The organism is Bacillus sp. JJ1773, from assembly GCF_036962035.1.
GTDB lineage: Bacteria > Bacillota > Bacilli > Bacillales > Cytobacillaceae > Cytobacillus.
On record NZ_JBALNX010000039.1, the window covers coordinates 57672 to 98142 of the forward strand.

A 40471-nucleotide genomic window follows, 5' to 3' on the forward strand; every position below is an offset into this window, starting at 1 on the left:
GGATGATAGTTTGTTATCCCATCCTATTGTTCTTCAAATAAATATTTTTGAGAGGAGAATTTCAAATGAAGGTTGTTTTAATAGGGGATTTACATTATCCAGCAATCGATGAAACAGTTCCAGGTTTATTTGAAGCACGAGCTAACTTTTATGAAGGGTTTATTGACAATTTTTTAGAGGTTGACGCAGATTTACATGTATCACTAGGGGACTTAACGAATTTTGGCCATTATTCTGAACTTCTAGGAATCTATACTCTTTTAAAAAGAAAAGAGAAGAACTTTATCCACGTTTTAGGGAATCACGATTTATATGCACAGCCAAGAGAAAATGTGCTGAAAATTACAGATCAAGCCCGCTATCATTCCTTCTCAACAGACGAAGCTGTATTTGCATTCTTAGACACTGCAAAGGAAATGGATTTTGAAGATTGGGGAGGCTGGATTGACGAAGAGCAATTGCAGTGGTTTGAAAATGTCGTAAAAGAATCTGGATCTAAACCACTTCTTGTCTTTGCCCATCACCCTGTATATGATACGACTAAACGCTCTGATTCAGACAAAGGTTCCATACATCCTAGTATTGATATGTGGAGGATATTAGATCAAAAGGACGGAATTGGTGTTTATTTTAACGGACATACACATGTTGATTCCATTGTCCGCCAGAAAAACTGGACCTTTGTCCAAACATCTGCATGCCTAGATCAACAAGCATTCCGTCATATAGAAATTACTTCTGAAGAGATTACTGTTCAAGCGATTGATGTAGAAAATGAGTCACTTATCGAAAGTGCTGCCGTTATTTATAATAATATTAACCACTTTACACATAATCCGATTGCAAGAGGTAAAGACGAGGACCGTGAATGCCGTATCCCGCTCATACCTGTTGGAAGCAAAAGCTAATTTACCTTTAAAAAACCGCTTATCCATACCAAAAAGGCGATCACCCTCTCATAGGTGAATCGCCCTTTTTATTTTCTTCTTTCTTCTCATGTAAAAAATAACTATACTTAATGATCCTAATGAACATACGAGGCATAAGAGAAAGTACGGGGGATAATAGACAAGCTTAACCTCATTTATTCCTTCCTGCAGCTTAATACCAGTAAACGCATAATTCGCCTTTAATAATTCCTGTTTTTCACCATTAACCTTAACACTCCAGCCTTTTTCAAAAGGAACAGGAAGCATGGCGAATCTATCATTCTCTTCATTATTAACCGTAAATGAAAGAGAATTTCCAGACCAGCTTACGATAGGAGCTGGCTTCTCTGCATACTTATCCTTTACCGCTTCGAGTACATTATAATTTTCTTCATAAATCTTGAATTCATTGAATTCATAGGAACCTTTAGGAACTCTAATTTCAATGCGCTCTTTTGCTTCTATCCTGACAGTTACCTTATTCACATTTGTCCTGTAAATAGAATCCACTACTTTCCTAGTGGTCATATATTCATTTACCTTAAGCGTGAATTCCTCTTTATTTATATTCCCTTTTACATTTCCCTTATCTTTTAGATAAAAAGAAACATAGAGATCCTTAACAGACGGATCCAATTGATCAAGAACTAGATCCACCCCGCCCTCTTTGCTAGTCACCTTTAACAAACCAGTCTCATATTCGGCATCAACTGCTACAATCTGTGCATGATTCATATTGTCCTTGCTTGCTGGAATCGAAGCAGGAAAATCATCGCTCTTTCCCTTTAAAATAATTCCTGTTAACATCGCCCGCTCTTTTTCAACTGGAGACTTCCCTAGCAAAGCCTCTTCAGAATAAACGTTGCTTGTTGTTCTTACAAATGGAAGCAAATTCTTATTTTTGTAGGCAACATATTTTCCCACAGAGGCAAACTCCGAAAATCCATATGGTATTGCTTCGTCTCCCCGTTTTGCAACATAATACTTCCCCATTAACATACTATACAAATTTGCCCGATCTCCTAGAGAGGCATATCTGCTGACACTCTCGCGGCCCATATCAATTTCCAAATCCTTTAAATAAAACAACAGCAAGTTTTTATTTAAAATGCTGGAGTACACACTAAATCCTTTAAAATCTTGAACAATCGGTGTATTATTTCTTGTTTCAATCATCCAGTCAACCCGAGCAAGCGGATCCTCCTCTACCTTCTGAATAAAACGGATTAATTCCTCCTGGTGCTTCCCATTATATAGATCACTTTGCATAAATTCCCGTGATACTCTATACTCTGTACCTGTCTTCGTCAGCTTCTCCTCTTGAAAAAAATTCGCAATCGACACACATGAGACGACAATGATGATGATTAATCCCTTCCACACATGATGACTTTTGGTAAATGCAAAAACATAGACAACGAACACGATGAAACCAGCCGATATCGCCATATTGGCCGACTTTAGAGAGGTAAACTCCATTGTAGGATCGTAAAAATAAAAAAGAGCATACAGCATCAACAGCATTGCGCTCGATAGAATCAGCTGCCACTTCTTTATTTTCCCTAACTGCTCCAGTGCAGATGCTGTAATTCCTCCTGCTGCTAACGATAAAAAGTATTCCCATCGATATTGCGGCGCCGAAAAACCATTGAAGACACTGCCTATAAAAGGACTATAATGCATAAAAATCAGCACAATGATTATTGATGCATAAAAACGAAAAAGACGATGACGATAAAATGAAAACAAAAAAAGACTAAGCACTACAAAGGCTGGTAAATAAACAATTCGGCCATTTAATAAAAGATTATCGACAAAATCAAACATGGGCACAGGATCTTCAAATGGCGGACGGTAATTGTTTAGATAACCATAAACGGCTGGTACAAATGAACCTGCACTAATACCGAACCCTGAAAGACCGCTTATAAGATAAAGCTTTATTTGAGTCAATTTACTTGTTTCCTTATCACTAAGCCGAATCAACCATCGAAAAAGGATATAAATTCCCGCTAATAAAAAATTAACATAGGAAAAATAAAAATTATCAAACAAACTAATGGAAACAGCGAGTATAAACCAGCCAGCTTTTCCTTCCCTAATGATTTTCTCTACACCAATAAGGAGCAGTGGCAGCCACATCATTGCATCTGCGAAAAACTCCCAGTAAGTAACATGACGAAAGTAAATAATGCTTGTTCCGTACACAGCTGCACCAGTAAAAGCCGGCACTTTAGAAAACTGCAAATACCGGAAATAGAGTGTCGTTAACATCATAATAATCATCGAGCGTATCACGCTTATGATAAGAATCAAGTCTGCCCAATAATATAGATCAGGCTCATCAATTACTTGAGCGCTCTCCAGAAAAAAAGTGACAAATGCTGTCACTATAAAAACAATCGACATTGAAAAATAGTAACCTAGCTGGGTATATGTACTGCCTCCCAATCCAAAATCAGGCGAATAAAAAAATTCCCCGCTTTTATATTGATCGTACAGCAGCTGTTTTAATGGAAGCATTTGAGATAGACCATCATTCATTCCTGTCATATAACGGCCATCAAGCCATTCCGTAATAAAGAATAAATGGCTCAACCATGCTACTGTAAAACTTAATAAAAAGAGAATTAATAGATCTTTCCTTTTTTTCAAACGTTGGATCAGACGGTCAAGTAAAGATCGATTTTTAGGAAGGGGCTGAGGTAATTCATGTTTAGAATGTATCATGATGTCTTCAATATTCTCCCTGTAAGAATAAAGGTCATTGGTGTCGTAATAAAGACGGCTGCAATTGGAGCAAGACTGCTGTTGATATGGAAAAGGTCAATAAAAATGAACAATAAAACGGCTGTTGCAATGGTATTAAAAGCTTGAGTGAATGGAAAACGAAGAAACCTTGACCACGTCGGCTTTACCTTATACGTATAGAACGTATTTAAAAAAAAGGAGCCTATTAAACTAAATAAAAACCCTATAATATGAGAGAGAAAATAATGAAACTCTAATATATGCAGACAAGCCATATATAGAACGTAATAGTGAAGAGTATTCACGCCCCCAACAACGACAAACCTCAAAAACTCTTTTTTATTGAATAGCATGCTTTTCTCTCTTCTCTGCGGCCGTTTCAATATTTGTTTTTCCTACTATATAATGCGGGCGTTTTTTTGTTTCATAATAGATGCGGCCGATATACTCCCCAATAATTCCTAGGCAGACAAGCTGAATTCCTCCTAAAAAGAGAACAGCTGAGATCGTTGTAAAATATCCGGGTACCGCGATGCCATTTTGCAATATTTGGACAAAAGTAATGATAATATAAAGCAGGGACAATATTAAAACAAATGCCCCTAAATAGAAGCATGCACGTAATGGTTTGTGGTTAAAGGAGACGACTCCATCTATTCCGTAGTTTAAAAGTTTAGCAAAGGACCACTTTGTCTCTCCTTTTTCTCTTGCCACATTTTCATAGGGAATGACTTTTTTCTCAAGACCAATCCACGAATATAAGCCTTTAGAAAAACGATTTCCTTCACTAAGCTTTAAAAGCGCATCTACTGCTTTACGGCTAAGAAGTCGAAAATCTCCCTCCCCGTCAGACAACTCCACATCAACAGCCTTATTAATAAATCTGTAAAATGCAGAGGAAATGAATGATCTAACAAGTGAATCACCCTTTCGATTCCGTTTGGCAATCACTTGATCATACCCTTCCTCGTATCCCTTTAAAAGCTTAGAAATCATCGAGGCAGGATGCTGTAAATCAGCATCCATCATAATAACTGCATCTCCTTGTGAATGGCGGAGGCCCGCTAAAAGGGCAGCCTCTTTTCCAAAATTACGTGAGAAAGATACGTATTTAACCGCTGGATGACAAAAGGCCAATTCTTGAATAGCCTCTACTGTTCCATCCTTGCTGCCATCATCTACAAACACTACTTCATATTCATAATGCTGAAACAGCATTTCAGACTCGATTGCCTTGAGAACGTATTGAACATTTTCTGCCTCATTATATGAAGGTATAATAAAAGAGATTGTTAGGCTCCCCATGATTTCACCCTTCCGAAAATTATTTAACTCCTGTATAAACAAAAGCTCGGATAATTTGACGCTGAGCAAAAAAGAAAACAATTAAGATCGGAATAACTAAAATCATATTTCCAGCCATAAGGACGTTCCAGGCAATTCCTCCATCAACCTCTCTTAATTTCGAAATTCCGAGTGGAAGTGTTCGGGCCACATCACTTGTTGTCATAACAAGTGGCCAAAAGTAATCATTCCAATGACTAATAAAACTAAATAAAGCAAAAGTAATCAACACTGGCTTTGCAATTGGGATCATGATTTTCAAAATGATTTTCCATTCCGGCGCTTCATCCAGTCTGGCCGCTTCCAAAAGCTCCTCTGGGACTTGCATAAACGATTGACGAAGCATGAAAATGCCAAACGCACTCGAAGCAAATGGTAAAATAAGCGACCAAAGCGTATCAAGTATACCCCATGAGCTCATCTGCAAATAAACTGGCAGGAATATGAGCTGGCCTGGAATCATTAAGGTTATCATAGTAAGGGCAAAGAAAAATGTGCTTCCCGCAAAACGATATCGGGCAAATGCATAGGCGGCAGGAATAATCGTTAAAAATTGCAAAATCAATATCCCGACTGACACCACTAAGCTATTTAAAAAGTATTTTAAAAATGGCCCTGAATTCCAAGCCTTTGTGAAGTTTTCCCAAATAAACTGTTCTGGGATCCACTTAGGCGGAAAGGTTAGCGTTTCTCCTATAGTTTTAAAGGATGTTGATATCATCCACACAAAAGGGAAAGCAAACACACATACAATGAGAATTAATCCAATTCCGTTTAAAAGCTTTCCTAAATAGGATGTCTTCATGTGAATCCTCCATTTTTAGCGATAATGAACGCGCTTTCCAAGCAGCTTAAAGTATAAAATTGTCAGTAAACCGACAATGATGAGCAATAGCACACCTGCCGCGGATGAATATCCAATTTTAAAATACCGAAAACCATATTCATAAATATAGTACACAAATGTATTCGTTGAATTGATTGGCCCGCCTTGAGTCATAATGGATATGGTCTCAAACACCTGAAAAGAGCCAATCAGGCTAATGATTGTTAAGAAAAATAAGGTTGGTGACAGCATGGGCAATGTGATTTTCCAAAAAGTACTCAACTTGCTCGATCCATCTAATTGAGCCGCTTCATACATATCCCGAGGAATACTTTGCAAGCCGGCAATGAAAATTAGTGTATTAAAGCCAATCCCTTTCCAAACAGCCACAATCACTAGCGAAAAAAGGGATGTACTCGGATCTGTCAGCCAAGAGACATTCGATAGGCCAAATAAATTTAAAACCCAATTTAGTAAGCCATAATCTGTATCCATCAGCCACATCCAAAGCATGGAAACCGAAACAAGTGAGATAATATGCGGGCTAAATATAGCCCCTTGAACGAAGCTATAAACAGTGCCATTGCGATTAAGCCAAAGAGCTAAAATGAGCGAGATGATGATTGTGAGTGAGACGGTTAATGCCGTGTATATAAATGTGTTTTGCATAACTTCAATAAATTCCCGCTCAGCAAAGAGTGTCGTGAAGTTTTGCAGCCCAACAAATTGTTTATCCGGGCTCACGAAGTTCCATTCATGCATACTTAAATAAATCATGTAGCCAATTGGATAGATAAAAAATAAACAAAATATCACAATGGCCGGAGAAATCATGGCATATGGCCGCAGTCTGTTCCAAGCCACGTTATCTCCCTCCCTTTATAAGAACAGGTTCAATGCGCTTAATTGTGACTGAACGGTTTCGTTCACCATGAGTATTAAAGAAATACAGTTTTTCATGTGGAATTTGAAGCTTGACATGCCTTAAACGGTCGACAGGATCAATAAAGCTTTTACAATTGATTATTCCAGCATTTGTTTTTACAGTATAAATTGTTTCAGATCCTAGTGTTTCTCTTGTTAAAATCTCACCAAGTAAAATAATTGAATGGGGATCTGCTTTTTCCGCTGCAGATAATTGAATATGCTCAGGTCTGAATCCAACATATTTCACATCACCATTTAGTGCAGGCAAATAGTCCATCATTTTTTCAAACTCCACAATATTCATCGCTGGAGTACCGATAAAATTAGCTGTAAAAGTATTATTCGGATCATGATAAACATTCATCGGACTATCCTTCTGCTGAATTTCCCCTTTGTTTAAAATAACGATTTCATCTCCCATTGACATGGCTTCGACCTGATCATGTGTCACATAAATAAAGGTTGTACCTAAACGTTTATGCAGCTGAATTAATTCTGTTCTCATCTGTCCGCGCAGCTTTGCATCGAGATTGGAAAGCGGCTCATCCAGAATAAAAACCTTTGGCTTTTTAACCATCGCTCGTGCGAGAGCGACACGCTGTCTTTGTCCGCCGGATAGCTGTTGGGGTTTTTTATTTAGATAGTCCGTCAAGCCAACAATTTCAGAGATTTCTTTAATCAGTTCATCACGCTCATGCTTAGGCACCTTCTTATTAATTAAACCGAATTCAATGTTCCCTCGTACCGTCATGGTTGGATATAGTGCATAATTTTGAAATACCATCGCAATGTTACGTTTGCCTGGTGGTGTATCATTAACAAGCTGATCGCCAATCCATATCTCGCCTGATGATTGTTTTTCAAGGCCTGCAATCATGCGAAGAGTCGTTGATTTTCCGCATCCGGAAGGACCGACCAAGACGGTAAAAGAACCATCACGTATCGTTAAGTTTAGATCACTTATTACTTCTTCATCTTTAAATGTTTTGGATACATTTCTCAGAATTATCTCAGCCATGCGCCACTTCTCCTTCTAAAAGAATCAAAATCTATTGACTAATGTATGAACGTGATCTTGTCGCTCAAGCTATCTTCTTTCGATTTATCTGACGAATGGCTGCATAATTGATGAAGAATCACTGTCAATTCTTCTATCGTTTGGACTTTAACATCCCATTCAGTCGAATCGGCATGAGAATATCCTGAAATCAGACAGGTTTTCCCACCAAGATTTTTCACGGGATACAAATCATTAAATGGGTTGTCCCCAACCGACAATATTTCATAAGGCTCATAACCCTCTGCAAGCATTTGTTCCATCTTCAGCTGCATTCCATTAGGCTTTTTGGCGTCAAAAATATATTCATCAAAATGGTGCTCAATCTCTAAATACTTTACAAATTCGGATCCGGAAGGCTCAGGTGTATTTGTCATAAAAACTTTATTCTCCACATTTAATTCAGAAATAGCATCAAATAAAGCTTTATGACGATAAATTTTGTTTGGCTCACAGAGCATTTCTTTGCGCACTAGATCAAAAACCATCATTTTTTTTGATATATCTACGTTATACTTCTGAGCGTATAGTCCAGCAATTCCCCATGGATCCCCTATATAGAAAAGATGCTTATTCTCCGCCATACCATCTTCATACTCTTCTCCGTCCCAGGAAAAACATGCGGTTGGGTTAAGGTTTTCATGAGCGTACACCTTTTGATTTTCGCGGTTATAATAGTAACCAATACGTATAGGATGGCTGCCTTCTAATATCGAATAGGCTTCTTTAATGACTTGTTCTAAATCACTTTTTTGTAATTGCTCTTTAAGCATATGCTGAATATAACGGCCTAAAAATGTGTAATCCTGATATAATGTTCCATCTAAATCAAAAATCACAGCTTTAACTTTTTTTATCCAGTCCATCATTCGCGTTCCCCCTTGAAAGTAGGGAAGAAAAGCAGATTCCTCAAACTTTTCTTCCAAAACAATCTATAAATCTGCCATTTTTATTTTTGAAGCAATTGGTTCGATTTTTCAGCTGCTGCATCAAGTGCATCTTTAGGTGATAGATCTTTTTCTAATAAAGTTCTTGTAATTTCATTCGTAAGAATCGTGGCTATTTCTGGGTAGGCTTCAGCCATTGGACGAGGATGTCCATATTGCAATTGATCAACTGCTACTTTAAATTGCGGTGTTTCCTTATATAAAGCTTGCATTTCTTCTGACTCTACTGCGGACAAACGGCTTGGCAGATACCCAGTATATTTACTTGCATAAATCGTTTGCTCTTTCGCTGTCATAAATTTAATGAATTCCCATGCAGCATCTTGCTTTTCTTTGTCCAATCCAGCTGTCATAACAAGATTAGCTCCGCCTGTAGGCACAGCATTTTTTTTATGTGACGGCATAAATGCTGTGTTTAATTCAAATCCCTTCTCTTTAGCAACAGATAGATTATACGAAAGGTCGGCTGTCGAAGAAAAAATCATTGCTGAACGGCTGTTTGCAAAGTCTTGCTTGGCTACTTCGGCTGCTGTTTCACCACCCGGAACCTTAATGATTCCTTCCCCGGCAAGCCTTTTCCAAAATTCCAGTGCTTCAACACCAGCTTCTTCATCAAATGTTACTTTTGACTCGTCATCTGCCACCATTTGACCTTCAGCAGATCCAACAAAAGCTTCATACATCCAAATGTTTACTGGCATTGTCATTCCGACTGTTTTGCCTTCCACTGTAAGAACTCTTAAATAGTTTTCAAATTCTGCCCAATCTTTTGGACCCGATGGATCAAGACCAGCCTCTTTTAGCATCGTTGTATTCATATAAAGAATTGGAGTACTACGCAAGTATGGGAGACCATAAAGCTTGTCATCTACATACGAATTCCCCATTAATCCAGGATTAAAATCATCCATATTAATATCATCACGTTCGATAAATGGCGTTAAATCTTGTGTCATTCCTGATTTCGCAAATACACCAATTGAAGAAATTTCGTTCAATGTTACTTCAGGAGCATTTTTGGCAGCTAATGCTGCTTGTGTTTTTGCATGAAGGTCGATATACGTTCCTTGGTATTCTGCTGTTACATGGATTTTGTCTTGGGATTCATTGAACATTTTTGCTAGATTTTCATTGTTTTCCCCAATTTTATCTCCCCAGGCATACCAATATGTAATTTCAATTTTTTCTCCGCTTTTTTCGTCCGTCTTACTATCGCTGTCCCCTGTCGTTCCCGCTACTTTATTCGATTGACAGGCTGTTAGGAAAATCATTAATAGAGTTAGCATGAAAACAAATATTTTTTTCAATTGTTATTCCTCCATTTATTTATTCATTTTATTTAAAAGCTATAGGCCGTTAATCCAAGCTTAATTTTTTATCCGTTAAGACCTTTTCATCACCTCCGAAAAAACAAATAGACCTCAAATAAAACGGGATGATCCGTTAGTATTTGAGGTCTCTCTCATTAGAACCAATGCCTTCTATTTACTTTTCAATTATTATTGTAAAGATTAATTGTTATAGAAGTTTTATAATTATGTAAATAAACTTTAAAGTTCGAATTAACAAATAATTTTATATAGGTAGCTAGCTCTACTATCGCTGCTTTAGAGATCCTCTTTCCAAATATCCGTGTTAGAGGTAGTTATCGCAATTGCCCCGCAGTCAAGCACCTCCATTGCATGTGCTTTTTCTGAAAGCAACCCGCCAGTAATCAGCGGTATTTTCACTTGCTTACTTAAGTCCCTAATCACATGCGGAAGTCTTGATGGCATGATCTCAATTATATCAGGAGCGTTTTGATCTAATGAATGCAATACATGATCATATACTTCCGTATCGATCATAAACACTCGCTGTATGGCCATAAGCTTTCTCTTTTTCGCTTTTGCAACCATATTAGGTTTGGTTGTTACAATGCCTAAAGGCTGTACATAATTTGCAATAAAATCAAGTCCTTCATCATTCATGCTCAAACCGCCTATTTTCTCAATATGAACAAAAACAGGTAAGCCTTCTTTTTTGAAAAGATCAACGTATCCTTTTATTGACATGATATTTCCAGTAAGCAAAAAAACAGCACTGATTCGATCCTTCTGTTTAATAACTTTTTCAATCCCTTTAGGGCTCTTCACTGCAGCGATTTTTTTATAATGATATAGCCGTATAAAAAATTCTTTCTCCTCATTGTTCCGGTGCAATTGAATCACTCCTCATCGGATTTCCTTTTCTTAAGTATAAAAAACGAGTGTTAATTCAATGTAAATTCATCCTAAAGATAGTAAACGAAGAGAATAATAAAGGGATAATCGCTGATAGTGGTAACGGACAGCACCCGTATTATTTGCCGATTTCTCCCTTGCATTTATATATTGTAATTAAGAGATCATAAAGAATAAAACCTTTACCCAGTTGTTAGGTAAAGGCCCTTTATGATTAGCATCTATATTTCTCATCGCATACGCACTTTATTTCCTGCTAAATTCAATATTAGTTACTAGATTCCTCTGCATCCTCATCACCGCTTGCCGGCTCATCTGAATTTAAATCACTATTTGCAGGATCTTCCTCTGGAGTTATTTCACTTTCTGCCGGTTCTTCAGGAGTCATTTCATCCGCTGGCTCTTCCTCAGGAATCATATCACTATTCGCTGGTTCTTCTTCAGGAGACATTTCAATATTTGCAGGTTCACCTTCAGGGTTCATCTCATGGCCATTGCTGCAAGCAGCAAAAAGCATGAGGGCAAGTAATGAAACCGATAGTTTCCAAAGCGTTTTAAATACCATTTCTATTCCTCCTTCATAAGTTTCGAATCGTCTTTTCAAATCATGACAGAGAGCATTTTCAACTCCTTCCCTTTAAAACTAAAACCATTATATACAGGCCTTTTTGAAATAATTGTCGATTCCGTCAATAGTAACCTGTCCTTAAACTGATTGTTAATCTATTTACATTTAGTAAATTACTTCATTTTCAGATAAAGAAAAACATATTTCTAACAAAAATGTAATATGTATCAAAATCGGTCAATCCAGATGCTTTCCTACATGATACAAACAAAAAAGTGCCAGTCGATAGTCAAAATGATTGACTACCGACTGGCACCCTCGTACCAAAAGATTATCTACCTAAAGGTGTACAGAATTATGAAAATTTGTTTTTATCAAGAGATTTGGAATATCCTTAGCTTTGATATCTCTTAATTAAATCAACAAACGCATCTGCAAAGGATTGTAAAAATTTAATTGTACCTTCATCTTTAACTTTTCCATTTTCATCTAATAAAGCTGCAACATTCCCAATATATGCTTCAGGTTGTTGAACTAGTGGCATATTTAGGAAAACAAGAGATTGGCGTAAATGGTGATTTGCGCCAAATGCACTTAAATTACCAGGAGATTGGCTGATAATTGCAGCCGGTTTACCATTCCATACGCTTGCTCCATATGGACGAGAACCTACGTCAAGGGCATTCTTTAAAACAGCTGGTACAGAACGGTTATATTCTGGCGTTATAAATAAAACGGCATCAATTTCCTTCATTTTATTACGGAATGAAGTATACTCCGCTGGAACGTTGTTTTCATCATCGAAATCCTGATTATATAAAGCTAAATTTCCAATCTCTATGATCTCAGCTTCATATCCTGCAGGCAATAAAGATGCAACATTTGCTGCAAGCTTTTTTGAAAAAGATTCTTTTCTAAGACTTCCTAGTAAGATACCGATTTTTGTCATTTTTCATGTTCCTCTCTTTTTGTTATTTCTATACTGGATAGACTGTTTTATGGTCTGCAGTAATAATTATTTGATTCTTGTTATACTCAATATTTGCATCTGAAGAATAGTACCAAGTCTTTTGGTTTTGCTCTACATCAAATAGGTTTAATTCCTCTTTAAATTTGAGAATCTCGCCTGCCTCTTCTTCGGAAATGGGAATATAAATACTCCACTTATCACCTGTAAGCTGTATTGTATAGTTATCTGTTTGATAAAATAGGCGGCTTCCGATCGAATGACGAATCAATAGCATATTACTCACCACCTAAATCAATCAATAAAAAGAAGGTTTCTTTAGTTGATTTTAAAACAAGTTCGGTTTGTTCGGTTATTCGTGCGCTATCTCTTTTCCCAACAATCACATCATTGTTTAAAAGAAGTTCTCCTTCAATAACAAACACAAACATTTTTCTATCTTGTTCTTGTTGATGGATAATCTCTTTTCCAGCCTCTAATTTGGATAAGTATAAGGTAACATCACTATGAATTTTCGCCGCTCCATTAATAGTTTTTGAAGAAACGATAGGTAACAGCTGATTTTTCATAGCATCAACATTGTATTCAATATCTTCATAGGATGGTGGTAATTGTTTTTGATTAGGCTTAAACCATAGCTGTAAAAAGCTAGATTCTTCTTCCAGAGAAGCATTCATTTCGGAATGAAGGACACCTGTTCCAGCAGTCATACGCTGAACATTTCCAAATTGTAGGATCCCCGTATTCCCTAGACTATCCTCATGTTTAAGCTGGCCCTTCAAAACAATGGATACAATCTCTGCTTCTCTGTGCGGATGAATGCCAAATCCCTTTCCAGCTTGTACCGTATCGTCATTAAAAACACGAAGTGGGCCAAATTGGATATTGGATTCATCATAGTATTCACCAAATGAAAAACTCAAGTTGCTCTCTAACCAATCATTTTTTACGGAATAACGGGATGTTGCCGGAAATGTTTGAATCATTTATCTCACCTCAAATATCTCATATTAAAGATAAAATATATACTACATTTGCCACAATTCGGAAATTTTATATAACATTAACTTGTAAGGTATGTCTGTTCTTCACGATATTTTTCTACTGATTCCTCAATATTAAACATCTTACTGATTACATTTAGCTCCTGGTCTGAATCAGAGGACTCCGCTAATTCTTTAATATAGGATAAAGGCTCTTTCAACATTTGGTTCGCAATACTATTCATGTGCTTTTCAAATACCTTTTTGTCGTGCTCGGATAGATTTGGGATTTTCCTATTCAAACTTGCTATTGTTTCTTTTTTGATCATTGAGACCTTATCAGTAAGTGCAGAGATAATAGGTACTACATCTAATAAATTCACCCAATTTATAAATTCATCCATTTCTCCTTCTATTAGAGACATGATTTTCTTTGCTGCCTTCTTCCGTTCCAATAGATTAGTACTCATGATGTCATGGAGATCATCAATATTGTAAAGAGTAACATTCTTTATCTCATCGATATCAGGATTAATACTTCGAGGAACTGATAAGTCTAAAAATAATTGAGGCCTACTTGTGTGAATCATATTTTGGGTAATGATAAAGCTCTCTGTAGACGCTGCACTAATTATGATATCTGTTCCAATCACTTTTTTAGGCAGCTCTTCTATTGGAATTGGTTCAGCTCCATATTGTTTTGCCAATACCTGAGCCCTCTCAAAAGTTCTATTCATTACTGATACCTTATTTTTCCCATTACTTTTAATATTTTTCAAGAGCAATTCCGCTATTTCACCAGCACCGATAATAAGAATAGAAAGGTCGTGAAATCCTGTAAAGAACTTTTTTGCTACTTCCACCGCTGCATAACCTACTGAAACAGCCCTATTGCCTATCTCTGTTTCTGTGTGAGCCCGTTTTCCTAGGGTGACTGCTTTTTTAAAAGTATGATTAAAGACAGTCCCAGTTGTCTTTTCCTGTTGAGCAAGCAAAAAACTCGAACGAACCTGTCCTAAGATTTGGGTTTCGCCTAAGACCTTCGAAGTTAAACCACATGTAACTTCATATAGATGTTTAATGGCAAGCTCGTGTATATAGAAAAACAAATAAGGTAAAATTTCTTTTTTTTCGATTTGAAACCATTCAGAAAGGAAATCTTCAAGTTGAGTCTTACCCATCTCAAGCTCATCAACCACTGCATAAATTTCAGTTCGATTACAAGTGGACAAAATAACATTTTCAATAATTCCATTTTTCCTTTGCAGTGCTTTCATTGCTTTACCGAGTTGAGAAGAATGAAAAGAAAATTTCTCCCTAATTTGCACGGGTGCTGTTTTATGGCTGAGACCGACAGCAACTATATACATGTGAACATACTCCTTTTAGGATTACATTAATCTGTTCAACAATTTCACATTGAACTTTTATTTTTAACATATCTCAAAATAAACTATCTCGAATTAAGGATAATTTATTACAAAATTGTTTATATGTCAAGATATTACTTCTTCGCCTATTATTTTGTACAATCATGTGAAGTTTTTTATTCTTGATTCTAACTAGGTTAAATCAGGCAATATCCTAACCGTAAGAACGTTGACTAGTGTGGCACCGCACCTAATGTTATTTCTATCTGAGCTTAGCGGACATCAGTTCCTTTATTTATGTCAAAATGAGTTAATTCCAAATGTTTGTAGACTTTGATTCCGCTATTTTGTAAAAATATAGCTATTTCCTATGTTTTTTCGCAAATAACTTACTCAGTGTCCGGTAAGCCACTAGATAATAGTCATTTAATAAAAATAGCGGATTTAATGTCCTCCTCAACTAGTAAAACTATAAGTCATCTAATGAAATAACTTCACCGCTTCCAGCATTTACTCCATGCTGACAATCAATTTTTCCGCATAATACATATTGTTTTTGCTCAAAGTCGTATACATAATAAGGTTTGAGCTCAAACAATTCCTTGATTTTTTCAAATGCTTCATCTTTCGTGATCGTTACTTTATCAGGTGTTTGAAATTGATCATAAATCTCCAACATTGGTTTGTTATCCATATAATTTACTGCTTGAAGGCTCCTGGCATCAATCATTATCATCAGTTTTCTTTGAAAGACACGATTATCCTGGTGGTTAGCCCTCAATATTGCATGAATATATCCTTTGTCACGATGTAGAGTTTTAAGCATCCATCTCCCAGTATCTTTCGGATATTCCTGTCTTAATAACTCTTCGACAGCCATCACACATTTCTCTTGTTCTACCTTTGTGATCGGGAATGAAAAAGGACTTGGCTCGCATGCAAATGCTTGTTCAGCCGTGACATCTTCAATCCAACTAATCTCTTTTCTTATAAATGGTTCATTGATTGGTTTATTCCAAGAAATAGTTTTATCTATTTTCAAAAACGACCTTACATCCGCTATTATTTCAAATGGAATCGTAGACGTTCCATCATTCGTAACATAAATCTCTTCAACTGCATAAACAGGTGATATTTTCTTTTGTTCAAATGAAGGAAATTCAATCAATTTCAACTGTTCCTTTGCTATATTCTCCACCTTTTCAAGTGAAAGGGCATAAGCTTCTTCTTTAACCATTTCTTTAGAAGGAAATTGGCCATGAACAGAGAACGAGGTAAGTTTCCCTTCCAAATTAAATTTAACATCAATAATTCCAGAAGGAGACACTGATGCACCTTCAAAGCATTCTTTAAATTGAAGTTCTCCTTCGTCCTCTTTATGTAATTGAAATTGCTTCCCATATGTTAATCCCGTTTCTCGCTCAATCCATTTTATTATTGTATTTGTATCCAGGTTGGCAAACTTAATCCCACCCTTTGCAAATGTCTTACCCATTACGAAAATAGCACTCTCAAACTTACGAGTATTCACATTTATCTCAATAACTGCTGTGCCTTCAGGGTTTGAATCATCATCCTCTTGTATAGTTACATCATTAGGAAACCATTCCATACAAAGTATATAAACCGTTTCATTGAAGATGTTGACGTTTCGTGAAAGGCTATGGCGTTGTAAGTAGTAATGATCTAAACCAAACTTTATCTTTGTGAAATCAATTAACTCTTGTATTCTTTTATCCACTTACATATCCCCTCTGTTCATTTAATTCCTGAATAATATTAGAAAGTAGTAATAGGAACGTCACTTCCCCGATTAGTCTTTCTGATTTATAACATCCTATTTCACTTGCTTAACAAGGTTATTTTTCTAAAATCAGATAATTAGAACAGTGCCTGTGGATTGCGCTTTTTTAATGAATATCACGCTTTATGAAGCTGCCACCCTGCACTTCTGATACATCGTATATCGCTACAAAGGATTTTGGGTCAATTTCATTTATGATTTCTTTCATTTTGCTTTCCTCCAAACGGTTAATGATACAAGTGATTTCCTTGAATTGCTCATTTGAATAACTGCCAAGTGTCAGCGTATACGTTGCTCCACGGCCCAATCTCTCACGTATGGTTTTAACCATTAATTCAGGTTCAGTAGTGATAATTTTAAAGGTTTTCGAGCCACTTAAACCTTCCTCAACAATGTGAATGACTTTAGATGCTATAAAGTAGGCAATCGCTGATAATATGGCTCCTTGCAGACCAAATATGGTTGATACGACAATAAAAACAAACATATTTAAAAATAGAATTAGATCACTTGTCCCAAAAGGTAACTTTCGAGAAAGCAATACGGCTAACATATCAATTCCATCTAATGCCCCGCCATTACGTAAGGCTAATCCCATTCCAAAACCGATGATAATCCCACCAACAACGGTTATTAATAATGTGTCCCCTTGAATTATGGTTGTTACATGATGCATAAGGCTGGTGCTAACTGCTAGTGAAGCTATACCGAGAACCGAAAAAGCAGCAAAACTTTTACCAATTTGTTTATATCCTAAATATACGAAGGGAATATTTAATAATGCAATTAGAAGTCCTAGGGGTAATCCAATCAATTGTGAGCCAACGATACTCAGTCCTGTCACACCACCGTCTGATACTTGGTTTGGGATTAATACCGCCTCTAGCCCATATGCAGTTATAAATCCCCCAATAACAACCAATAGTGCCCGTACAACCATCATCAGTTTATTGCGTTTTTGTTTTATCACTGTACTCATTCATTTTCCTACTTTCAACTTTTCAATTATTTATGTAATTATTTTTAACACAATTTTACTTTTTAGCACAAATAAAACAACTTGCCGAAACTAAAGACAAGACAACGTTGATTATCATTTTTTTATTATTCAAAACCCTCTGCTTGTTAAAAGATTGTCCAAGAAAATAATGTTCCTGTGAATACGATGTAATGAAAAATGAAAAGGTGGTGAAACCAATGGGGAGAAATGGGGGGAAATGGATAATACATCGGGTATTGAGAGATGAGAAGCTACTATCGGAACATTTGCCCGAAACCCAATTGCTAACGGAAGAATCGTTATGGGAGTTACTTGACCGCCATAGAGTAGTAATAGTGAAACCATGTATGGGACGTTTCGGATATGGTGTCATACAAGTGTCTAAATTAGGAGAGGACCATTTTCAAATTCACAATCAAGCTAAAAAGATAGCCTTCACCAGTAGAGATCAAACATATCGATACCTAATGGATCAAAAACCGAAAAGGAAGTATTACGTTGTTCAACAGAAAATCCCTTTGGCTCATATCGATGGAAATCCTTTTGACATAAGAGTTATGGTACAGAGAAGAAAAGGTTCAACGGAATGGAACGTAACAGGTAAGGTTTGTAAAGTTGCAGCTGAACATTTTATTGTTACAAATGTGGCCAGAGAGGTTTTAACCATAGAGGAGGCTAGCTTTCGTTCTTCATTATTCGTGGTCCCTCTCCAATTTATTTTATCCGAAATTGACAGAGTCTCTCTACTAACTTCCGTTACATTAGGTAACTATTATTCTGGCCAACTTACTTTCGGACTTGATGTAGGATGTGATCAGAAGGGACATATTTGGATTATTGAAGTGAATCTTGCCCCTTCTCTTGTCCCTTTCAGACTTTTAAAGGATAAATCAATGCTGAGAAAAATCAAAAGCTTCTATAAACGGTAGAAAAACATTGTTAATGCAATGGTATTAGTTAATTAAGGAAAAAGGACGAGTCCATAATGGATCATTACAAAACATGTAAGATCAACCTTTTAAAAACTTGAAACACGGTTAGCATAAGATTGCTCCACGCTGGGTAATCTTTTTTTCTCAAGGTGGGGTAGAGTCAGGAAAAAAACGCGGTTACAAAGTTAAGCCCAATTCCCCCATTTTTAACATCGCTAAGAAATTTGTCTACCATTAGTATAAGGTTGCCGATTCGAAAAAAACGCAACAAATTCATTTGAAGTTGTGCTAACATGGCAATACTAGATTTAGAGAATGGAGATGATATCCAATGAAAATAAATCAATTAATTGCCAACAATATTAACCGTTTAGATGCCGTCTTGCCGGAAGATCAGACGCTCGGAATTGCTGGTTTATCCGGATCTGGTAAAACTACATTTTGTCAAACCATTGGTGAAGAATCCAAGAAGCGTCTCGTTTCCTTATTGCCAAAGGCTGAATATCAGTACTTATTTCCAAATATTATGGAAACTAATTTCAGTGCCATCAAGATGGAAGAGATGCCTTTAGTACTTTTTCTCGGAAGATCATCCATTTCTTCCAATCCGCGTTCAACAATTGGCACGCATACTGGCGTATTTACAGAGATTCGTGGAAGACTTGCCGAAAAATACGATCTTTCCCCAGAAGTCTTTTCATTTAATAATGAATTAGGCTGGTGTCCTAAGTGTAAAGGCCGCGGTACTAATAATAATGTCGAATGTCCAAAGTGTGAGGGAAGGCGCTATAATCAAGAAACCCTGCAATATACGATTGAATTATTGGATCAGCCACATAATATTTCCGATATCAATAACTTGAGCGTTGAAACCATTCTTTCACTAGCAGATGCTCTAAATCTTAGTGAAGGGAAACAAAATATTCTTAAAAACATTATCAATATGAATATTGGTTACTTAACATTAAATCGCATTATGGGTACATTGTCAGGTGGAGAATTAACACGTCTTTACTTGGCAGAGTTTATGGCAGTAAGTGAAAATACCGTTATTATTATTGATGAAATCTCTGTTGGTCTTGATCACCAAACACTATTGAACATTTTAGAACAGATTAAACATTTAGGCTTTAAGAATCAAATTTGGCTCATTGATCATTCAGACACAGTGCTCGATACAACGAATGAGCAATTGTTCTTCGGACCTGGCAGCGGAAAATATGGTGGAAAAATTGTAGAAGTATCTCCTCGTCCCGAGCCAATCGTTCTGGAACGAAATCAAACAACGCCAACAGAATACTATCAATTTCATGATTTATATTGCCGGAATATCCAAATGGCAGAATTTCAGATTCCAAAAAATAGACTGGTAACCGTTACGGGTGAATCAGGATGCGGGAAATCTACACTTATCAATGAATGCATAGCTCAAGATTTTCTGAAGCGATACAAGAAAGATAAACTCGTTATGGTAGGTCAAGATCGAAACCAATCGATTACGAGCCGGTCAACTGTTGCAACTTTTCTTGATATTAAAAAGAAGCTCACAAAATATAGTGAAGATATTGATGATATTTTTCTGCGCTCGATTGAAGATATTATTGATGAACTGCCAAAAGAAGACATCGTACATAAACGCTTAAGCTTATTAATCAAACTTGGACTTGGTTACTTGACATTAGAAAGAAAAACACAGTCTTTATCAACTGGTGAATTTCAATGTGTCCATTTAGTTTCTGAGTTGTTTGCTAACTCAAGAAATCCACATACGCTTTTTATATTTGACGAACCTTCAAAAGGTTTATCACAAAATATTTTAAATCAATTCATTGATAGCATAAGAATCATTCTGCAAGATGAATCCGTCTCTATCATCATGATCGAACATAATTCATATATGCTAGCAAACTCCGATTTTATCGTTGACTTTGGTAAAAGACAGCTTGCACCTGTGGAGCATCTTGATGTTGTCAGTCACGATGATTATTATCGTCTTAAAAAAATCGATGCGACCGCTGCACCATCGCCTATTTCTTCTACACTCAAGCAGCAAAATGGAATTACCTATTTAAAAGAAAATCATATTGCCTACTTTAAAGAGGCAGAAAACGTCTATAAGGGCGGCATCTTAAAAAGCTTATCATCAATGGCCCGCTTAATTTATGGTGAATACGAATCTGACAAAATCGCACCTGTGATCGCAATTGATTTAGAAAGACACTTGTATAGTCAATATAGTTTTCTCTATGAAATGGGTGGATTGATCAACTATATTGTAGCAGCTCATCCGACTAATAAAGATACGAGGAGATTTGATTTCTTTTCTCCGGACAATCATTGCCCATCATGCTCAGGACGTCTTAAGATTGAAATATTTGATAAAGATCTTGTCATTCAAGACAAAAATCTTCCATTCTGGGATGGTCTATTCTATCCAGAAATAATGGAAGTATTAAAATTTTATCAATATCCAAAGTTAGAATTTCTATTTGAAGAAATTAAGAATGAACTTGGTCAAGATTTAACAAAAAGCTATCATGAGATGTCAGATGAAGAAAAGCATACATTTTGGTACGGGTATTTTGAAAAGTCATTTTATGATAAGAAAGGCAAGGCACGTAGAACATGGGTCGGTTTTAATACGATCCTTGGTATGTATATTGTTGTTTCAAAATCAATCATTAAGGAGCAAATGAAAGCTTCTAAAGAAATGATTACATGTCCAATTTGTGAGGGTACTGTTTTAAACCATCATAAACCGCTTAAATTTGGAGATATAGATATTCGTGAAATAATCAATCAGCCGATTGACCAAGTATTGAAAATAACTGGGAACTTACCTGAACTGGAAAAATTGAAGTCTATTGTAGGCGGAGATATGATTTTGACAGAAGACGTCTCTCTGCTGCCTAGGGAAACACAAGTCGCGCTGAAAATGCTTGAACTAGAACTAGCAAGCTTTACGGGTTATGAAATGGTATTACAAAATGTCTTACCATTCTGGGGCAGTATTAGCGGCAATATCGAATCCATCAGCCTTAATAATCGAATCACCATCAGTGATTTTGCCAATATCACTGAGACGAGAGAAACGATCATAGATAAGTATTTCACCAATGGAAAATACAAAAAACTAACTTATGTCTATGAAGCGTTTGGCTACAAAAAATTAATTACCCAAATTAATAAAATTAAAAAAAGCCATCCATGTCCATTCTGTAAAGGGAAGAAAGTGATATCAGAAGATAATCTCCATGATGGCGTGTTTAAATTAACCATTCCATGTGTAAGTTGTTATGCAAGTGGCATCAATGATGATGGCCTAAAGGAGCTTGTTGATGGCATACAAGTAAAAACATGGTTAACTGGAACAGTAAGTGATGTTGTAGATGAAGGCTTATTAACAGAAGCTGTTGCACATATTCCCATTTTCAATCGTATACGTGAGTTGAATAAACGAGATATGATGGCAGTGCATCAATGCCTTGAGCAACATAATTAAATTAGAACACGTTGTTGTTCTAGTCCGAGATAAATTCGCATTTTTACTGTGTCACGGAGGGATAAAAGCCTAGGAGAAAATGTAACAGTTTTCTCTCAGGCTTTTTTTGCTTTTTGGAAAGAATAAAATTGGAGGTGTTTATTAAATGAATACAGATTGGATGAAAGTATTTGTTGCTGCTTTCTTTGAAGCTGTAGGACTAAAACTTGTTTCTTAATAAATATATTGAAGGATTTATTGTTATATAAGTGTTTTGGTCATTATAAGGTCCGTTTGTTCTTCATCACCCATATAAAAGGAGTGAGCCCCAGTTTGAACAAACCCCATTTTCTTATAAAAAGCAATAGCATTTTCATTTTTTTCCCATACGCCTAGCCAGATTTTCTTTTTCTTACGATCCATTGCAATTTCCATAGCTTGATTTAGCAGATATTTACCAAGCCCATGTTTTTGGAATTTGTTCTTTATGTAGATCCTCTCGATTTCAAATGATTCTTTACCCATTTCTTCAGACTGTGCTTCATTGGTATTGACCTTTAAATATCCAGCCATTTCATTATGAAAATAAACAAAAAAGAATTCCGAAGACATATTGGATAATTCTTTTTCTAATTGTTTTAAGTTAAATGCTCTTTCCAAATAGGCATTCATATTTTCGGGTGAATTCTGATCTTTAAATGTATCGTTGAATGTTTCAATACTTATTTCTTGGAGTGTTTGTAAATCTTCATGGGTACACTTTTTTAACTTTATTGTCATTTAGATATGGCTCCTTTATATATTTAGTAATCTCTTTTGTTTCCCTTTTTTATTAATTCCCAGTCTTTTTCAATATTTTTTCTTACTCTCTGAAGGAGGTTGAAAATGGTTTCTGCTTCTCTTTCGGAGAATCCTGTTAATGCGACACTATTCGAATGATCATGTTCTTTTTTTATGAAAGGATAAACATTTTTTCCTTTTTCAGTTGGAAAGAGTTTTTTTATTTTTTTGTTATGTTCATCATCTTTCTTTTCAATAAAGCCATTCATTTCAAGTTTTTTAATAGCACGAGCTGCAGTTGTTCGATCAACTTTTATCATCTCAGCTACCTTTTCTTGAATGATTCCAGGGTTTTCACATATTCGCACAAGGTACAAATACTGCCCTTTTGTAAGGTCATATTCTTTAAATTCGATATTGCTTATTGAATCTAATGCTCTTGCTATCATTCCAATTTCACGAAGAATTTCCTTCATAATTAACTCCTTAGGCACATATTTTTGTTGCATATGCAATAAATTTAGCATATATTAAATTTAACTTAAATTTGTTGTATTTGCAACAAAACACAACGATAAAGAGGTCGAGTGGAGTGAAATATGTTTATTTTGTATTAGGAATTTTAATATTAACCTTTGGTATTTCTTTGACTATACAATCAGATCTTGGAACATCACCTTTTGATGCACTTTTGGTAGGACTGTCCATAAATGTGGGGCTTACCGTGGGAAGTTGGGAAATCATTATCGCTTTCATATTAATCTGTTGTAATTCACTTTTAAAAAGACAAAGGCCTGAAGTTCTGGGGTTATTAACAGCATTTATAACAGGTGTCGGTATTGATATGTGGCTTTTATTATTACACAATTTGATAACACCTGAACTATGGTTCAACAAAGTTGTTTGTTTTGGAATCGGCTTAGTTGTAATAGGATTTGGAACTGCCATTTATTTACACACAAATTTTGCACCAATACCAGTTGACCGATTAACAATAATCATACAAGAATTAACTAAAACAAATATATTTTTTTCGAGAACATTCATTTACCTCGTATTCTTGATCATGGCATTGATTTTTAATGGGCCGATTGGCGTTGGCACTTTATTAACCGTTTGTTTAGGCGGGCTAATACTTAATTACTTTATGCCAGTCACTAAAAAAATATTAGACCGCAAATTAACACATTCTCGTACTTCATCAAATTATGATAAAGAAAAAAGCCATTCAATATAGAATGGTTTTTGTTTTTCTTGCTACCTGCAAGTAGAGTTAAGAATACCGATTTAATAGCGTGAGGAACTCAGCCTGAAGCATTATTGTAATTTTTTTCGAAGTTTTCCGCTGCATACAGTGCTTTCAAGTCTTGTGCAATATCACCCGGTCTGTTTCCTTCTCCAATAATATATCCTTCAAAAGTTGTCCCTACAAAGTCAAAGATATGTTGAAACTGCTGAATCATTGGTAAACCTTTAATGTATGGCTGATCTCCACCCACTGCAATGACATATGCTCTTTTCTGAGACATTTGCTTTTTAAAATCGGGATACTTTGTGTCTCTTAAAGTCTGGGACCAACGATCAATAAAATTTTTCATTATTCCTGTCATGCTATACCAATAAATCGGTGTAGAAAAAATAAGAATATCGTGCGGAAGAATACGATCAATAATGACGTTGTAATCATCATTCACTTCGGGAAATCCCTCCTCTGCATGCCGCTTATCTACTATCGGTTCAATTAAATATTCCTTCAGATATATTTCTTCCACAACTAAGCCTTGAGTCGCTAACTTTGTTAACGATTCTGTATTACCGTTTGGACGGCTTCCACCGTAAATAACTGCAATGGTCATCAGTAATTCCTCCATTTTGTAGTTGATTTGTTAGTTAGTATTTACTATTTTATAATGAAACTCAAAAACAATAAAACGGATTATTTCGATTGAATCAATCGATAATTACGATTAAGAGGAGGAGAGCGAATTGGAAATCAAACAGCTGATTACTTTTAAGATAGCCGCAGAAAATTTGAACTTTACCCAAACGGCAAAAATATTGAATTTTGCACAATCAAGTGTAACCGCTCAAATCAAAGCCCTTGAAGATGAGATTGGCAAACCCTTATTTGAGCGTTTAGGAAAAAGATTGGTTTTAACAGATGCCGGATATCAATTTAAAACATATGCTGAAAAAATGATTCGATTAAGTGAAGAAGCCATTACGGCTGCAAACGGAGAAGAAGAACTATCTGGTATTCTAACAATAGGGGCTCAGGAGAGTCAGTGTACCTATCGATTACCTCCAATTCTTAAAGAGTTCAAGGCTGTATTTCCAAAAGTTAAACTCGTATTTAGACCTGCACATTCTGACGAAATGGCGAGAAAGCAGCTTATGGAGGGATTATTAGATGTTGCTTTTATTATGGATAAAAGCAAGCCTGAAGGATCGTTAAGAGTGGTGCAACTTATCAAAGAGGAGTTAAAACTAGTAATATCACCAAACCAACCTAAATCAGCGTTTTCAATAGATAATCTGAAGCATGAAACTCTATTACTTACAGAAGCTGGTTGTTCATATAGAAATATGTTTGAAGAATCCCTAAATTCTCTTGGAATCTACCCATTAGATAAAATAGAATTTGCCAGTATAGAGGCCATCAAACAATGTGTGATTGCAGGGTTGGGCGTGGCATTACTTCCTGAGATGGTTGTAAAAAAAGAACTTGAAGAGGGACGATTAAAGGAATTACCGTGGAATGCTTCCTCATCACCGCTTTATACTCAAATTGCTTGGCATAAAGATAAATGGATGACACCACCTTTAGATGAATTTATTAACCTAACTCGTAAGATGTTTCAGTCTGTATAACATGATTTATTTTTACTTCGTGTCATGAGAATAAAAACATGTTTTTCAAGAAGAAATTAGATATTATTGGTTAGAAAAAAAGAAATGTCTCTAAAAATGAGACATTCTCTCAGATTGATCTAGAGTACAACCTGCTTTTTAAAAAACAAAATTGTAATGTGACAATAAAGTAATTTAATTTTTGGTGTAGCGATACTGGACGGACATTTCAAGTGGAGAAAGCCCGCGAAAAGTCCAACCAGTGATGCTGGACGGACTTTTCAAGAGGGAAAAGCCTGTGAAAAGTGTACTTCTTTGCACTTAAAAGTAAAACAATAAAGTCGTTTAAAATCTGAGAGCTTTATTCAAGAACGCGCCTGACTGTTGAGGTATAATCCCCTACTGCATCTTTCCTTAATGTGAACAGATAAGGGTATAAAAAAAGCTGTTATTTGAGTTTAGCAAAAATAACAGCTTCAAATATTTATTTTGCCCCTGCTTTTAACAAAATTTTTTCAATTTCTTTAAAGCCTTTCTCACGTGCATGTTGTAAAGGAGTCACCTTATTATTATCTGGAATGTTCACATCCGCCCCATTTTCTATCAGCAATTGCACCGTTTGCTGCTGCTTTTCGTCTCCATCATTCAAAATAATTGCTTCTAATAAAGCTGTCCAACCAAGATTATTGACATGATTCACATCAATATCCGTATGGGTAAGAAGTTCTTTGATTACATCCACATATCCATGTTCTGAGGCAGGGATTAAAGCAGTTCCCCCATACCGGTTTGTAATCGCCGGATCGGCCCCTGCTTCAATCGTAAGTTTTAGAATATCTATATACCCTTCCGCTCCAGCATACAGGAAGGGATTGTTTTTCATATCATCCTGGATATTCACATCTGCACCCGCCTTAATCAATACTTTTGCGGTTTCTACATCATTGTTATAGGTTACAATCATAGTGGCAGTCCGTCCTTTTGAGTCTTGCGCGTTGATATTCGCACCTTCCTTAATGAGTCTGCTTATGGCGACTGCCTTTCCTTGTTCTGCTGCTTGAAGCAACTCTTTATTTAATCCTTCGCTCATGATTTCTTTCTCCTTTTCTTGTTTTTTCGGTTCTCCGCTATTGTTAGACATACAACCTTGCAGCAAGAGAATACATCCTATAAATGCGATCATCCACTTCCACATAAATATACGCCTCTATTCTAATATTGTTGCTCCGTTCTTTTTACCTGAGGAGTGAAATTATATTCTTTCTCTTGGAGAACATGTTCCGTTAAAATGCTATTTATTTATTTCCAAAGAACAAGAACTCGATTGCCAATTTCATGAATTCTTCGTGACTCATTCAAAGTAAATATTAAATATGATTTTTTTCACTAATGTTTTTTGTTTTCCATAGCTGTTCTAGCACAATTACGATGATCGTACCAACAATGAGACCATTGCTTAAAAAATATTGGAGAATCGTAGGCAGACTCTGAAATATTCCTTTAGGAAGATACATTATTCCAAAACTGATTAGCAATGTGATTCCTAATATAGTTAACCGGCGTTGATCTAATTCGTCTTTCAAAAGGGACTGAAACGAAATCCCGATCATTTGGACAAAGGATGCTAAACTTACGGCACAAGCAATAGGGGCGGGAAGCATGGCTAAGAAGTTGACGATCGCCGGAACACAGGCTATACCTGATAAGGCTAAACTTGCTACCAGGAAAGGCATCATTCGTTTTTGCCCGGTTAATCGGATAAAGCCTGCCGATACTGGCAATGGCACAATTCCAATCGTAGAAAAAAGAGATGAAAGAACATGTGTAATACCGCCTGCCCAACTGGCGCGGTTAATGGTTTGTTTTTCGGATTCCCCTGATTCCGGAACTGCTTGTTTTACAGCCGTAACGGCCGCTATTGTATTAGAGACTACAATAAACGTAAAGATAATGGAGGTTATAACCATTCCAGCATTTAACTGCGGAGTCCCCCATGCAAAAATTTCTGGTAATTTAATAAAGGAAGCCTGTGTGGAAATCGTATTAGGGGTTTTTCCCAATAAGAAATATAGTAACCACCCAATTAAAATTCCTAACAGCACGGAGTAACTTTTCATCCATCCTTTTCCTTTAATTGATAGCACAATCACTAAAACAAATACGCCAAATGAAATCGCTGCTATTCCATAATCCAGGTTGAACTGTTCTTGTATTCCGAGCATTCCCTCTAAAAATACACCACTTAGTTGAAGAGTCAGAATCAAAAGAAAAGAACCAGTAACTAAAGGAGTGAACAAAAACATCAGCCGATTAACCAGGCCAGTTATACCGAGAATAAATAGTAAAAATCCCGTAACTAGCAAGCCACCTTCTAAAAGCTGTAATGTTTCTGTCGTACTTTCCCCCTGCTGAATCGCCATACCCGCTAAAATGACAAATACACTGACCCATGAACCTGCAGGACCGTCAGCGATCGGATATCGATGTCCGAGCCATCCTTGTATAAAAGAGCTTATGCCCACCACAAAAAAAGTTCGTTGCATCAATTCGGAGATTTCCTCTATCGTTAAATGAAATACTCCTCCGATTACGATCGGTAATGCAATGGAAGTGGCCAGCAAGAAAAAAAACCATTGAAATATGCTTAAACCGCTGTAAAAACGTAGTTGCTTCATATTACCTCACCCTTATACATGATGTTTATTATTGAGACTTCCAAGTGATAATAGAAATGAGTTCTACATGGCTGATAAATAAGGGGCTCCAACAAGAAAAGCTTATATTTAAGTATCTCGATGTTCTATCCAACATTTGGAAAATCTTGAAAAATCATCGCTGTTAAAGCCGTTTCGAGAAATTTCTTTTTATCTAGAATCATGATATCTTAGAATGAAGTATATGAAAAATATAAAAAAAATTAATTTTACTTAAGTTTTTCATATAGGAGGGATGTTTTTCCACTGATGGATATTAGACAACTGCGATATTTCATAGCTATTGTAGAAGAAAGAAAAATTTCCGCTGCCGCTCAAAGACTTCATATCTCCCAGCCTCCGCTAAGTCAGCAGCTGAAAACAATGGAAGATGAATTGGGAACGAAATTAGTAGAGAGAAATGGGAGATTTTTAGAAGTGACGGAAGCAGGAAAATCATTATATAAGTATGCGCTACAAATGACTCAGTTAATGGAAGAAGCTAGAATGGAAGTAAAGGAAGTCGGAAACGGGGTAAGTGGAAGATTGACGATTGGTATCAATACTTTTTCGGTAGTCGAATTACCAGAGTTACTTCACCAATTCCACAAAAAATATCCTAAAGTTACTTATAAAATTCATCAAAATGAGTCAGTTCATCTTTGTCAACTGGTGAGAGACCGAATTGTAGAACTGGCGATTATACGTTTACCGCTCGACTTAGATGATTTTTCAGCAATCCATCTTCATACAGAACCTTTTTACTTCATTACTTCAAATAAAGACGAACCTTTTAATCATCAGGTTATACTTGCAGACATTCAAAATCGCCCTCTGATTTTACCGAGTACAGAAGGACTAGGAGTCCATTATATGATTTTAGAAGCATTTTCGAAAGCTCAACTGCATCCGAACATTATTGCAGAGTGCTCTGACATCTCCCTTTTATTAGATTTAGTCGCTTGTAATTTTGGACAAGCTATTGTTCCGGAAACCGTCATTAAACAATACAAAAACTACAATATCCAAGCTTTCAAAATTAAAGATACAGAGCTATCTGCATCTACGGGCTTAATATGGCTGAAAAATCATTATCTATCAAAAACCGCTCAAAACTTTACAAACCTATTAACTGATTACCTCCAGCAAAACACGGATTACAGTGTTAAGGATTAAAAATCCCAATCTCTCAGTGATATAAATGAGAAATTGGGATTTTATTATTCAACAATTATGTTTATAGCACTTTAAATATCAAGTAAAACAAGTGCTTCAAGATCAACCCTGTTCAAGCTCTTCGAGTGTCTCTGGTGCACAGACAGAAAACCTTACAGCCCGCTCTGGACAACTAAATTCGATTCACCCTTCTCTTAATTTGACCATGTTATACCAGCTTACTCCACCATGTTTTGATTCAGACATACCATGGTTAACAAATCCAAATTTTTCATAAAAAGAAACTAATTCTTGTTTACATGTTAATGTGATTCCTTCTCTTTCGTTTTCTTCTACAAGCTCTTCCATTTTCTCAATTAAAATCTTTGCAATTCCTTGATTTCTAGCCGGTTTGGATACTGCTAACCCTAAAACACTCTGATATCCCCCTCTTTTCGGGTTCTCTTTGATTTCCTTAAAAAGATTATCAGTTATGTAAGGTTGATTAATAATAGGGCCATTAATATAACCAAGTATTTCCGCTTCCTTTTCTGCCACAATAAAGGTATCAGCTATCAGCTGAATCCTTTCTATAAATGCTTCTTTTGTAGCAGCTTCTTCTTGTGAAAAGCCTTCTTTCTCAATAAATAACAGCTGTTCTAAATCTGTCATTTGAACATTTCTTAAAGTAATCATCTTGTCTATCCCCCTTTACTATTCATTATAAATAAATCTTTAGTATTTCTACTTTATTCTCAATCTGGTCTTAATTTAACCTCATCTACTTTTAGATCCATTGAAAATTTCTTCTTAACCCTGCTACGTTGCATTAAATACATAATTTCACAATGTCTTCTAAAATTTAACCTAGATATCTAAGTATTGTTCAACAATCTGGGGCTTAATATAAAGAAGGAACGTAATTCTTGCTGTAGAAATGCGCCCTATTGTAAAAGTATCTAGTTTAAGCTAGACCCTTAAAGTTTGTACTGATTTGTACAAGATGTTTCTTATTTCCCTGTTTCACTAAATTGCTTAATCCGTTCACCAATTTCGTCACGAACACGCTGAAATTCAGACCACACTTTTCCGGCCGGATCATCAAATCCCCAGTGTTCACGCTTCACATGTGGCGGTGTAATTGGACATTTATCAGCAGCATCTCCACATAATGTAACCACTAAATCAGCATTATTTAAGATTTCAGGATCAATAGTATTTGATGTTTGACTGGAAATATCAACACCAGCTTCCTGCATGGCCTTTATAGCATTCGGGTTTAAGCCATGTGCTTCTATTCCAGCACTGTATACCTTCCACTCATCACCTAAATATTTCTTTGCCCAACCTTCAGCCATTTGGCTGCGGCAAGAGTTTCCTGTACACAAAAAATAAATAGTTTTTTTAGACATGATCTAATTCCCCTTTTAGTAAAGTAATAATGCTGCATACAGACCTAGTAAAGTGATAAATAGAATAGGAATTGTTAAGATAATCCCTGTTTTAAAATAGGTTCCCCATGAGATCTTAACTCCTTTTTGAGATAAAACGTGGAGCCATACTAAGGTTGCTAATGAGCCGATTGGGGTAATTTTTGGACCTAAGTCGGAACCGATCACATTGGCATAAATAAGAGCCTCTCGGATTGTGCCGGAAGTATTTGTTTCGGCAATCGCTAATGCATCGATCATGACAGTTGGCATATTATTCATCAAAGATGATAAGAAAGCCGCTATAAAGCCCATACCTATCGTTGCAACAAATAAACCTTGCTCAGCTGTTGCTTGAATGACGCTAGCTAACGATTCAGTTAGCCAAGCATTTCCTAAACCGTATACGACCACATACATCCCTATTGAGAAAAAGACAATTGCCCAGGGAGCACCTTTTACAACTGTTTTTGTATTAACCGCATTACTTCTTCTTGCCATCAATAAAAAGAAGATTGCAATGCCCCCTGCAACAAGTGAAACAGGGATTTGAGTGTATTCGCTAGAAAAGTAACCAATCAGCAATATCCCAAGAACATACCAGGACAGTCGAAACATTTTATAGTCCTTAATAGCTTCTACAGGTTTTCTTAATTTAGATAAATCATACGTACTTTGAATACTTTTTCTAAAATAAATTAATAAGACAGTAATCGTTGCTACTATTGAGAAAAGGTTAGGAATAATCATTCTTGAAGCATACGCTACAAATCCAATGTTAAAGAAATCAGCTGATACAATGTTGACTAAGTTACTTACCACAAATGGAAGGGAAGTCGTATCTGCAATAAATCCACTCGCCATAATAAATGGAAAGATCATCTTTTCTTTAAATTCCAAATTACGAACCATCGCTAAAACAATTGGTGTCAAAATTAAGGCAGCTCCATCATTTGCAAATAGTGCAGCAACGATAGCTCCTAAAATGCTAATATAGACAAACATTTTAATTCCATTTCCTTTTGCAACTCTGGCCATATGTAGTGCTGCCCATTCAAATAAGCCAATCTCGTCTAAAATTAGTGAAATAAGAATGATGGCTACAAATGATAATGTCGCATTCCATGTAATTCCGATAACTTCAAGTACATCATTAAACCCAACTACACCTAATAATAAAGCTATAATAGCCCCGCCACATGCACTCCAACCAATATTTAATCCTTTTGGCTGCCAGATAACGAGAATAAGTGTTGCTATAAAAATTATTGTTGCTGCTATTGCTGTAATCACTAAATTAACCTCCATCACTCTCACGGTGTACACACTTTCTCTTATTAGCAGCAAGAGCTACTTGTTTCTCCATTAGGAATCACACAACAAGTAGATTCTACTTTATGGACATCACTATCAGCTCTTGTAAAGAAAAACTCCCACTCATTTCTGTCTGGATCGGTTACCCAAAATTTATCTTGTACGGCATAACAACACGTTGTATCCATTTCATCACGTGCGAAAAAACCTTCTTTTTCGAGTCTTTCCTTATGAGCTGTAATTTCTTCGCTCTTTTCAACCTGAAAACCGAAATGGTTTACCTGATTCCCGTTCACTTCATCTCGAACATTTAGTGTAAAATTAAGTCCTGGACTCTCTAGTAAGAATTTCGCATAATCAGCCTTTACTTTAACAGGTTCTACTCCGAATACCTTTTGATAAAACTCAATGGATTTCTCTAAATGCGTAACGTTAATTCCAACGTGAACATATTTCATAGATTTATTCCTCCTAAGTTTTGATAAATCAAAAAAAGTTGATGTAAAGCGCAAAAAAATTAGCAGCAGCTTCCTTTTCCAGTTTTTCTAAATACACAACAAAGTTCCTCAGATAATAAATTGTTAACTTCATCATCATTCAAATCATAGAAACTCCATGTGCCCTTTGTTTCCTTTCTTATTAGGTTTGCATCTAATAAAATTTTCAGGTGATAAGAAAGTTTTGATTGGGTCATCCCGAAAGTTTCTGTTAAATCACACACACATGTTTGTCCTTTTTGACAAAGTTCATACATGATTTCTAATCGTTTCTGATCGGCTAAGGCTTTAAATTTTTTTTCATATTGCTTAAATTGATTTACCATTAAAGTCATATACAATTTCTCCTTTCATCAATTTTTTTTGATATTTAAAGTAAGTATAAACAAAATCATTCTGTATATACAAATAGTAAATCAATTTTTTTTGATTTATTATACAAATGCAAGGGAGATACGTCAGGAAAAAGCGATTTACTATGTTAAAGCCGGATTTCCCAGTATTAATACTGAGAACTTGATTCCTTTCTGTTCCTCCATAAACTCCTTAAATATATAGCATAACAATTTCGATTCAACGATTGATCAATTATATTGTATATAACTTTACATAATTTAAAGAGTATTCCGTATTTTTGGTTTACAAATTTGGCTTCATTCCTCTTCTACGCCTTTAGATTGAGGCTAGTTATTCCATAATACTAGCCTCAATTCAAATGTAACATATATTCATATGGTGTTATTCCATATACTTTTTTAAAATGTTTGTTTAAATGGGTTAAATCAACAAAATCACATTCAGCTACTGTTTGATAAATATCTCTATTTGTATCTATTAATTGCTTAGCTCGTTCAATCTTACAGTTGAGAAAGTATTGGTATGGTGTAATACCAGTATGGGACTTGAACAATCTAATAAACTGAAATTTTGATAGATGAAGCTCTCTACTAATCTCATCAAGTTTAAGAACATTCCCTAAGTCAGAACGAAGCATATCCTTTGCTTTTCTAATAAACGTATTATCTTTCTTCAAATTAGTTGAAAGACTTGTTTGAATAAGACTATCTGTGAGGGATATGAATAGTTCACTACATAACGCATCATCTTTTTCAATTAATATTGCATTAGTTAGACTTAACACTCTTTGCTCAAGTGTATAATCATACACAACCGGGGCCTCGAAACTTACAATATCCTTTTTTCCTGAAACCTCTAAAAGCAATTGTGGATCAATATATAGCATCACATAATCAAGGCCTGTCTCATCGTGTGCCATTCCGTCATGTGCCTGCTCTGGATTAAAAAGCATCACACCATTCGGATACGATAATTGTAAACTGCCGTCCAAATTATAATGTTGAATACCACGCAATGTTACACCAATTGCATACTCCTTATGAGAGTGCTTTTTATACTTAAAATCAGTGAAACTAGCCGACAGGGCAGTAACACCAGCTGCTTTCTTATAGATAAATTTATCCACTTTACTCACCTCTTAAAACACTACACTACCCTATCCATATCATGATTGTAGCATAAACTAAACCTAGAGCCATGATTACATTAACCATCCTTGTATGCTTTTGTAAAAACTTCTTGAGGATAGCACCGAAAAGAACCCAAGAAATAAATGCTAAAAAGCCAATGATCGTTATGACGATAACACTTATTGTAACGGCAGGCATATCGGTATAGTAGGGCAAAACAAAGCTAGGGATAACTGTCAATGTAAATATAACTACCTTTGGATTTAAAAACTGCATAAGAAAGCCGGCAGTAAAAGTTCCATTGTTGTTTTCCGGTGATTCTGATGTATCCATTTTATAGATTTGATAAGAGAGATATAGCATATATATCGTTCCGATAATCTGCATGCCTATTAAAATTTTTGGAATAACAGTTATCAGCACTGCATTCAACATCGCGGATATACCAAGTAATAAACCAAAAGCAATCGTTGCTCCGTACGTATATTCCATTGCCCTTTTTGGTCCATAATTATGCACAGTGGATAAAATGACAATGTTCGTAGGTCCCGGAGTAAAAGTCACAATAAAACAGTATATGATAAAAGATGTAATATCCATGATGAAAACTCCCTTTCAGCGTTTTCATATTAATATACATCTAAAAATTTAATGGGATATAGTATATTATTGCAGGATTAGATATTTGTTTTATTGAAACCCTTATTGGCAAAATAATAAATATCCTTTAAAAAACGCGATTTAATATTTGCTATAGCGGTTATATAGTATAACTTTTTCAATCCACCTCCTTAATCTAGGGGTAGGGTAAATAAAGTCTTTTTAATAAATACAGAGATTTATATTAACTTATTAAATCATCTCTACCTATCCGTTTTAAAAATTTATAAAACGACTCTCGCTTTTTACCCATTTGCGAATAGATAGCGATAACCTTTTCTACAGTATCGTACAATTCTTCTGGCGTTAAATTCTCCTTCAGCAAAGAACCGACCTCGGCGTCTTTCCCTTTTGCTTTTCCACCAACATATAAATTGTAATGGTCTCTAATTTTCATAACACCTATGTCGCTTAACATGGGTTCACCGCAACCAATGGGACAACCTGTATAGGCAACTTTTAAGGTAAAGGGAACAGCTCTTCCAGCAATACGGCGATTTAATTCTTTTGCTACCGGCATTCCTTCCTCTTCTTCTCCTTTGCAAAAATTGCAGGTTCTTAAGCTTTTTACGAAGTTTCCAACTGGATAACATGCTAATCCAACATTTTGAAATTCTTCTATAATATCTTCTTTTTTGGCTTCCGGGATTTCTATATAGAGTTGTTGGAAGGTGGTTAACTCCAGTTCCTCCTCTTCATTCATATATTTTGATATTGTCACAAGTTGCTTCGCGTTGAGTTTTGCTCCGTACCCTATTCCCCCATTTATGGCGATCTTAATTTTTTTATCATTATCCTCCATATAACTTTTCCTCCTTTCTTAACCATCTACTATACGCTAGTATGGTATAAATTTTACCGATACGAGACCTGCCACTAAATATAGTGACAGGTGATATCGACTATTTTATTTTTCTAATTTCACTCTTTGTAAACGCAGTGCGTTTAACACGACCGACACGGAACTAAATGCCATTGCTGCACCAGCTACCCATGGTGCAAGTAACCCTATTGCTGCAATTGGAATCCCAATGGTATTATAGGCAAATGCCCAGAATAAGTTTTGTTTAATATTACGCATCGTTTTGCGGCTCATTAAAATCGCATCAGCAATACTGTTTAAGTCGCCTCGAATTAGTGTAATATCCGCAGCTTCCATGGCAACATCTGTCCCTGTACCAATGGCCATCCCAATATCAGCTGTAGCTAGTGCTGGTGCGTCATTAATCCCATCGCCGACCATTGCCACTTTTTTGCCCTGTTCTTGTAGTTTTTTCACTTCTTCTGCTTTACCCTCAGGAAGCACTTCTGCAATAACCGCATCAACGCCTACCTCTTTACCAATTGCTTGGGCTGTACGTTCATTATCACCTGTCATCATAATTACTTTGATGCCCATTTCTTGTAATCGGCGTACAGCTTCCTGAGATGTATCTTTAATCGTATCTGCTACGGCAACTAGCCCTGCATATTGCCCATTAATATTGGCTAGCATCGCTGTTTTCCCATTGCGCTCTAATTCTTCCATCGCTGGGAGAACGGATTGTATATCGATCCCATATTGTTGCATAAGTTTACGCGTTCCAATGACAACCCCTTGACCTGAAACAGTCGCCTGCACCCCATAACCTGGGATCGCTTCGAAGAATTGGACATCACCAAGTTCAATGCCTTTATCTTGAATGCCTTGAACGATAGCTTGTGCTAATGGGTGCTCTGATTGCTTTTCCGCTGCACCGATCAACGATAAAAATTTCGTTTCGTCTTGACCATCTGCTACTAAAACATCCGTTAGGACAGGTTTACCATGTGTGACAGTACCTGTTTTATCGACTACTACTGTGTCAATACCTTGAGTTTGTTCTAAGTGTTCGCCACCTTTGAACAAAATACCAAATTCTGCAGCACGACCCGAACCAGCCATAATGGAAGTTGGTGTCGCTAAACCAAGTGCACAAGGGCAAGCAATTACAAGTATGGCAATTAACACTTCAAGTGCTGGTGTAAACTCACCTGGTTGAACAAATATAATCCATACTAGGAAGGCAATGATAGCAATCCCTACTACGATGGGTACAAAAATACCTGAAATTTGATCCGCCATCCGTTGGATTGGTGCTTTTGAACCTTGTGCATCTTCTACTACTTTAATAATTTGGGCTAATGCTGTATCACGTCCAACCTTTGTTGCTGTCATTTTGATGAAACCATTTTTGTTAATGGTTGAGCCGTATAATACGTCACCTTCTTTTTTATCCACTGGTAAACTTTCACCTGTTAACATCGATTCATCAACAGATGTTGTTCCTTCTACTACTTCACCATCAACAGGAATTTTTTCACCTGGCTTCACTAAAATTGTGTCACCTATTACTACCTCTTCTAAAGGTATTTCTTTTTCAACTCCATCACGTATGACGATAGCTGTTTTTGCCTGAAGCCCCATCAATTTTTTGATCGCTTCTGATGAACGGCCTTTTGCTCTTGCTTCAAATAATTTTCCTAAAAGAATAAGTGTAATCAGTACTGCACTGGTTTCAAAATATAAATGTGGACTGTGGTGTGTTCCAGCTGTAACAATCGCTTGATATACACTATAAAAATAGGCCGCTGAAGTACCCATAGCAACGAGTACATCCATGTTTGCACTACCATTGCGAAGTGCTTTATAGGCACCCACATAAAACTGTTTACCGATAATAAATTGTACAGGTGTTGCCAATAACAATTGAAACCATGGATTCATTAAGATGTCTGGTACGTATAAAAACGATGTAAAAGAAAAGTGCCCAACCATCGTCCATAATAGCGGTAACGATAAAATCGCTGAAATAATAAATTTACGTTGTTGATCTTTAATGTGCTTTTCACGGTGGTCGACTTGTTCTTTTTCGTCTTGCTTTTGGTGCGCACCGTAACCTAGCTTTTCTACCTTCGCAATGATGTCTGCAATCGCTACCTCCGAAGGATTAAATTCGATCGTTGCTTTTTCAAGTGCTAAATTGACGTTCGCATTTGCAACACCTTCCATCTTATTTAATCCTTTTTCTATGCGCGTAGCACATGCGGCACAGGTCATTCCGGTAATATCAAATTCCGCTTTTTGTTTGACAACACCGTAGCCAAGTGCTTCGATTTTCTTTTCAAAATCAGCTTCACTTAGTTTCGAAGGGTCATATTTAATCGATGACTTTTCAAGGGCTAAGTTAACGGTTGCTTGCTCGACACCCTCCATTTTATTTAGCCCTTTTTCAATACGTGTTGCACACGCTGCGCAAGTCATTCCGGTAATTCCAATACTCGCTTCTTTGGAAGCTGCACTTTTTGCTGCTGAACTCATGAACTTTCCACCTCTCAAATACCCACAAGGGGTATATTTGTTTGAAAATGAGAGAGTGCTGCGATAGCACTCTTATTCCACCTCATATCCTTGGTCTTCAATGGTTTCTTTAATTTTATCAAGGGATACTTGCGATTCATTAAATGTCACTTCAACTTGAGCATCATCTAATTTTACATTTACCTGGCTAATACCTTCTAATTGACCAACGCTACCTTCTATTGAATTCACACAATGCCCACATGACATTCCTTGTACTTTTAATGTTACATTTTGCATACCTTTTCTCTCCTTTAACGAAATGTTATTCAGCGTGATATACACCATAGGGGTATATACAAATTAAAAAAATTTACTTTTTCATTAATTTTTGAATGGTTACAACCAATTCATCGAGTACCTCATCATCACCTTCTGAAAGACGATCTACGACACAACCTTTAAGATGACCTTCTAAAAGAATTTTAGCTACACTATTTAATGCAGATTGCGTAGCAGAAATTTGTGTTATCACATCATCACAGTAAACGTCTTTCTCTATCATTCCTTTGATGCCTCGAATTTGCCCTTCGATACGATTTAATCGAGTGGTTAAATCCTTCTTTACTCGTTCTGGATGATGGCTTTTACGACAAGACGTAACATCCTCAGTATGGCAAGCTACTTCATTCGCTGTGTTTTCCATTAGCTCAACCTCCAATCTTGATTTTATATTACCATACCCATGCTGGGTATGAAAAGAAATAAACATAAATATTTTTTATCAGTATGCTAAAACCTTTTTTGAACCCGATTGTAAAAAGGAAACTACTAGCTGAATGGATTTCTTACGAAAATCGCTGCTGCCCATTTATAAAATTCTCACTATATGTAAGTGGTGAAGCAAACTCTATAAGATAAGAAATAACAGGAAGTAAAGTAGTCAAAAATCTACTAGGAGAAGAATTTCTTTTAGCATAAGCATCTTTCCTCTAAATCTTTCCGGTTTGGGGGATTTTTAAATTAAGCTAAAAATTAATTATGATAATATTAAGTAAGAATTCCTGTTCAAATTAAATATTTTCTTAAAAATCACTTATTACATAAGCCTCTTATTTAACAACTTTACAGAAAGTCTTTTTAGGGGGCGGTAAGAAGGGGCATCCAAATAATGATTTCTAGAGAAAAATTAGAAAACAATCAAGTTTGGCTATATGTCATTGTACTACTGATAGCAGCTGGATTTGGATTAATAGTTCCTGATTTCGGAGCACAATTAGATGCAACAATTTCTTTTATCATTGCTATTTTAATGTATAGTATGTTTTCGCAAATTCCTTTTACTTCTTTAAAAGAGTCGTTTGCTAATCGTCGTTTTATTTGGGCTTTATTAACGGTTAACTATATTGCAGTTCCTATTGTGGTGTGGCTTCTATCCAAGTTATTACCCGAATATCCACCGTTATTGCTTGGGGTCTATTTAGTTTTACTTACACCTTGTATTGATTATGTGATTGTTTTTACAGCCCTAGGGCGTGGTAATGAAAAGCTTATTCTTATTTCTACACCTATTCTCTTCATTACTCAAATGCTGCTATTACCTTTGTATTTATTATTGTTTATTGGGGATGATGCAGCAGAAATAGTAGACCCTGGTCCATTCCTTGAAGCATTCATTGGTCTTATCGTTATCCCTTTAGGACTTGCTATTGCCCTACAGATATTTGCAAAAAAATCACTTGTTGGGAATAAAATAATAGATATATCGGCATGGCTTCCCGTCCCATTCATGGCTCTTACTCTTTTTGTTGTTGTATCGTCTCAAATAGGCAAATTATCAACATATATTGACCTAATTATCAAAGTAATTCCTATATATATTGCTTTTATGATTATTATGCCTATCATTTCTAGGTTTATTGCAAAATGGTTCAAGCTTGATATTGGTTCAGGTCGTGCACTTATATTTAGTGGAGCTACACGTAATTCGCTTGTAGTTCTTCCTCTTGCTTTAGCCTTACCAGATAATTTAAGCACATTAGTAGCAGCCATAATTGTGACACAAACAATCGTTGAACTTGCAGGTGAACTAATTTATATTCGATTAGTACCCAATATACTTTTACGTTAAGAAACAACTTAATTCATATGTCTTCTAAAAAGCCCCCCTGCATCGTA

At 36.1% G+C, this 40471-nt stretch carries 39 protein-coding genes and 1 pseudogene; 7 read left to right on the plus strand and 33 right to left on the minus strand.

Annotation, left to right across the window (positions count from 1 at the left end):
- Positions 1-65: 65 nt before the first annotated feature.
- On the plus strand, positions 66-908 hold the full coding sequence (locus V7127_RS10520) for a metallophosphoesterase family protein (protein ID WP_335485652.1): 843 nt from the start codon (positions 66-68) through the stop codon (positions 906-908).
- A 48-nt stretch (positions 909-956) separates the two neighbouring features.
- Here the strand turns inward: V7127_RS10520 and V7127_RS10525 are convergent, their stop codons facing one another.
- The 16 genes from V7127_RS10525 to V7127_RS10600 all read right to left on the minus strand — a co-directional run bounded on the left by V7127_RS10525 (position 957) and on the right by V7127_RS10600 (position 17674).
- Positions 957-3659, minus strand: coding sequence for a YfhO family protein (locus tag V7127_RS10525; RefSeq protein ID WP_335485656.1), 2703 nt, complete (start codon positions 3657-3659; stop codon positions 957-959).
- On the minus strand, positions 3656-4033 hold the full coding sequence (locus V7127_RS10530; RefSeq protein ID WP_335485659.1) for a GtrA family protein: 378 nt from the start codon (positions 4031-4033) through the stop codon (positions 3656-3658). The genes V7127_RS10525 and V7127_RS10530 overlap by 4 nt, the downstream gene beginning before the upstream one ends.
- Entirely contained in the window at positions 4020-4985 is a 966-nt protein-coding gene (locus V7127_RS10535; RefSeq protein WP_335485662.1) for a glycosyltransferase family 2 protein, read from the minus strand. Before V7127_RS10535 ends, V7127_RS10530 begins: the two co-directional genes overlap by 14 nt.
- 19 nt (positions 4986-5004) lie before the next feature.
- Positions 5005-5829, minus strand: a complete 825-nt coding sequence (locus V7127_RS10540) for a carbohydrate ABC transporter permease (protein ID WP_335485665.1) — start codon at positions 5827-5829, stop codon at positions 5005-5007.
- Between the two features lie 15 nt (positions 5830-5844).
- On the minus strand, positions 5845-6714 hold the full coding sequence (locus V7127_RS10545; RefSeq protein WP_335485668.1) for a carbohydrate ABC transporter permease: 870 nt from the start codon (positions 6712-6714) through the stop codon (positions 5845-5847).
- Between the two features lies 1 nt (position 6715).
- The gene (locus V7127_RS10550; RefSeq protein ID WP_335485671.1) at positions 6716-7795 is read right to left on the minus strand and encodes an ABC transporter ATP-binding protein; all 1080 of its coding nucleotides are present in this window, start codon (positions 7793-7795) and stop codon (positions 6716-6718) included.
- 38 nt (positions 7796-7833) lie between these two features.
- Positions 7834-8703, minus strand: a complete 870-nt coding sequence (locus tag V7127_RS10555; RefSeq protein WP_335485674.1) for an HAD family hydrolase — start codon at positions 8701-8703, stop codon at positions 7834-7836.
- Between the two features lie 80 nt (positions 8704-8783).
- Complete coding sequence (locus tag V7127_RS10560) at positions 8784-10088, minus strand: ABC transporter substrate-binding protein (RefSeq protein ID WP_335485677.1); 1305 nt, start codon at positions 10086-10088, stop codon at positions 8784-8786.
- Between the two features lie 300 nt (positions 10089-10388).
- Positions 10389-10982, minus strand: a complete 594-nt coding sequence (locus V7127_RS10565) for a glycerol-3-phosphate responsive antiterminator (protein ID WP_335485680.1) — start codon at positions 10980-10982, stop codon at positions 10389-10391.
- Positions 10983-11271: 289 nt separating this feature from the next.
- Entirely contained in the window at positions 11272-11568 is a 297-nt protein-coding gene (locus V7127_RS10570; RefSeq protein WP_335485683.1) for a hypothetical protein, read from the minus strand.
- 397 nt (positions 11569-11965) lie between these two features.
- Positions 11966-12520 (minus strand): NADPH-dependent FMN reductase, encoded by a 555-nt coding sequence (locus tag V7127_RS10575; protein WP_335485687.1) that lies wholly within the window; start codon positions 12518-12520, stop codon positions 11966-11968.
- Between the two features lie 28 nt (positions 12521-12548).
- Positions 12549-12815: a hypothetical protein gene (locus tag V7127_RS10580; protein WP_335485690.1), complete on the minus strand. Its 267-nt coding sequence runs from the start codon at positions 12813-12815 to the stop codon at positions 12549-12551.
- Position 12816: 1 nt separating this feature from the next.
- On the minus strand, positions 12817-13524 hold the full coding sequence (locus V7127_RS10585; protein ID WP_335485694.1) for a pirin family protein: 708 nt from the start codon (positions 13522-13524) through the stop codon (positions 12817-12819).
- Between the two features lie 77 nt (positions 13525-13601).
- On the minus strand, positions 13602-14891 hold the full coding sequence (hemA, locus tag V7127_RS10590; RefSeq protein ID WP_335485698.1) for a glutamyl-tRNA reductase: 1290 nt from the start codon (positions 14889-14891) through the stop codon (positions 13602-13604).
- 469 nt (positions 14892-15360) lie between these two features.
- Positions 15361-16632, minus strand: a complete 1272-nt coding sequence (locus V7127_RS10595; RefSeq protein ID WP_335485701.1) for a hypothetical protein — start codon at positions 16630-16632, stop codon at positions 15361-15363.
- A gap of 169 nt (positions 16633-16801) precedes the next feature.
- The gene (locus V7127_RS10600; protein ID WP_335346683.1) at positions 16802-17674 is read right to left on the minus strand and encodes a YitT family protein; all 873 of its coding nucleotides are present in this window, start codon (positions 17672-17674) and stop codon (positions 16802-16804) included.
- A gap of 218 nt (positions 17675-17892) precedes the next feature.
- On the opposite strand from V7127_RS10600, the gene V7127_RS10605 reads away from it, so the two are divergent.
- Positions 17893-18624, plus strand: a complete 732-nt coding sequence (locus V7127_RS10605; protein WP_335485704.1) for a YheC/YheD family protein — start codon at positions 17893-17895, stop codon at positions 18622-18624.
- 334 nt (positions 18625-18958) lie between these two features.
- Positions 18959-22129 (plus strand): ATP-binding cassette domain-containing protein, encoded by a 3171-nt coding sequence (locus V7127_RS10610; RefSeq protein ID WP_335485707.1) that lies wholly within the window; start codon positions 18959-18961, stop codon positions 22127-22129.
- 240 nt (positions 22130-22369) lie between these two features.
- On the opposite strand, the gene V7127_RS10615 is transcribed toward V7127_RS10610, so the two are convergent.
- Together V7127_RS10615 and V7127_RS10620 are read right to left on the minus strand one after the other, a co-directional pair.
- Positions 22370-22888, minus strand: coding sequence for a GNAT family N-acetyltransferase (locus tag V7127_RS10615; RefSeq protein ID WP_335485710.1), 519 nt, complete (start codon positions 22886-22888; stop codon positions 22370-22372).
- Positions 22889-22911: 23 nt separating this feature from the next.
- Positions 22912-23364, minus strand: a complete 453-nt coding sequence (locus V7127_RS10620; RefSeq protein ID WP_335346679.1) for a MarR family winged helix-turn-helix transcriptional regulator — start codon at positions 23362-23364, stop codon at positions 22912-22914.
- A 116-nt stretch (positions 23365-23480) separates the two neighbouring features.
- On the opposite strand from V7127_RS10620, the gene V7127_RS10625 reads away from it, so the two are divergent.
- Positions 23481-24125: a YczE/YyaS/YitT family protein gene (locus V7127_RS10625; protein ID WP_335485713.1), complete on the plus strand. Its 645-nt coding sequence runs from the start codon at positions 23481-23483 to the stop codon at positions 24123-24125.
- A 67-nt stretch (positions 24126-24192) separates the two neighbouring features.
- On the opposite strand, the gene V7127_RS10630 is transcribed toward V7127_RS10625, so the two are convergent.
- Positions 24193-24744 carry a flavodoxin family protein gene (locus V7127_RS10630; RefSeq protein ID WP_335485716.1) on the minus strand — a complete coding sequence of 184 codons (552 nt, stop codon included), beginning with the start codon at positions 24742-24744 and terminating at the stop codon, positions 24193-24195.
- Between the two features lie 130 nt (positions 24745-24874).
- Here V7127_RS10630 and V7127_RS10635 point away from each other — a divergent pair, with 130 nt between their 5' ends.
- On the plus strand, positions 24875-25759 hold the full coding sequence (locus V7127_RS10635; RefSeq protein ID WP_335485719.1) for a LysR family transcriptional regulator: 885 nt from the start codon (positions 24875-24877) through the stop codon (positions 25757-25759).
- A gap of 463 nt (positions 25760-26222) precedes the next feature.
- Here V7127_RS10635 and V7127_RS10640 read toward each other — a convergent pair whose 3' ends face one another.
- Both V7127_RS10640 and V7127_RS10645 read right to left on the minus strand, forming a co-directional pair.
- Entirely contained in the window at positions 26223-26933 is a 711-nt protein-coding gene (locus tag V7127_RS10640; protein WP_335485722.1) for an ankyrin repeat domain-containing protein, read from the minus strand.
- A gap of 172 nt (positions 26934-27105) precedes the next feature.
- A complete protein-coding gene (locus V7127_RS10645; protein ID WP_335485725.1) occupies positions 27106-28413 on the minus strand; it encodes a purine/pyrimidine permease in 1308 nt (435 codons plus the stop codon).
- 288 nt (positions 28414-28701) lie between these two features.
- Between V7127_RS10645 and V7127_RS10650 the strand changes: the two genes are divergently transcribed.
- Positions 28702-29607: a LysR family transcriptional regulator gene (locus V7127_RS10650; RefSeq protein ID WP_335344986.1), complete on the plus strand. Its 906-nt coding sequence runs from the start codon at positions 28702-28704 to the stop codon at positions 29605-29607.
- A gap of 102 nt (positions 29608-29709) precedes the next feature.
- Here the strand turns inward: V7127_RS10650 and V7127_RS25875 are convergent.
- From V7127_RS25875 to V7127_RS10705, 12 genes and pseudogenes are all read right to left on the minus strand, one after another.
- Positions 29710-29781: pseudogene (locus V7127_RS25875) on the minus strand (hypothetical protein); the annotation flags it as partial.
- Positions 29782-29790: 9 nt separating this feature from the next.
- Positions 29791-30282 carry a GNAT family N-acetyltransferase gene (locus V7127_RS10655; protein ID WP_335485728.1) on the minus strand — a complete coding sequence of 164 codons (492 nt, stop codon included), beginning with the start codon at positions 30280-30282 and terminating at the stop codon, positions 29791-29793.
- 314 nt (positions 30283-30596) lie between these two features.
- Positions 30597-30998 (minus strand): arsenate reductase (thioredoxin), encoded by a 402-nt coding sequence (gene arsC / locus V7127_RS10660; protein ID WP_335485731.1) that lies wholly within the window; start codon positions 30996-30998, stop codon positions 30597-30599.
- A gap of 15 nt (positions 30999-31013) precedes the next feature.
- Positions 31014-32309 (minus strand): arsenic transporter, encoded by a 1296-nt coding sequence (locus V7127_RS10665; RefSeq protein ID WP_438823994.1) that lies wholly within the window; start codon positions 32307-32309, stop codon positions 31014-31016.
- 44 nt (positions 32310-32353) lie between these two features.
- Entirely contained in the window at positions 32354-32788 is a 435-nt protein-coding gene (locus V7127_RS10670) for an ArsI/CadI family heavy metal resistance metalloenzyme (RefSeq protein ID WP_335485735.1), read from the minus strand.
- Positions 32789-32847: 59 nt separating this feature from the next.
- A complete protein-coding gene (gene arsR / locus V7127_RS10675) occupies positions 32848-33153 on the minus strand; it encodes an arsenical resistance operon transcriptional regulator ArsR (RefSeq protein WP_335485784.1) in 306 nt (101 codons plus the stop codon).
- A gap of 380 nt (positions 33154-33533) precedes the next feature.
- Positions 33534-34310, minus strand: coding sequence for an AraC family transcriptional regulator (locus V7127_RS10680; RefSeq protein ID WP_335485786.1), 777 nt, complete (start codon positions 34308-34310; stop codon positions 33534-33536).
- Positions 34311-34335: 25 nt separating this feature from the next.
- Positions 34336-34914, minus strand: a complete 579-nt coding sequence (locus V7127_RS10685; protein ID WP_335485738.1) for a LysE family translocator — start codon at positions 34912-34914, stop codon at positions 34336-34338.
- A gap of 244 nt (positions 34915-35158) precedes the next feature.
- Complete coding sequence (locus V7127_RS10690) at positions 35159-35776, minus strand: nitrite reductase (protein WP_335485742.1); 618 nt, start codon at positions 35774-35776, stop codon at positions 35159-35161.
- Positions 35777-35881: 105 nt separating this feature from the next.
- Positions 35882-38314, minus strand: a complete 2433-nt coding sequence (locus V7127_RS10695; RefSeq protein ID WP_335485745.1) for a heavy metal translocating P-type ATPase — start codon at positions 38312-38314, stop codon at positions 35882-35884.
- Positions 38315-38386: 72 nt separating this feature from the next.
- Entirely contained in the window at positions 38387-38593 is a 207-nt protein-coding gene (gene copZ, locus V7127_RS10700) for a copper chaperone CopZ (RefSeq protein ID WP_335485748.1), read from the minus strand.
- A 73-nt stretch (positions 38594-38666) separates the two neighbouring features.
- On the minus strand, positions 38667-38999 hold the full coding sequence (locus V7127_RS10705) for a metal-sensitive transcriptional regulator (RefSeq protein WP_335485790.1): 333 nt from the start codon (positions 38997-38999) through the stop codon (positions 38667-38669).
- Positions 39000-39464: 465 nt separating this feature from the next.
- Here V7127_RS10705 and V7127_RS10710 point away from each other — a divergent pair, with 465 nt between their 5' ends.
- Positions 39465-40424, plus strand: a complete 960-nt coding sequence (locus V7127_RS10710) for an arsenic resistance protein (RefSeq protein WP_335485750.1) — start codon at positions 39465-39467, stop codon at positions 40422-40424.
- Positions 40425-40471 lie beyond the last annotated feature (47 nt).

What these genes read in the sequence shown, in the direction of transcription:
- V7127_RS10520 (WP_335485652.1), top strand. Translation starts at nt 66, where the DNA reads ATGAAGGTTGTTTTAATAGGGGATTTACATTATCCAGCAATCGATGAA.
- V7127_RS10525 (WP_335485656.1), bottom strand. Translation starts at nt 3,659, where the DNA reads ATGATACATTCTAAACATGAATTACCTCAGCCCCTTCCTAAAAATCGA.
- V7127_RS10530 (WP_335485659.1), bottom strand. Translation starts at nt 4,033, where the DNA reads ATGCTATTCAATAAAAAAGAGTTTTTGAGGTTTGTCGTTGTTGGGGGC.
- V7127_RS10535 (WP_335485662.1), bottom strand. Translation starts at nt 4,985, where the DNA reads ATGGGGAGCCTAACAATCTCTTTTATTATACCTTCATATAATGAGGCA.
- V7127_RS10540 (WP_335485665.1), bottom strand. Translation starts at nt 5,829, where the DNA reads ATGAAGACATCCTATTTAGGAAAGCTTTTAAACGGAATTGGATTAATT.
- V7127_RS10550 (WP_335485671.1), bottom strand. Translation starts at nt 7,795, where the DNA reads ATGGCTGAGATAATTCTGAGAAATGTATCCAAAACATTTAAAGATGAA.
- V7127_RS10555 (WP_335485674.1), bottom strand. Translation starts at nt 8,703, where the DNA reads ATGATGGACTGGATAAAAAAAGTTAAAGCTGTGATTTTTGATTTAGAT.
- V7127_RS10570 (WP_335485683.1), bottom strand. Translation starts at nt 11,568, where the DNA reads ATGGTATTTAAAACGCTTTGGAAACTATCGGTTTCATTACTTGCCCTC.
- V7127_RS10575 (WP_335485687.1), bottom strand. Translation starts at nt 12,520, where the DNA reads ATGACAAAAATCGGTATCTTACTAGGAAGTCTTAGAAAAGAATCTTTT.
- V7127_RS10580 (WP_335485690.1), bottom strand. Translation starts at nt 12,815, where the DNA reads ATGCTATTGATTCGTCATTCGATCGGAAGCCGCCTATTTTATCAAACA.
- V7127_RS10585 (WP_335485694.1), bottom strand. Translation starts at nt 13,524, where the DNA reads ATGATTCAAACATTTCCGGCAACATCCCGTTATTCCGTAAAAAATGAT.
- hemA (WP_335485698.1), bottom strand. Translation starts at nt 14,891, where the DNA reads ATGTATATAGTTGCTGTCGGTCTCAGCCATAAAACAGCACCCGTGCAA.
- V7127_RS10600 (WP_335346683.1), bottom strand. Translation starts at nt 17,674, where the DNA reads ATGAGTACAGTGATAAAACAAAAACGCAATAAACTGATGATGGTTGTA.
- V7127_RS10605 (WP_335485704.1), top strand. Translation starts at nt 17,893, where the DNA reads ATGGGGAGAAATGGGGGGAAATGGATAATACATCGGGTATTGAGAGAT.
- V7127_RS10610 (WP_335485707.1), top strand. Translation starts at nt 18,959, where the DNA reads ATGAAAATAAATCAATTAATTGCCAACAATATTAACCGTTTAGATGCC.
- V7127_RS10615 (WP_335485710.1), bottom strand. Translation starts at nt 22,888, where the DNA reads ATGACAATAAAGTTAAAAAAGTGTACCCATGAAGATTTACAAACACTC.
- V7127_RS10620 (WP_335346679.1), bottom strand. Translation starts at nt 23,364, where the DNA reads ATGAAGGAAATTCTTCGTGAAATTGGAATGATAGCAAGAGCATTAGAT.
- V7127_RS10630 (WP_335485716.1), bottom strand. Translation starts at nt 24,744, where the DNA reads ATGACCATTGCAGTTATTTACGGTGGAAGCCGTCCAAACGGTAATACA.
- V7127_RS10640 (WP_335485722.1), bottom strand. Translation starts at nt 26,933, where the DNA reads ATGTGGAAGTGGATGATCGCATTTATAGGATGTATTCTCTTGCTGCAA.
- V7127_RS10645 (WP_335485725.1), bottom strand. Translation starts at nt 28,413, where the DNA reads ATGAAGCAACTACGTTTTTACAGCGGTTTAAGCATATTTCAATGGTTT.
- V7127_RS10650 (WP_335344986.1), top strand. Translation starts at nt 28,702, where the DNA reads ATGGATATTAGACAACTGCGATATTTCATAGCTATTGTAGAAGAAAGA.
- V7127_RS10655 (WP_335485728.1), bottom strand. Translation starts at nt 30,282, where the DNA reads ATGATTACTTTAAGAAATGTTCAAATGACAGATTTAGAACAGCTGTTA.
- arsC (WP_335485731.1), bottom strand. Translation starts at nt 30,998, where the DNA reads ATGTCTAAAAAAACTATTTATTTTTTGTGTACAGGAAACTCTTGCCGC.
- V7127_RS10670 (WP_335485735.1), bottom strand. Translation starts at nt 32,788, where the DNA reads ATGAAATATGTTCACGTTGGAATTAACGTTACGCATTTAGAGAAATCC.
- arsR (WP_335485784.1), bottom strand. Translation starts at nt 33,153, where the DNA reads ATGGTAAATCAATTTAAGCAATATGAAAAAAAATTTAAAGCCTTAGCC.
- V7127_RS10685 (WP_335485738.1), bottom strand. Translation starts at nt 34,914, where the DNA reads ATGGATATTACATCTTTTATCATATACTGTTTTATTGTGACTTTTACT.
- V7127_RS10690 (WP_335485742.1), bottom strand. Translation starts at nt 35,776, where the DNA reads ATGGAGGATAATGATAAAAAAATTAAGATCGCCATAAATGGGGGAATA.
- V7127_RS10695 (WP_335485745.1), bottom strand. Translation starts at nt 38,314, where the DNA reads ATGAGTTCAGCAGCAAAAAGTGCAGCTTCCAAAGAAGCGAGTATTGGA.
- copZ (WP_335485748.1), bottom strand. Translation starts at nt 38,593, where the DNA reads ATGCAAAATGTAACATTAAAAGTACAAGGAATGTCATGTGGGCATTGT.
- V7127_RS10705 (WP_335485790.1), bottom strand. Translation starts at nt 38,999, where the DNA reads ATGGAAAACACAGCGAATGAAGTAGCTTGCCATACTGAGGATGTTACG.
- V7127_RS10710 (WP_335485750.1), top strand. Translation starts at nt 39,465, where the DNA reads ATGATTTCTAGAGAAAAATTAGAAAACAATCAAGTTTGGCTATATGTC.